This is a genomic window from Pseudomonas sp. JV245A (assembly GCF_032424515.1).
GTDB classification, from domain to species: domain Bacteria; phylum Pseudomonadota; class Gammaproteobacteria; order Pseudomonadales; family Pseudomonadaceae; genus Aquipseudomonas; species Aquipseudomonas protegens.
Genome location: NZ_VYKE01000008.1, coordinates 1 through 53,111, shown reverse-complemented (window position 1 = coordinate 53,111; position 53,111 = coordinate 1). Strand labels below are relative to the sequence as shown.

Annotated in this window: 59 protein-coding genes (1 of these 59 running past the window's edge); 28 read left to right on the top strand and 31 right to left on the bottom strand. The window is 62.2% G+C overall.

Annotation, left to right across the window (positions count from 1 at the left end):
* The 3 genes from F6S12_RS04195 to F6S12_RS04185 form a co-directional block, all read left to right on the top strand.
* On the top strand, positions 1–106 hold the 3' end of the coding sequence (locus F6S12_RS04195) for an RNA polymerase sigma factor (RefSeq protein WP_011060692.1). Its footprint begins 428 nt before the window's first position; the window shows 106 of its 534 coding nt (coding positions 429–534); the start codon falls outside the window, past its left edge; its stop codon occupies positions 104–106.
* Positions 99–1,073: a FecR family protein gene (locus tag F6S12_RS04190; RefSeq protein WP_315868739.1), complete on the top strand. Its 975-nt coding sequence runs from the start codon at positions 99–101 to the stop codon at positions 1,071–1,073. The genes F6S12_RS04195 and F6S12_RS04190 overlap by 8 nt, the downstream gene beginning before the upstream one ends.
* Before the next feature lie 69 nt (positions 1,074–1,142).
* A complete protein-coding gene (locus F6S12_RS04185; RefSeq protein WP_315868738.1) occupies positions 1,143–3,614 on the top strand; it encodes a TonB-dependent siderophore receptor in 2,472 nt (823 codons plus the stop codon).
* Positions 3,615–3,672: 58 nt separating this feature from the next.
* Here F6S12_RS04185 and F6S12_RS04180 read toward each other — a convergent pair whose 3' ends face one another.
* Genes F6S12_RS04180 through F6S12_RS04170 form a run of 3 tightly spaced genes read right to left on the bottom strand, consistent with a single transcriptional unit; the run spans position 3,673 to position 5,621 of the window.
* Positions 3,673–4,119, bottom strand: coding sequence for an NUDIX hydrolase (locus F6S12_RS04180; RefSeq protein ID WP_169893659.1), 447 nt, complete (start codon positions 4,117–4,119; stop codon positions 3,673–3,675).
* A 57-nt stretch (positions 4,120–4,176) separates the two neighbouring features.
* Positions 4,177–4,806, bottom strand: coding sequence for a DUF4375 domain-containing protein (locus tag F6S12_RS04175; RefSeq protein ID WP_011060688.1), 630 nt, complete (start codon positions 4,804–4,806; stop codon positions 4,177–4,179).
* 26 nt (positions 4,807–4,832) lie between these two features.
* On the bottom strand, positions 4,833–5,621 hold the full coding sequence (locus F6S12_RS04170; RefSeq protein ID WP_015635152.1) for a hypothetical protein: 789 nt from the start codon (positions 5,619–5,621) through the stop codon (positions 4,833–4,835).
* Between the two features lie 434 nt (positions 5,622–6,055).
* On the opposite strand from F6S12_RS04170, the gene F6S12_RS04165 reads away from it, so the two are divergent.
* Genes F6S12_RS04165 through F6S12_RS04150 form a run of 4 tightly spaced genes read left to right on the top strand, consistent with a single transcriptional unit; the run spans position 6,056 to position 7,942 of the window.
* A complete protein-coding gene (locus tag F6S12_RS04165) occupies positions 6,056–6,436 on the top strand; it encodes a hypothetical protein (RefSeq protein WP_041752167.1) in 381 nt (126 codons plus the stop codon).
* A 27-nt stretch (positions 6,437–6,463) separates the two neighbouring features.
* Complete coding sequence (locus F6S12_RS04160) at positions 6,464–6,793, top strand: cyclic-phosphate processing receiver domain-containing protein (protein WP_011060685.1); 330 nt, start codon at positions 6,464–6,466, stop codon at positions 6,791–6,793.
* Between the two features lie 4 nt (positions 6,794–6,797).
* Positions 6,798–7,232 (top strand): hypothetical protein, encoded by a 435-nt coding sequence (locus tag F6S12_RS04155; protein ID WP_077933860.1) that lies wholly within the window; start codon positions 6,798–6,800, stop codon positions 7,230–7,232.
* Positions 7,233–7,276: 44 nt separating this feature from the next.
* Positions 7,277–7,942: a hypothetical protein gene (locus F6S12_RS04150; protein ID WP_315868737.1), complete on the top strand. Its 666-nt coding sequence runs from the start codon at positions 7,277–7,279 to the stop codon at positions 7,940–7,942.
* A gap of 52 nt (positions 7,943–7,994) precedes the next feature.
* Here F6S12_RS04150 and F6S12_RS04145 read toward each other — a convergent pair whose 3' ends face one another.
* From F6S12_RS04145 to F6S12_RS04130, 4 genes are all read right to left on the bottom strand, one after another.
* Complete coding sequence (locus F6S12_RS04145) at positions 7,995–8,546, bottom strand: GNAT family protein (protein ID WP_315868736.1); 552 nt, start codon at positions 8,544–8,546, stop codon at positions 7,995–7,997.
* Between the two features lie 12 nt (positions 8,547–8,558).
* Entirely contained in the window at positions 8,559–9,410 is an 852-nt protein-coding gene (locus F6S12_RS04140; RefSeq protein WP_315868735.1) for an EcsC family protein, read from the bottom strand.
* Between the two features lie 84 nt (positions 9,411–9,494).
* Complete coding sequence (locus tag F6S12_RS04135; RefSeq protein WP_015635147.1) at positions 9,495–9,794, bottom strand: barstar family protein; 300 nt, start codon at positions 9,792–9,794, stop codon at positions 9,495–9,497.
* A 57-nt stretch (positions 9,795–9,851) separates the two neighbouring features.
* Positions 9,852–10,022, bottom strand: a complete 171-nt coding sequence (locus tag F6S12_RS04130) for a winged helix-turn-helix transcriptional regulator (protein WP_019095004.1) — start codon at positions 10,020–10,022, stop codon at positions 9,852–9,854.
* Positions 10,023–10,137: 115 nt separating this feature from the next.
* Between F6S12_RS04130 and F6S12_RS04125 the strand changes: the two genes are divergently transcribed.
* Complete coding sequence (locus F6S12_RS04125; protein WP_019095005.1) at positions 10,138–10,284, top strand: hypothetical protein; 147 nt, start codon at positions 10,138–10,140, stop codon at positions 10,282–10,284.
* 130 nt (positions 10,285–10,414) lie between these two features.
* Here the strand turns inward: F6S12_RS04125 and F6S12_RS04120 are convergent, their stop codons facing one another.
* Both F6S12_RS04120 and F6S12_RS04115 read right to left on the bottom strand, forming a co-directional pair.
* On the bottom strand, positions 10,415–11,347 hold the full coding sequence (locus F6S12_RS04120) for an alpha/beta hydrolase (RefSeq protein WP_315868734.1): 933 nt from the start codon (positions 11,345–11,347) through the stop codon (positions 10,415–10,417).
* Between the two features lie 356 nt (positions 11,348–11,703).
* Complete coding sequence (locus F6S12_RS04115; protein WP_072452465.1) at positions 11,704–12,654, bottom strand: AraC family transcriptional regulator; 951 nt, start codon at positions 12,652–12,654, stop codon at positions 11,704–11,706.
* A 233-nt stretch (positions 12,655–12,887) separates the two neighbouring features.
* Between F6S12_RS04115 and F6S12_RS04110 the strand changes: the two genes are divergently transcribed.
* A complete protein-coding gene (locus tag F6S12_RS04110) occupies positions 12,888–13,319 on the top strand; it encodes a hypothetical protein (protein ID WP_015635144.1) in 432 nt (143 codons plus the stop codon).
* Between the two features lie 63 nt (positions 13,320–13,382).
* Here the strand turns inward: F6S12_RS04110 and F6S12_RS04105 are convergent, their stop codons facing one another.
* Entirely contained in the window at positions 13,383–13,808 is a 426-nt protein-coding gene (locus F6S12_RS04105; RefSeq protein ID WP_011060675.1) for a GNAT family N-acetyltransferase, read from the bottom strand.
* A gap of 113 nt (positions 13,809–13,921) precedes the next feature.
* Positions 13,922–14,773, bottom strand: coding sequence for a hypothetical protein (locus tag F6S12_RS04100; protein ID WP_315868733.1), 852 nt, complete (start codon positions 14,771–14,773; stop codon positions 13,922–13,924).
* Positions 14,774–14,986: 213 nt separating this feature from the next.
* On the opposite strand from F6S12_RS04100, the gene F6S12_RS04095 reads away from it, so the two are divergent.
* Positions 14,987–15,469, top strand: a complete 483-nt coding sequence (locus F6S12_RS04095; protein WP_315868732.1) for a GNAT family N-acetyltransferase — start codon at positions 14,987–14,989, stop codon at positions 15,467–15,469.
* A 129-nt stretch (positions 15,470–15,598) separates the two neighbouring features.
* On the opposite strand, the gene F6S12_RS04090 is transcribed toward F6S12_RS04095, so the two are convergent.
* The gene (locus F6S12_RS04090; protein ID WP_171053474.1) at positions 15,599–16,522 is read right to left on the bottom strand and encodes an NADP-dependent oxidoreductase; all 924 of its coding nucleotides are present in this window, start codon (positions 16,520–16,522) and stop codon (positions 15,599–15,601) included.
* A 75-nt stretch (positions 16,523–16,597) separates the two neighbouring features.
* The gene (locus F6S12_RS04085) at positions 16,598–17,038 is read right to left on the bottom strand and encodes a DoxX family protein (RefSeq protein WP_011060672.1); all 441 of its coding nucleotides are present in this window, start codon (positions 17,036–17,038) and stop codon (positions 16,598–16,600) included.
* A 219-nt stretch (positions 17,039–17,257) separates the two neighbouring features.
* Here F6S12_RS04085 and F6S12_RS04080 point away from each other — a divergent pair, with 219 nt between their 5' ends.
* Positions 17,258–18,184: a LysR family transcriptional regulator gene (locus F6S12_RS04080; RefSeq protein ID WP_315868731.1), complete on the top strand. Its 927-nt coding sequence runs from the start codon at positions 17,258–17,260 to the stop codon at positions 18,182–18,184.
* Positions 18,185–18,294: 110 nt separating this feature from the next.
* Here F6S12_RS04080 and F6S12_RS04075 read toward each other — a convergent pair whose 3' ends face one another.
* Positions 18,295–18,987 carry a tRNA (adenine(22)-N(1))-methyltransferase gene (locus F6S12_RS04075; protein WP_026022876.1) on the bottom strand — a complete coding sequence of 231 codons (693 nt, stop codon included), beginning with the start codon at positions 18,985–18,987 and terminating at the stop codon, positions 18,295–18,297.
* On the opposite strand from F6S12_RS04075, the gene F6S12_RS04070 reads away from it, so the two are divergent.
* The 3 genes from F6S12_RS04070 to F6S12_RS04060 are packed head-to-tail and all read left to right on the top strand — an operon-like array spanning position 18,940 to position 20,262.
* The gene (locus F6S12_RS04070) at positions 18,940–19,497 is read left to right on the top strand and encodes a hypothetical protein (protein WP_236186924.1); all 558 of its coding nucleotides are present in this window, start codon (positions 18,940–18,942) and stop codon (positions 19,495–19,497) included. The genes F6S12_RS04075 and F6S12_RS04070 overlap by 48 nt on opposite strands.
* Positions 19,498–19,549: 52 nt before the next feature.
* Positions 19,550–19,765, top strand: coding sequence for a hypothetical protein (locus tag F6S12_RS04065; RefSeq protein ID WP_019095014.1), 216 nt, complete (start codon positions 19,550–19,552; stop codon positions 19,763–19,765).
* 14 nt (positions 19,766–19,779) lie between these two features.
* Positions 19,780–20,262: an HIT family protein gene (locus F6S12_RS04060; protein ID WP_077935005.1), complete on the top strand. Its 483-nt coding sequence runs from the start codon at positions 19,780–19,782 to the stop codon at positions 20,260–20,262.
* A 51-nt stretch (positions 20,263–20,313) separates the two neighbouring features.
* Here F6S12_RS04060 and F6S12_RS04055 read toward each other — a convergent pair whose 3' ends face one another.
* The 5 genes from F6S12_RS04055 to F6S12_RS04035 all read right to left on the bottom strand — a co-directional run bounded on the left by F6S12_RS04055 (position 20,314) and on the right by F6S12_RS04035 (position 26,593).
* On the bottom strand, positions 20,314–21,357 hold the full coding sequence (locus F6S12_RS04055; protein ID WP_161466963.1) for a hypothetical protein: 1,044 nt from the start codon (positions 21,355–21,357) through the stop codon (positions 20,314–20,316).
* 183 nt (positions 21,358–21,540) lie between these two features.
* Positions 21,541–24,375 (bottom strand): TonB-dependent receptor, encoded by a 2,835-nt coding sequence (locus tag F6S12_RS04050; protein ID WP_011060665.1) that lies wholly within the window; start codon positions 24,373–24,375, stop codon positions 21,541–21,543.
* 97 nt (positions 24,376–24,472) lie between these two features.
* Positions 24,473–25,438 (bottom strand): FecR domain-containing protein, encoded by a 966-nt coding sequence (locus F6S12_RS04045; protein WP_161466962.1) that lies wholly within the window; start codon positions 25,436–25,438, stop codon positions 24,473–24,475.
* Complete coding sequence (locus tag F6S12_RS04040) at positions 25,435–25,941, bottom strand: sigma-70 family RNA polymerase sigma factor (RefSeq protein ID WP_011060663.1); 507 nt, start codon at positions 25,939–25,941, stop codon at positions 25,435–25,437. The genes F6S12_RS04045 and F6S12_RS04040 overlap by 4 nt, the downstream gene beginning before the upstream one ends.
* Positions 25,942–26,152: 211 nt before the next feature.
* On the bottom strand, positions 26,153–26,593 hold the full coding sequence (locus F6S12_RS04035) for an Lrp/AsnC family transcriptional regulator (protein ID WP_011060662.1): 441 nt from the start codon (positions 26,591–26,593) through the stop codon (positions 26,153–26,155).
* A 139-nt stretch (positions 26,594–26,732) separates the two neighbouring features.
* On the opposite strand from F6S12_RS04035, the gene F6S12_RS04030 reads away from it, so the two are divergent.
* From F6S12_RS04030 to F6S12_RS04010, 5 genes are all read left to right on the top strand, one after another.
* Positions 26,733–29,780: an aminotransferase class III-fold pyridoxal phosphate-dependent enzyme gene (locus tag F6S12_RS04030; protein WP_315868730.1), complete on the top strand. Its 3,048-nt coding sequence runs from the start codon at positions 26,733–26,735 to the stop codon at positions 29,778–29,780.
* A gap of 187 nt (positions 29,781–29,967) precedes the next feature.
* On the top strand, positions 29,968–30,756 hold the full coding sequence (locus F6S12_RS04025) for an ABC transporter substrate-binding protein (RefSeq protein ID WP_011060660.1): 789 nt from the start codon (positions 29,968–29,970) through the stop codon (positions 30,754–30,756).
* Positions 30,757–30,819: 63 nt separating this feature from the next.
* Positions 30,820–31,467, top strand: a complete 648-nt coding sequence (locus F6S12_RS04020; protein ID WP_011060659.1) for an amino acid ABC transporter permease — start codon at positions 30,820–30,822, stop codon at positions 31,465–31,467.
* A 9-nt stretch (positions 31,468–31,476) separates the two neighbouring features.
* On the top strand, positions 31,477–32,136 hold the full coding sequence (locus F6S12_RS04015) for an amino acid ABC transporter permease (protein ID WP_011060658.1): 660 nt from the start codon (positions 31,477–31,479) through the stop codon (positions 32,134–32,136).
* Entirely contained in the window at positions 32,133–32,897 is a 765-nt protein-coding gene (locus tag F6S12_RS04010) for an amino acid ABC transporter ATP-binding protein (protein WP_047285775.1), read from the top strand. Before F6S12_RS04015 ends, F6S12_RS04010 begins: the two co-directional genes overlap by 4 nt.
* A gap of 168 nt (positions 32,898–33,065) precedes the next feature.
* On the opposite strand, the gene F6S12_RS04005 is transcribed toward F6S12_RS04010, so the two are convergent.
* Positions 33,066–33,455: a MerR family transcriptional regulator gene (locus tag F6S12_RS04005; RefSeq protein WP_015635131.1), complete on the bottom strand. Its 390-nt coding sequence runs from the start codon at positions 33,453–33,455 to the stop codon at positions 33,066–33,068.
* A 74-nt stretch (positions 33,456–33,529) separates the two neighbouring features.
* On the opposite strand from F6S12_RS04005, the gene F6S12_RS04000 reads away from it, so the two are divergent.
* From F6S12_RS04000 to F6S12_RS03990, 3 genes are all read left to right on the top strand, one after another.
* Positions 33,530–34,609, top strand: a complete 1,080-nt coding sequence (locus tag F6S12_RS04000; RefSeq protein WP_015635130.1) for an SDR family oxidoreductase — start codon at positions 33,530–33,532, stop codon at positions 34,607–34,609.
* A 156-nt stretch (positions 34,610–34,765) separates the two neighbouring features.
* A complete protein-coding gene (locus F6S12_RS03995; RefSeq protein WP_015635129.1) occupies positions 34,766–35,665 on the top strand; it encodes a DMT family transporter in 900 nt (299 codons plus the stop codon).
* 253 nt (positions 35,666–35,918) lie between these two features.
* On the top strand, positions 35,919–36,347 hold the full coding sequence (locus F6S12_RS03990) for a hypothetical protein (RefSeq protein ID WP_080644476.1): 429 nt from the start codon (positions 35,919–35,921) through the stop codon (positions 36,345–36,347).
* A 22-nt stretch (positions 36,348–36,369) separates the two neighbouring features.
* Here F6S12_RS03990 and F6S12_RS03985 read toward each other — a convergent pair whose 3' ends face one another.
* The 3 genes from F6S12_RS03985 to F6S12_RS03975 all read right to left on the bottom strand — a co-directional run bounded on the left by F6S12_RS03985 (position 36,370) and on the right by F6S12_RS03975 (position 38,092).
* Positions 36,370–36,624 carry a bacteriocin immunity protein gene (locus tag F6S12_RS03985; protein ID WP_041117385.1) on the bottom strand — a complete coding sequence of 85 codons (255 nt, stop codon included), beginning with the start codon at positions 36,622–36,624 and terminating at the stop codon, positions 36,370–36,372.
* Positions 36,625–36,833: 209 nt separating this feature from the next.
* A complete protein-coding gene (locus tag F6S12_RS03980) occupies positions 36,834–37,487 on the bottom strand; it encodes a hypothetical protein (RefSeq protein ID WP_315868729.1) in 654 nt (217 codons plus the stop codon).
* On the bottom strand, positions 37,484–38,092 hold the full coding sequence (locus F6S12_RS03975) for a TetR/AcrR family transcriptional regulator (protein WP_041752159.1): 609 nt from the start codon (positions 38,090–38,092) through the stop codon (positions 37,484–37,486). The genes F6S12_RS03980 and F6S12_RS03975 overlap by 4 nt, the downstream gene beginning before the upstream one ends.
* A gap of 105 nt (positions 38,093–38,197) precedes the next feature.
* Here F6S12_RS03975 and F6S12_RS03970 point away from each other — a divergent pair, with 105 nt between their 5' ends.
* Together F6S12_RS03970 and F6S12_RS03965 are read left to right on the top strand one after the other, a co-directional pair.
* Positions 38,198–39,712: a 2OG-Fe(II) oxygenase gene (locus tag F6S12_RS03970; protein WP_315868728.1), complete on the top strand. Its 1,515-nt coding sequence runs from the start codon at positions 38,198–38,200 to the stop codon at positions 39,710–39,712.
* A gap of 116 nt (positions 39,713–39,828) precedes the next feature.
* Entirely contained in the window at positions 39,829–40,365 is a 537-nt protein-coding gene (locus F6S12_RS03965) for a hypothetical protein (RefSeq protein WP_152686111.1), read from the top strand.
* A gap of 123 nt (positions 40,366–40,488) precedes the next feature.
* Here the strand turns inward: F6S12_RS03965 and F6S12_RS03960 are convergent, their stop codons facing one another.
* The 8 genes from F6S12_RS03960 to F6S12_RS03925 all read right to left on the bottom strand — a co-directional run bounded on the left by F6S12_RS03960 (position 40,489) and on the right by F6S12_RS03925 (position 48,870).
* On the bottom strand, positions 40,489–40,767 hold the full coding sequence (locus F6S12_RS03960) for a hypothetical protein (protein WP_053150679.1): 279 nt from the start codon (positions 40,765–40,767) through the stop codon (positions 40,489–40,491).
* Between the two features lie 401 nt (positions 40,768–41,168).
* Positions 41,169–41,591, bottom strand: a complete 423-nt coding sequence (locus tag F6S12_RS03955; RefSeq protein WP_315868727.1) for a hypothetical protein — start codon at positions 41,589–41,591, stop codon at positions 41,169–41,171.
* A gap of 188 nt (positions 41,592–41,779) precedes the next feature.
* Positions 41,780–42,340 carry a hypothetical protein gene (locus F6S12_RS03950; RefSeq protein ID WP_315868726.1) on the bottom strand — a complete coding sequence of 187 codons (561 nt, stop codon included), beginning with the start codon at positions 42,338–42,340 and terminating at the stop codon, positions 41,780–41,782.
* Between the two features lie 397 nt (positions 42,341–42,737).
* On the bottom strand, positions 42,738–43,667 hold the full coding sequence (locus F6S12_RS03945; protein WP_315868725.1) for a PoNe immunity protein domain-containing protein: 930 nt from the start codon (positions 43,665–43,667) through the stop codon (positions 42,738–42,740).
* A 149-nt stretch (positions 43,668–43,816) separates the two neighbouring features.
* A complete protein-coding gene (locus tag F6S12_RS03940; RefSeq protein WP_011060642.1) occupies positions 43,817–44,365 on the bottom strand; it encodes a cupin domain-containing protein in 549 nt (182 codons plus the stop codon).
* Positions 44,366–44,633: 268 nt separating this feature from the next.
* Complete coding sequence (locus F6S12_RS03935) at positions 44,634–45,914, bottom strand: NAD(P)/FAD-dependent oxidoreductase (protein ID WP_011060641.1); 1,281 nt, start codon at positions 45,912–45,914, stop codon at positions 44,634–44,636.
* A 55-nt stretch (positions 45,915–45,969) separates the two neighbouring features.
* Positions 45,970–47,460, bottom strand: a complete 1,491-nt coding sequence (locus tag F6S12_RS03930; protein WP_125063139.1) for an aldehyde dehydrogenase — start codon at positions 47,458–47,460, stop codon at positions 45,970–45,972.
* A 33-nt stretch (positions 47,461–47,493) separates the two neighbouring features.
* Positions 47,494–48,870, bottom strand: coding sequence for a glutamine synthetase family protein (locus F6S12_RS03925; RefSeq protein ID WP_315868724.1), 1,377 nt, complete (start codon positions 48,868–48,870; stop codon positions 47,494–47,496).
* Between the two features lie 266 nt (positions 48,871–49,136).
* Between F6S12_RS03925 and F6S12_RS03920 the strand changes: the two genes are divergently transcribed.
* The 4 genes from F6S12_RS03920 (at position 49,137) to F6S12_RS03905 (ending at position 53,086) form a co-directional block, all read left to right on the top strand.
* Positions 49,137–49,892 carry a gamma-glutamyl-gamma-aminobutyrate hydrolase family protein gene (locus F6S12_RS03920; protein ID WP_011060638.1) on the top strand — a complete coding sequence of 252 codons (756 nt, stop codon included), beginning with the start codon at positions 49,137–49,139 and terminating at the stop codon, positions 49,890–49,892.
* 232 nt (positions 49,893–50,124) lie between these two features.
* Positions 50,125–51,267 carry an ABC transporter ATP-binding protein gene (locus F6S12_RS03915; RefSeq protein WP_011060637.1) on the top strand — a complete coding sequence of 381 codons (1,143 nt, stop codon included), beginning with the start codon at positions 50,125–50,127 and terminating at the stop codon, positions 51,265–51,267.
* A gap of 44 nt (positions 51,268–51,311) precedes the next feature.
* Positions 51,312–52,193 carry an ABC transporter permease subunit gene (locus F6S12_RS03910; protein WP_162865010.1) on the top strand — a complete coding sequence of 294 codons (882 nt, stop codon included), beginning with the start codon at positions 51,312–51,314 and terminating at the stop codon, positions 52,191–52,193.
* Positions 52,190–53,086 carry an ABC transporter permease subunit gene (locus F6S12_RS03905; protein ID WP_011060635.1) on the top strand — a complete coding sequence of 299 codons (897 nt, stop codon included), beginning with the start codon at positions 52,190–52,192 and terminating at the stop codon, positions 53,084–53,086. Before F6S12_RS03910 ends, F6S12_RS03905 begins: the two co-directional genes overlap by 4 nt.
* The last annotated feature ends 25 nt before the right edge of the window (positions 53,087–53,111 follow it).

The following is a 53,111-nucleotide window of genomic DNA, read 5'->3' as shown; positions in this document are numbered from 1 at the left end:
GATTGCCCAGCGCTTGCAGGTTTCCCTGAGCACGGTGGAAAAGGACCTGCGCCATGCACTCAATGCCTGCATCAAAGCCACCGACCGGCAGAACCCCGATGACTGAACACCTCAGCGCCCTTCCCGGCGACGCCATTCGCGAGCAGGCGAGCTACTGGTTCACCCAGCGTGAGGCCATGACCCACAACCTGCCGCTGCGCCAGCGCTTTGAACAGTGGCGCAACAGCCATGCGCAGCACGCCGAGGCCTACCGCGCCCTGGAAGACCTGTGGCAGGCCAGCGCCTTCGAACAGGCCCTGGAACAGCTGGCGCTGGGCCTGGACCTGCCGGCCGCCCCGGCCCCCGCCACGCCGCGCAGAAAACGCCACCGCACTCGCTGGCTGGCCGCTGCGGCCACGGTGCTGGTGATGCTCGGTGCCGGCTGGTTCAGCGACCTGCCACTGCGCCTGCAGGCCGATCACCTGAGCGCGGTCGGCGAACTCCAGCGCTTCGACCTGGCCGATGGTTCGCACATCGTGCTGGGCAGCGACAGCGCCATCAGCAGCGACTTCAGCAACGCCCGGCGGCGCATCCAGCTGCTGCGCGGCGAGCTCTATGTCGAGGCCTTCCACGACCCGGCCCGGCCGCTGACCATCGAGGCCGGCAGCGCCACGGTGACCGTGGTCGGCACCCGCTTCAGCGTCAGCCGCCAGGCCGACGGGGTGACCGTGGCCGTACGCGAAGGCCGGGTACGCCTGGCCGACGAAAACGGCCAGCAGAGCCTGCTGCAAGCCGGCAACTGGCAACAGTTGCAGGGCCATCAGTTGCTGCCCCTGAACCCCGAGGGCAGCGAACGGCAACTGGCCTGGATCAACGGCCGCCTGTCCTTCCAGAACGCGCCCCTGGCCCAGGTTCTGCAGGAGCTGCGGCGTTACCATCGCGCACCGATCCTGCTGTTCAACGCCGACGCGGCGCAGCAGAAAGTCAGCGGCAACTACCAGCTCGATGACCCGCAGGCCATTGTCCGGGCCCTGAGCAAAGTCACCGCCACCGAGCTCACCCGCCTGCCGGGCGGCATCCTGGTACTGCGCTGAAACACTGCCCGGGGGGGCTGAAAAAAGTTTTACGGCTTTGCCGAGGCCAACCCGTCAGGGTGTTTGCTTATGCAAATCATTCCTATTTCGTACGGGACTTCCATGCACCTTCCAACACTCACCCCGGCCCGCAGCATCCTCGCGCTGGCCATCTGCCTGGCCTGCAACCCCGTGATGGCGGTCGAGCCCACCACCGCTACCGGCAACCAGGCAACCGCCACCTACAGTTTTGCCATCGCCCGCCAGTCCCTGGCCAATGCCCTGGACCAACTGAGTACCCAGTGCGGTTTGCAGATCGCCTACTCCGCGGCACTGGCCCAGGGGATCGAGTCGGCGGGGGTCAGCGGACGCATGAGCGCGGAACAGGCACTGGGCAAGCTGCTGGCAGGCACCGGCCTGGGTTTTGAACGCAACGGCGCCAACGCGGTGCTGCTGACGCGCCTGCCCCAGAGCAGCCAGGCCGTGGAGCTGGAGGCCACCCAGATCGTCAGCAACCAGTTGGGCACCGTCACCGAAGGCAGCGGCTCCTACACCCCAGGCACCATCGCCACGGCGACCCGCATGGTGCTGACCCCGCGGCAGACACCGCAGTCGATCACCGTGGTCACCCGGCAGCACATGGAAGATTTCGGCCTCAACAACGTCGACGACGTGATGCGCCATACGCCGGGCATCACCGTCTCGGCCTACGACACCGACCGCACCAACTACTACGCCCGCGGTTTCTCGATCAACAACTTCCAGTACGACGGCATTCCCTCCACCGTGCGCAACGTCGCCTATTCGGCTGGCAACACCCTCAGCGACATGGCCATCTACGACCGGGTGGAAGTGCTCAAGGGTGCCACCGGCCTGCTGACCGGCGCCGGCTCCCTGGGCGCCACCATCAACCTGGTGCGCAAGAAGCCCACCGCCCAGTTCCAGGGCCACGCCTCCCTGGGCATGGGCTCCTGGGACAACTACCGCAGCGAACTGGACGTCAGCGGGCCGCTGACCGAAACCGGCAATGTTCGCGGCCGCGCAGTGGCGGCCTACCAGGACAAGCAGTCGTTCCTCGACCACTATTCGCGCAAGACCTCGACCTACTACGGCATCCTCGAATTCGACCTGTCCCCCGACACCCTGCTGACCGTGGGCGGCGACTACCAGGACAACATCCCCAAGGGCTCCAGCTGGTCCGGCACCTTCCCGCTGATCAACGCCACCGGCGGGCACAACAGCATGTCGCGCTCCTACAACAACGGCGCGACCTGGAGCGGCTGGGAGCAATACACCCGCACCGCTTTTGCCATGCTCGAACACGACCTGGGGGATGGCTGGGTCACCAAGCTGCAACTGGACCACAAGATCAACAGCTACCACGCCGAGCTCGGCTCGATCCAGTTCGACGAGCCGCAGACCGATGGCACGGCCAAGGTCAACGCACAGAAGTACACCGGCGACACCACCAGCGATTCCGCCGACCTGTACCTGAGCGGCCCCTTCAATCTGTTCGGCCGCGAGCATGAACTGGTGCTGGGCGGCTCCATCGCCAACTCGCGCTGGACCGGCAAGGGCTACTGGTCCCCGGACTTCCCCGGGGGCAAGGGTAACGTGGTGGACTTCTACAACTGGCACGGCAAGATCGAACGGCCCATCTGGGGGCTGCCGGCCCAGCGCACCAACGACACCGTGCGCCAGACCGGCACCTACATGACCACCCGCCTCAACCTGATGGACGACCTGAACCTGTTTCTGGGCGGGCGCGTGGTCAACTATCACCTCACCGGCCTGACCCCGTCCTACAAGGAAAGCGGACGCTTCGTGCCCTACGTCGGCGCGGTCTACGACCTCGACGACCACTTCTCGGTCTACGCCAGCTACACCGATATCTTCATGCCCCAGGAAAGCTGGAACAAGGACAAGGACAGCAAGCTGCTCAACCCGGACGAAGGCCAGAACTACGAGCTGGGGCTCAAGGGCGAGTTCTTCGAAGGCCGCCTCAACAGCAGCCTGGCCTACTTCGAAGTGCACGAGACCAACCGCTCGGTGCCGGACGATGCCTACAACAACCAGTCGCCCACCCCCGACAACTACGCGTTCAAGGGCGCCAAGGCGGTCACCAAGGGCTACGAGCTGGAGATTTCCGGCGAACTGAGCCCGGGCTGGCAAGTGCAGGCCGGCTACACCCACAAGATCGTGCGTGATGACGAGGGCGACAAGATCTCCACCTTCGAGCCGCAGGACCAGGTCAACCTCTACACCAGCTACAAGCTCAAGGGCGACCTGGACAAGCTGACCGTCGGTGGCGGCCTGCGCTGGCAGAGCGAGGGCTGGTATTCGGTCTACAACGCACCGCGCAAGATCAACGAAGACATTTCCCAGGAGGCCTACTGGCTGGTGGACCTGATGACCCGCTACCAGATCACCCAGAACCTGTCGGCGACCCTCAACGTCAACAACATCTTCGACAAGTCCTACTACACCAACGTCGGTTTCTATAACTCGGCAGCCTACGGCGAACCCCGCAACTTCATGCTCAGCACCCGCTGGGACTTCTGAGCCGGCGGCCCTGCCGGGCCACCCCGCCCGGCAGGGCACCAAGCAGCATCAGTGCCCGTCAGCCAAGCAGGCCCGCCTGCTTGAGCAGGTCCGCCAAGCCCGCGGGAACCAGCGGCGTCTGCTCGGTGAAGCTGGCGCTGCCCTGCCAGCGGGCCACGAAGGGCGCGCCATCGCTTTCCCGGGCATCGAGCTGGGCACGCTGGTAGACACTCGGATCGTCGAAGCGGGCGTCGTAGACCTGGACGAACTCGTGGCCGGGCTTGCCGGCATAGGTGAACAGGCTTTCCAGGGTGCCGATCAGGCGCAGGCTGTTGATCGACAGCCCCAGCTCTTCCTGTATTTCCCGAACGATTGCCTGGGCACTGTGCTCGCCAAAGTCGATGCCGCCACCCAGGGGGCGAAACAGCATCTGTTGCTTGTCGGCATCAAAGAACTGATTGACCAGGATCTTGCCCTGGTGATGGAAGATGCACAGCGCGAGCGCGCGGATGCGGGGTTCAGACATGGGGTGAAGTCCATTTGCCGAGACGAGGCGCGGCATTAGAACACGGCGCCAGGCCCCTCAGCCAACGTAAAAATACTTCACCGCCAAGGCCGGGACCTCCTCCATCGCCGACCACAGTTGCTCGTCCAGTTCGCCACTGATCAGCTCATGTTCCTCGTCGCTCAGCAGCCCGGGAATGTCCCACAGTTGCTCCAGTTGCGGGTGGCCTTCCAGGTGCGCGATCAGCTGGCGCTGGCGGCTGACCAGGGCCCGAGTGTTGCGCGCGCCGATCGCGGCCAGGGTGCTGAGCGCCAGCTCGCAGGTCTGCTGCCCCCAGTTGCAGAAGAACTGCAGGAAGCCGCCGTTGTAGCCGTCCGCCTCCAGCCGCCACAGCGCGACGATGGCCTGGTCGTCCGCCGGCAGTTGCTGCAGTTGCCAGTCCAGGGCCTTCAGGCGAGCCATGGACTCATCGCACAGGCATTCCCAGATCCAGTCGATGGCGTTGAGACTGAGCACCGGCTCGCCCAGGTGCGGCCAGGACACGGACCAGCCCCGAGGTGCGATGGCAAAATCCGCCCGCTGCTCGGGCGTGGCCTCCCGCAGCCGGCTGTAACGGCTCAGGGGCTGGCGCAGCCGCAAGCCGTCGGCCCAACTCAGGCAAAGCATTTCATCCTCGAAGGCGACGTGGGTGATGGGGCTGAGGTTCATCAGGCAGGACCTTTGGGCAATCTAATTCAGTCGTAAGCGGCCGGACGGCGGCGCGGGCCGATGCCGTGGAGCACCGTGAACAGCCCACCGCCCAGCAGCCCCAGCAGCAGGAACGGAAAGATCCCACGGTTGAGCAAGGGGATCCAGTAGTCCAGCCCCGAAGCCCCCTTCAGGGACCCGGCGAACAGCCCCGGGGCGCCGGACAGCAGCCAGATCAGCACGCCACTGAGGCCACCGCCGATCACATAGCGCCAGCCAGTGGCGAGAAAGCGCTCCACCAGCCACAGCACCGGCCAACTGACCAGCATGCTGATCCAGGCACCGATCATGGCCCCCAGCAAGAATACCGGCAGGCTTTCCGCGCCCTTGGGATAGAGCGTTACCGCAACGCCCCCCAGGGTCAGCGCCCCCGACAGCGGCACCGCCAGCAGCCGCCGCAAGCCCTGCCCTCGCCCATGGGGCGGCACCGACAGCTGATCAATCCCACGGCTCAGCAGGCTGTACAAGCCAGCCAAGGCCAGCCCGCCCGCCAGCGGCAGCAGCAACAGCTGCATCCATGAAGTACGCACCAGCACCGTGGCCACCAGGCTCAGGATCAGGCTGATCCACAGGTAGCGCGCCCTGGCCTGCGGGCAGCGCCGCTCAGTCCACAGCAACAGGGGAATGCCCAGGACCATGGCGATCACACTGCCAAACAGAAACCCGGAAAACAGCTCCGTGCCATTCCAGCCCTTGATCAGGCCCTTGATCACGGCGTAGACCAGGCCAGCGCACAGGGGCAGTGCAAACAATCGCAGTTCGGCGTTGGGCCGCATGGCGTTCTACCTGGGGTGGCAACGGGTGCCGGGTTGAAGGAAGGAGCGTTTCTACACAAGTGCGGCGGACTAATCCAGTGCCGGAGAAACAATGCAACCTTGAGCCCGGCAATGGCTTATTGCTCAATATCGGGGTATACAGCTGGGCGAAAATCCATCCAGACATCCACCGTAAAAGACCACCCACCGCAAGTCGCTGCACTGCTGTCAGAGCAGAACAAGCATTGGCTTACAGGCAGCCGCCGAGTCCTGTTGCAAGCTCAACAGCAGCTCTGCGACCAGGGCGTGCCCAGCACGATCACCTTGGCACCTGAAACAGCCGGCGCCATTCCTCTGGACAGGCCACTCTGCCACGCTGACTCGGTCCTGTCAGCGCTCCGGCGCAGGTTGCAATGACCCAGCGTTGACCGACGCGATACGAAAGGAAACTCGACGTGCTGGCAAGACTGAACGGGCAGGAATTGCATTTCTTTGGCACACCCAAAGCATTCAATGCCATGGCACGAGCCATTCGCAAAGGCCGGCACGGCGAGTCTCAATCAATGCCGCTGGAGCAGGAGCAATCCAGTTTCAGCACCTTGTTCCTGAGTTGCTCCGGTCAATCGAGCAGGATCTGGATTGAGCACAGCGAGGTTCATATCCAGTATGCCGAGGCCAGTAAAAACCGACTCTACCCTTGCCTCTCCATGCCCGCTGAAACAGCGCCGGGTGCGCTTTTTTTCATCGACAAGCGGCATCAGGATCACCCACCGCTGCTCACCGACGACTCGCTAAGCCTTGTGCTGCATGTCATCGCGAACGACGCCGATGCTTGAACTGCATCAGAAAGAGTAAACAGGCCCATGAAAATCTACCTCGACGACGAACGCCAAACCCCGCAAGGCTGGGTTCGCGCCTACTGGCCGGACGAAGTGATCGCGCTGCTGAAGGCCGGTGGCGTCGAGGACATCAGCCTCGACCACGACCTCGGAGATGATCAGCGCGGCACCGGTTACGACGTGATCCTGTGGATCGAAGAGGCCGTGGCCCTCAATGGTTTTCATCCGCCGCGTATTCACATCCACTCGGCCAATGCCAGCGCCGTGGAAAAAATGCGCGCCGGCGTGCAAGCGATCGATCGACTGGCCCGCAACAACGGATGCCGCCAATCAACCCATAACGCAGGCAACTGACCCCATGAGCGGCAACCTGTATGGATACATCCATTGCTTTGACCCTTCGCCGGCTGCCGAAGCGCACAATCGTGCGGTGCTGCAAAGCCTGCCAGTGACGGGGGCGCAGATCACCCGGGCGCTTTTCAGCGTGCTGCCAAACAGCCGGGGGCACTGCTACTTCGGGCATATGTTGCACTTCGCCACCTCCCCCAAAGGCAGTTACATCTTCGATGATTCGTGGCTGGCCGAGTACGAAGCCCTGCTGGAGCGCCTGTTCTGGGACAACTCGGAGGTGGTGCATACCTACTGCGGCGAACGGCGCACCTGGAACTCCAGTAAAACCCACGGGCTCGAGCAACCAACCGCCTTGAAGATCACTAACAGGAAGGTTTTTCCTTCCTATCACGACTTGGAGCCCGTCGCGGACAGCGATGTGCCGGAGCCGGGCAACAGCTGAAAGGTCGCCCGCCATCCCCCCTATAACGACGCAAGGAACACGTAATGCCACTGAGTCCTGAGCAAGCGAAAACATTGGCCGATGCGGTAGCAGGCTATGCCTTCCCCACTGCGCATTTTGACTTTGCCCGCCAGACGCCCGTTGTGCGGCTGTCCATGTCCGAACTGGAAACCCGGATTCGCCAACAACTCCTTAGCGACTCGCTGAACACCGTCAAGGACGGGCTATCGAATGTTCTCTATTGGGGGTTCACTCAAATGGGTGGCTTGGCCAATGTCCGTGTTGGCCGCTTCCGCTCCGGGGTCAAAGACTTGCAGATCGCACAGGCCTCGGCGCTGTTCAAGGAGCAACCGCGCCCGGCACTTTACGAGATCGCCAGCCTGAAGATGCCGCAGTTTTCCAGTGTGTCGTTTGTCAGCAAGATCCGCATGTTTCTCGACCCGCTCCAGTCGGCCACCCTGGACCTGCAGATCATGAAAATCCAGCAGGTCCACAGCGACACCGTCCTGGCGGCAATCAAACAGGACCCGACCCGGATCCGTATCAGTAAAGCCAATTCGAACGCTTACGAGAGCTGGTGCGAACGCCTGGCTGACATAGCTCGGAGCTACCTGCCAGAGGCTCGCGTCGCCGATGTGGAACGTGGTCTGTTTCAACTGGTTCAAGACAACAAGGTCAAGCAGGCCGCCGCGATCCTGCGCAACGCCTGAGTTTTATGAAGGGTGCACGGTCTGGATCAAGTACACGGGCGATTGGGGAGGCTCATCGCGCTGTAAACTCTGCCCGCAGCAGCGCGTACTGAACCAGATCATGATGGGCGCCCAGCCAGTAACCCGCTTGCCGTGAAACCCCTTCGCGGACAAACCCTGCCCGCTCCAGCAACCGGAGCGACGCCAGGTTCTGCGGGTGTACCTGGGCCTCGATGCGGTTCAATGCCATGTATTCAAACCCCCAGCCAACAATGGCTTGCAATGCTTCCCCCATCAGCCCCTGCCCTTGCGCCGACTTCGCCAGTTCGAAGCCGACGGCGCAACTGCGCCACTGCCGGTTCCATTTGAACAGGCCGCAGGTACCCAGCAAACCCGGCTGGTTGTGGCGCTCGATGGCCCAGCGCGTCCCCGGGTTGGGCAGGCTGCGCCAGCTGGCAAACAGCGCCAGCAGTTGCTCGGCCCGCGGATAGTCGGTGATGGGGTCGGTGCCGAACCACTGCATGGCATCGGCGTCGCTGTGGATCGCGAACAGTGCCGGGACATCGGCCGGGCACAGTTCCCTGAGGATCAGGCGCGGGGTGCGGATAACGGGAAAGTCGCTCATGTGGATACCGCCCTAGCCTGCCAGCTGCTTGCGCAGGATGTGCGCATACTCGTCCTTGATCTGCTCAAAACCGTACTTGTGCTCCAGGCGCTTGACGGTGAAGTGCCCACGGGCCATGTCCTGGTAGAAGTCGGTGAACAGCGCATTGATGGTGGCGCCGGTAAAGGCGCCGATCACCGGCACCGCCTGGGCCGCGAACTTGCTGGAGATGGTCACGCCGTAACGGCTAGCGACTTTCTCGATCAGCAGGGCCAGCCACTTGCCCACCTGCCCCGGCGACAAGCTGCCCACCGCCCCGGCCCCGCGCTTGGCGGCAATGGCCGCCAGCTCCTTGGACAGTTGCTGCATGGCCTGGGTGGTGAAGCTGCGGGTGATGTAGTAGCCGGTTTCCGTGGCGTCGTCGGCCTGGCTGTTGCCGCCCATGGCGAACACTTCGATGCAGGCCTGCTTGGTGGCAAAATCCGCCAGATCGAAGCCTTCACTGCGGGCCACATCGGCCACCGAGCGCATCATGATGGTGGTGGAAATGGGCAACTCGACAAACAGCGCGGCGAAACCGAAGGCCCCGCCCACAGCGCCGGAAGTGGCCGCATACATCTTGTGCAGCAAGGTCGATGCCGGTTTTTTGGGCGCGTTGTCCAGGCTCCACAGCGCCGCATCGGCGGAGCTGTGCAGGGCCGCCACCACCGCGCCGTTGATCTTTTTCGCCACCACTGCCGGCAGCGCCTTGACCGCACTTTCGATGGGCGAACCCAGCAGCCCGGCCAGGCGCGCCGTCAGTGAAGGCGACTCCAGCAAGGCGACGGCGCGCCTGAGGTCCTGGTAATCCTCGGGATGGTCTTTGATGCTCACAGGCGTCTCCATGGGTGGCTGTTCACTGCCTCGGGAAAGAATAAACCCTTGCCTGGCAGCGTCGTGGCTCAATTGCGCGTCCGGCGATAGGCAGGACTAAGGCTTGGCTGGCTCCAACAGCAGGTCCGCAGCCAGCGTCGGGTATTGGACCTTCATCCGCTCCAGGCATTGCAGCAGCAGTTGCGCGTCCCGGGGCAGGCGCCGGGACAATGCTGGCAAGCCGCTGATATGCAACTGTTCGGGCATTTCCACCAGCCCGGTAATGGCGTCCCAGAAGGCGTCCCAGTTACAGCCGTACCAATGGGGAAAACCCAGGGCATCGCGCAGCACCAGGTGCAATTCAGCGGTGCTCGTCACCTGGCTCAGGTCGATGTGTTGCAGGGGCAGGCGGCTCATTCGTCATTCCTTGGGGTAATGGCTTGAAGGGGCTTTCGCTGGCTGGCCACAAGGGCTTCAGGCCAGCGGCTGGACACCCGGCTGGCGCTGCAACTGCTCCCAGCCCAGCTTGCAAAAGCTCTCCAGCAGCTTGGCCAGATGCGAACTGGCGGTCTGCGGTGACATCCCCGCCGCTTCGGCCAGGGCGCTGGCGGACAGCGAGCTGCCATCGGACAGGATGATGAGCATGCCCCCCGCACCGGCTCGGCAAAGGTTTCGCCGCACACTTCGATCCAGCCCGAAGCAGTGTGTGCAAAAAGGTTCGTATAGTCGCACCGCACTGCGGCAAAGGAAATACGCCCCCATGGACCTCGAGCACCGCCTGCGACGCCAGGTACTGATCGCCCCCTGCCGGAGCTATGGGGTGGTGATCCTCGACACCTCGATCGTCAATGTCGCCCTGGAATCCATCGCCCGGGACCGGGATGCCGGCATCACGGCCCTGCAATGAGTCATCAACGCCTACCCCTGAGCTTCACCAGCCTGCTGCTCACCGGCGGCCTGCCGGGGGAGCGGTTTGGCGCCCGGGCGCGACAAAGCCGCCGTCGCCGGCCAGGCGACAGCGGCGGCTGCCTCTCCCCTTACAGGTGCTGCTGGAAGAACGGCACCAATTGCGCCATGGCCAGCGCCACCGTTTCGGCGCGGTCGTACAGGTCGTAGTGGGACCCGCCTTCAGCGACCACCAGATGCTTGTCCCGGGAGGCCGCGCGGCCATGGATTTCCAGGCCGTCGCGGTAGGCACCGAAGCCGCCGGGCTTGTCGCCGACCACCACCATCAGTGGCTGGGTCAGCAGCACCTCGGCCTGCAGGAAGGCATCCCAGCCAAAGGCCGCGCTATTGAAGGAAAACAGACCGCTGGTGGCGCCGTTTGGCTGCTGGCCCCGGGCGGTCTTGTAGTACTCGGTGGCTTCCAGTACGTCGATGTCGCTGATGCCGTTCTGCTGCGCCTCGGCTACCGATGCTGGCAGGTAGTCGATCACATGACGCGCCTCGCCCCGGTCCTCGGCGGTGCGCTGCTTCGCCATGGCGTGCAAGGCGCTGACCGGATCGAAGTTGCTGAAACCTTCGCGGATCAGGCGGCCGAAGTTGACCCCGGTAATGGAGGCCAGGGCCTTGATCCGGTAGTCGGTCATTGCCGCCTGGATGGTGTAGCCACCGCCACCACAGACACCGATGGCACCGATGCGCTCGGGGTCGACATAAGGCAGGGTCACCAGGTAGTCGATGGCGAAACGGATGTCCGACACGCGAATGGCCGGGTCTTCGATAAAGCGTGGCTGGCCGCCGCTGGCGCCCTGGAAACTGGCGTCGAAGGCGATGACCACAAACCCGGCCCGGGCCAGCCCGGCGGCGTAGATGTTGCCGGAGGTCTGCTCCTTGCAACTGCCGATGGGATGGGTGCTGACGATGGCCGGGTAGCGCTTGCCCGGGTCGAAATCCGCCGGCAGATAGATGTCCGCGGCGTTGTCCCAGCCGAAGTTGGGGAAGCTGACGTGTTCGATGCTGTTGCTCATGACCGTACTCCTTGAGCCGCCCTGGGCAGGCTCGTCTGGATCGATAGGCGGACCGCTCGCTCCCGTGTGCGGGAGTGCGGAGTCGGGCGTTACCGAAAGCGCCCGGGACACGGCAGGCCTTGGGGCTGCTGCGTCGTCGGGCACCAGTATAGAAATGGCTCGCGGCGAAACCTTGCCTATTCTGACGGCAAGTTTGCCTGTTTTGCGGATTCTGCCGGCTCACCCCGAAGGGCGTTTCGCTGCAACACAAACAGCTAGAAACAAGCCTATCCGTGGCGGATCGAATGGTTAGGCGCCCAGAGCCGCGCCACAGCCTGTTTGCCTATTTCGCTGAACCCTGCACTGCAACCTGGCCCTTACCCGGCCTCGCGCATCCTGCGGATATCCCGCTGCGGCGGCGCGCCGAACACCCGGCTGTATTCCCGGCTGAACTGCGAAGCACTTTCATAGCCCACCAGCCCCGCGGCGCGCCCGGCATCGATGTTCTGGCTGAGCATCAACTGCCGGGCTTCCTGCAGGCGCAACTGCTTGTGGAACTGCAGCGGGCTGACGCCGATGATGGCGCGAAAATGCTGGCGGAAGGTGGACGGGCTCATATGGGCGCGCTGCGCCAGATCATCGACGCGCAACGGCTGGGTGAAGTTCTGTTTGAGCCAGGCCACGGTCTTGAAGATCTGCTGGGTCGGCGAACCCACCGCCAGCAACTGCTGCAACGCCAGGCTGTAAGGCCCGGCCAACAGCCGGACGATGATTTCCTGCTGGATCAATGGCGCCAGCTGGGGAATCAGCGCCGGCTCGTCGAGCAAGCCCACCAGCCGCTCCAGAGCGCTGGCCAGCCCCGGCTCCAGTTCATCCACCACCACCGTCCGATAATCGCTGGCCCGCGAAGGCGGTGGCGGCTGCATCTGCGCGGCGGTTTGCAGGATCTGGTGCATGTCCAGGGTCAGCATCATGCCCAGGAAGGGTTCGGCCGCCGAGCCCTCGGTCACCCGGGCCACCACCGGCTGGTCGATGCTGGTCAGCATGCCCTGCCCGGCCCGGTAATTGATCACCGCCTCTTGCAGCAGCACCTGCTTGCCGCCCTGGGCAATCACCCCCAGGCCCAGGCTGTAGATGCAGGGAATGGCCGAGGTCGGCGTGGAACGGCGGTGCAAGGTCAGGTTGGGCACGGCGCTGGGAAAGTCGCCGGAGTGCGGGGTGTGCCGGGCAATCAGGGCCGCGAGTGCGGTGGGGGTTCGGGGCTGGGTCATGGGCGGGCAATCGGAAGTGGCAACAGTACAGGCGGCCACTGTGCGCCGATTGGCCATGCAGATCGAGTTTTTCTTCACGGCCACCAGGGCGGCGGACACGGGTCGATATCCGCCTCGGGGCAGTAGTGGCTGGCAAAAGCAGGCGATCCAATGGCAATCCCTTGCCCACTACGGCCAACTTCTGCCCGCCATCGCTGCTGGCGCCGCTGCCAACGCCGCGCCGCATCATGTTCAGGGCTCATGGCCCGGGTTTTGCTCTGCTTGGCCAGAACCCACCCAGGAGCAGTCTCATGACAGGAAGCATCTCAAACTCGACATCCCTCGTAGCCATGGGCCTCAAGGGAATCACCAGGGCGCTGGAGAATGGCACGCTGAAGTCCATGAAAATCCAGGTAGAGAATGCAACGCCGCAAATGCAGGCGAAGATCGACGCCAGTTTTCATGAATCGCAAATCTCGGACGCCAAACTGATAGCCCAATACAGAGCCAACCCCACCTGGGCGACATTCGACGACAAGAGCAACTCCGTCCAACTGCCCGATGTGCAGTCCCTGGGCAAGGACGACGCCACCCATGTGCTCAAGGGCCTGCAATACCTGATGGAAATCGGGCGCCTGGACGGCAAGACGGTCGTTGCCAAAAACGGCGGCCAGACCACCGACAGCCCCGCGCTCTATCAGGACTGGCTACTGGCGCGGATCGGCGTCGATGCCCACGCCTGAGTAGCCGCGGCCCAGGCTGCGGGAACGCGCTGCATGCGGATTCGCCAGCCAGGGCTCGAAGGTTCAGACCAGGCGTTTGTGCAGGAAGAAACGCCGGTGCTGCGGCGGGAAATCCTCCAGCCGGCCGAATTCGCTGAAGCCATGCCGCTGATAGAACTGCGGCGCCTGAAAGTCGAAGGTATCGAGCCAGATGCCGATACAGCCCTTTTCCCGGGCCAGCTCCTCGGCCATGTTCAGCAATTGCGAGCCCGTGCCCTGGCCCCGTGTCTGCTCGGGGACCGCCAGCAGCTCGATGAACATCCAGCGATAGAAAATCTCCGCCTGCAGGCCACCGAGAATCTCACCGCTGTGCTCGTCGCGAACCACCAGGGCGATGGCCTCGGGCTTGGGATCGCCCGCCTGGGCCCGGTTGTGGGCCCGCAAGGGCTCGAGGATCGCAGCGCGCACCTCCGGCCCCGGGTTCATCAGCATGTCGATACGCGTACTCATTCGCCGTTTCCTTGGATGATGGCTGTGCCGGACCGGGGTGAAAGCGCCCCACGATCCTCTCTGGAGGATCGTGGGTTTGGCAAGGCTGCGCTACCTGGCCGTCGCTGTCGCAACTAGCGGCTGACGTACTGCTCGGCCTTGCTGTCGAAGACATAGGTGAGGTTGTCTGCGGCCGCCAGCGAACGGACCTTTCCCGGGCCCTCGAAGGTAGTGCCGCTGACCTTGACCTGCACCTGCGGCAGCGGCTCCTGGCCGGCGACGAAGCTCAGCTCACCGTCGCTGCCGATGCAGGGCATGACCGCGCCGTCGTCGCAGGCCGCGGAGTTGTCCTCGCCGGTGCGCACCTGGCCTACATAGGACCAGACCCAGCCATCGTCTTCGGGTTTCTTGTTCGGATTGAACACCAGCATGGTGTAGCCCCTGGTGATCACCCCATCGTCGAAAGTGGCCGTAGGCACCGCCAGCAGCAGGCGGCCGTCTGCGGTACGGTGCTCAACGGCCTTGCGCTTGGTGTCCACTTCCTCGGGCTTCTCGCCGCCGCCGAAGAAGCCGATCTTGCGTTCGATGCTGCGGATGGAATAGGCCTGCTTCTGGCCCGGGTTGGTGAGTTCGAAGGTGGCATCGGCCAGCCGTACCTGAACCTCCGGCGCGGCAAAATCCTCGCCCTCGCGGGCGGCGCGGTCCCGGGTGTGCCAGACAAAGGTGGCGTAGTAGTGCTTGCCGTCGAAGTCCAGCTCCTGGCCGTACCAGAAGGTGGCGGTAACGCCGTCTTCCAGTTCCACCTCTTCATCCTGGTCCGGCACCTCGACGTTCTGCATCACCGCCAGCACTGCGCCGGGAGGGATCGGCGCACCGGCCTGGGCCAGCATCGAAGCCGCCAGCATGCACGGCGCCAGCAACCAGCCGGCCAGTCGTGCAGCCAGCCGGCCTTCCTTGTGCAGACCTGTATTGCTCTTGATTTTCATCCCTGGAACATCCCTGTAGAACCGATGAGGAAACGCCGGCCACGCAAGTGGCCAATGGCATGACGCGCGATCATATAGCCAGCGTTTCATCAGCGACAAGATGCTGGCAAATGGCAAGCGCAGGCCGCCGGCAAGCGCAGCACCGGGCAAGGCGCGCTTGTTCCTGCGCCAGCCTTGTGAGAGGTTGCTGCCTCACTCGACCTGAAGACCACCATGGATATTCGACCGACGCAAACCAAGGACTGGAGGCTGTTGAAGCAAGTTCGTCTCGCCGCGCTGCAGGACGCCCCGACCGCGTTCGGGGTCAGCTACCAGAGTGCCGCCCGGTACAGTGACCAGCAGTGGCAGGAACGTGCCTCGGGCGCGGCCAGCGCATTCTGGCTGGCCATCAAGGATGGCCAGCCCCTGGGAATGATCGGCGCCGCAGTCAGTGAGGCAAACCGCTACAACCTGATCGGCATGTGGGTCGCACCCGCGGCCCGTGGCTCCGGCGTGGCGGCCCGGCTGGTGGAAGCGGTGAAGTCGCGCGCACGGGAACAAGGCCATGAGCGGGTGTTCCTCGACGTCTCCCCCGCCAATGCCAGGGCCGCGAGTTTCTATCTGCGCCAGGGGTTCGCGTTCATTGATGAGTGGGAGCCTCTGCAAAGCCACCCCCACATCCAGGTGCAGACCATGCTCTGGACAGTGCAGGGCTGACTGCAACGGCCCCTTCGGCATCAGGCCCGCCGGTTAGCCCTCGCCAATGCCGCAAGCGGCAGGCCCGTACCCTGGACCGCCGCCCTGGCTTGCCGGTGGTGCCGGCTGTTCTGGGAGCCCGCCAAGCGATCAGCGGGCCATGTCGAGGACCAGCCTGCCATGGCCATGGCGGCCCCTGCTTTTTTCCAGCGCCTGCGGGGCGTCACTCAGGGGGAAGGCTTGGACAGCGACCTGCAAGCGGCCCTGGTCGAACAGCTCGGCAATCCTCGCCAACTGGCCACCATCACCACGGGTGGCGAAATTCACCGGGGTCACGCCATAGTCGTTGGCCAGGGTGATGTCGGGCTGGCTCACCGGGGAAACCAGCACCCCGTGCCGTTTCAACAGGGCGAACGACAGCGCCTGGGTTTGCTCCCCCACCAGGTCCAGGACCACATCGACCGCGGGCCGCCATTGAGTGAAATCCTGGCGGCGATAGTCGATGACCTGATCGGCCCCTAGCCCTTTGAGGTAGGCATGGTTGTCCGCCGAAGCGCTGGCGATGACCTCGGCCCCCAGGTACTTGGCGATCTGCACCGCCATGCTGCCCACACCTCCTGCCGCGGCATGGATCAACACCTTCTGCCCGGGCTGCACGCCGGCATGTTCGGTCAGGGCCTGCCAGGCGGTCAGCGCCGTGGCGGGCACGGCGCCGGCCTGCAACGCAGTGAGGGAACGGGGCAGCAACGCCAGCGAGGATTCCCGGGCAACCGCCTTGCCGGCATAGCCGCCCGTGATGTTGATGAAACCGAACACCCGGTCACCGACCTCGAACCGGCTGGCGCCCCGGCCGGTGGCAAGCACCCGCCCGGCCACCTCGACCCCCGGGGTGAAAGGCAGTGGCAGCGGGATGAATGCCTGCATGGCACCGGACAGGATCTTCCAGTCGATAGGGTTGACTCCAGCACCGGCGACATCGATCAGCACTTCACCTTCGCCGGCCACAGGGTCGGCAACTTCTTCCAGGCGCAGGACATCGGGACTGCCGTATTGGTAGGCACGTATGGCTTTCATGGATACCTCGATCAGGCAAGAAAACACAGGGAAACCGCAACCGCCGCGAGGGAACCGACCCCCGCTGGCGGGTGATCAGCGACGGCGGGCGTCGAGGCTGAAACGACCGGCACCGAACGCCACGACCTGCAACAGGCCACCGGCCATGGCCAGGTTCTTGAAGAAGTGGATGAACTGGTTCTGGTCGCCCAGTGCGTTATGGAAGGCCAAGGCAGTGACCACGCTGAACAACGCCAGCAATGCCGCGACAGTGCGGGTCCGCCAGCCAGCGACCAGGGCCAGGCCGCCGCCGATTTCAACGATGACCGCCAGGGCCAGGGCCAGCTGCGGAAATGGCAAGCCGACAGAGCCGATGTAACCGATCATCATCGCCGGTGCCGCCAGCTTCGAGACGCCGGACAGCAGGAAGATCGCGCTGAGCAGCACTCGGCCAGCCAGTGCGGCCACGGCCTGGGGAGTATCGGAGCGGCTTTGTTGGCGAGTGTCGGGCTGAGCAATATGGGCAGAAGCGGACATGAGGTATTTCCTTCAGTTGGGTGCGATCCGAGATGAATCGCCCGGGTGAAGAAAGCTTGCGCCGCCACAGCTTCTCTGAATAGCCGACTAATTTAGATCATTAGGTTCGATAAAATAGGCAAGAATACAACGCTCACTGGACACTGCCTCAACCCCTCCCCGGCTGGAATCGATCACACTGCCGGGGCGTCAACGCCGATAACGCTCAAGGAACCCGAGATGATCTCCGACCCCGGCACCCCGACGCTGGACCAATTGCGCGTATTCCTGACCGTGGTGGAAGTCGGCAGCTTCGTCGGCGCCGCAAGAAAACTGCACCGCGCTACGTCCGTCATCAGCTACTCCATCGCCAACCTGGAAATGCAGCTCGGGGTCTCGCTGTTCGACCGCCAGAGCACGCGCAAGCCGCAACTCACCGAGGCCGGACGCACCGTGCTCGTGGAGGCCAGGACCATCGCCAACGGCGTCCATGGCCTGCGTGCCAAGGTCAGGGGTCTGTTGCAAGGCCTGGAGGCCGAGGTCCACCTGGTGCTCGATGTGATGCTGGCCCCCGAGCGTGTGGTGGACGCCCTCAAGGCCTTTCGCGAAGCCTTTCCCACGGTGGCCCTGCACCTGCACATGGAAGCCCTGGGAGCAGTCACCGAGCGGGTGATCGAGCGCGGCGCAGTCGTCGGCATCAGTGGGCCGATGAACGAAAGCATCGACGGGATCGAAAGAATTGGTGTGGGCAGTGTCGAGCTGATTCCGGTGGCCGCGCCGGATCATCCCCTGGCCGCCAGCGATGCCAACCTGACCGGCGCCGGGCGCGAATTCATCCAGCTGGTGCTGTCGGACCGCTCGACGCTGACCCGGGGCAGGGATTTCGCGGTGCTGAGCAACCGCACCTGGCGGCTGGCGGACCTGGGCGCCAAGCACATGTTGCTGCGTGCCGGCATCGGCTGGGGCAACATGCCGCGGCCCATGGTCGAGGAGGACCTGCGCAGCGGCCGGCTGGTGCGCCTGAATCTTCCGGAATATCAAAGCGGGATCTACCCCTTCGACGCCATCTACCGCAGCGACACGCCGCCGGGCCCGGCGGCGCGATGGCTGATCGAACGGTTCCTGCAACAGGTTTCGACGCCGCCGGCCATCCAGCCCCAGGCATAAGGCCTGGAGCCGGCAACGCGCTGAGCGTGGGACATTGCGCGGCTCGGTAGCGTGTCGTACGGGCCGGCGGTGATTGGCACCGGGCCCTGGCAAGCGGCCGCCTGGCGCACTCAGCCCAGCAACTCGCTGATCCAGCGCACCTGCCGGGCCATGTCCTGCACCTTCTCTTCGGGCACCGCCTGTGCCCGGCTGAAGTTTTCCAGGGTGCGCTGTTTCAGGCGCAGCAGGCGCTGCCATTTGGCCAAGAACGCCGGGCTGCGGGCCTGCAGTTGCAGAGGGCCGAAGTACAGCTCCCGGGGGCTGTAGCTCACCGGCCCTGTGCGCTCGGCGACGATGATTTCGTAGTCGAAACGGTTTTCCCGCAGCACCTCTTCGCACAGGATGCGGTAGCCGTTGTCCATCAGCCACTGGCGCAGGGGCTGCTCGCCCCCGTTGGGCTGCAGGATCAACCGCTCCTGGCCATTGAGGCGCGCCTTGCCGGCTTGCAGCAGGTCGCGGATGGTCTCGCCACCCATGCCGCACAGGCTGATGGCGCTGATGGCGTCGCCCGGTTCGATCGCCGCCAGGCCATCGGCCAGGCGCACGCTGACCTGCTGCTCCAGGCCGTTGTCGCGCACCGTGCGCCGGGCCGCGTGGAACGGCGTCAACGCCACCTCTCCGGCCACCGCCGCGCTGATGCTGCCGCGCAGCAGCAAGGCCACCGGCAGATAGCCGTGATCCGAGCCGATATCGGCCAGGCGTGCGCCGGTTGGTACATGCGCCGCCACGCGCGCCAGGCGCATGGACAATGTCTGCTGATTCAACTGCTGCCCCTTTTCACCACCAAGGTCCGGCACCTTGTGCCGGATCGGGGGGCGATTCTGGCGAGCAATGCCGGGCATTTCAAATTTATGCGACCGGGGCCGGGGATGCGGGTGCCGCAAAGGCCCGCTCCGGACAGGGTCGAAAGCAGCGTCCTCCATGGCGGGTTTCTGAGCGCAGGCAGACCTTCGTTGCTGGCCGCGTGCAACCTGGTCAGTGATAGACTGCGCGCCCATTGGGGAGGTGAAAAAATGCTGTGTCCGGAATGTGAACAAGGCGAAGTAACCCAGGTTCAAGTGCGGGCAACGCAGGAAATCCTGCACCTTTGCCAGGAGTGCGAGTTGCTCTGGCTCAGCGCCGAAGTCATTGGCACCGAGCCTTTCAACAGCTTCACGTCCTACATGGAGGAACTGGGTTTACCACCGCTCTGGAGCTCGCTGTATGTGCTTGAACCCGAAAAGATCTCCAGCCCTCAGGCACGGAAATATCTGCGCTCGGTCGGCTCGATCTAGATTGGTCGAGCCACAACGACGATAGCCTCCCCCACACTCAGAAGCGCAAGAGATGAACTACCAACTCTGGATGGAGCCGGATGACTGCCAGACCTTCTGTCTGAGCGGCCCACAGGGAAACACCGCACGCAAACTGCTTCACCCCGACGCCCGGCTTGTGTGGGAAGTGGAAGCCCCCAGCCACTTCGAAGCAATGACCCGGTACTACGCGTACATGCAGTGGGGCGAATACAAGAGCGACCTTCCCGAACAGGAGCCCATGCCTTGAACTCCGCCCAGCAGGTGGGCATAGCCCCCGAGTTCATCATTCTGCAAACCGACCATTGGGTGCTCAATCATCACCTGTCGTCCGCCCTGCCCGGCTACCTGATGCTGGGCTCGCGATCCCGGGTCAATTCACTGGCCGAGCTGCCCGAGAGCGCCCTGACGGAGTTGGGCGGCCTGCTCGCCAGGGTGCAGAAAAACCTGGAGCTGCAGCTCAAACCCAAGTGGCTGTACATCAGCCGGTTCGGCCATGCCCCCGGCTACCCCATCCATTTCCACTTTATTCCGGTGTACCCCTGGGTCGAGGAGCTGTTCTGGAGCGATCAGCGCTACCGGCTGCTTGAAACTTTCGCCCATGAGGAAAACGCCCTGTCATTGACTGACGGGGCGGAACTGACCCTGTTCATCTGGCGCGAATTCGGCGAAAACCCGCAACCGCCGGCCATTCAAGGGCCCTCCATCGAACAGGTCATCAAAGGCTTGCGCAGCTCCTTCAACTAGCAATGGCCCGTGGCGCTGCGCGCTGTTCTCCGCGCCCCAAGGCAAGCCCCCTTACCTGGCGGTTTTCTTCAGGGAAACCGGGATGCCCCACACCAGGTCTTCCATGCCGGTGTCCCCTTGCAGGCGGGTTTTCATCGGTTCGATACGCGCCAGCACCCGGCGGCCTGTGTCGTTGACATTCGCCAGCTCCTTGTCGCTGAACTTCTTGACCAGTTCCACGGGGGCCGGCCTCACGTAGACCTGGATATCCCGCAGTGCGCATTTGATGTTCTGCGGGTCGATAGCCTTGCAAGTCTTCTTGTCGTAGCTCACGGCCGGGGTTTTCAGGTGGAAGCGGTCGCTGAGCAGTATCTGGCCGGGCTGGATACTGAAGGCCAGGGGCGCGTAGGCGTCGGGGATCTGTGCCTTCAACTTGACGGACTGGACATCACGGATCTTGGTGCCTTCGGTCCAACCGCCTTCCGACACCTGCCGGCGCGTGTTGTATTGCTGCTCTTGCCAGGCCACGCACTGGCCGGAGGCGACATGCACGGTACTGCAGACATTCTGGGTGTGGGTGGTATCCGCGTAGGAAGCGTCGCGCCAGTATTGTTCCTTGACGAACTGGCGATACAGCACCGCAGACATGTCCACCGAACCACGGGCACTGCTGGTCGGCTGGCCCTTCGCAGCGCCTACCTGGGCCAGGCTGCTGTCGATCCTGTAATCAATGCCGCCGGACATCAGGTAGGTTCCCGGCGGGACGATGTGCACTTCAAGGAAGTCCCAGAGAAATACGGTTTCCTTGATTTTCTCCAGGTCGTTATTGGCGAAGGACTGCATGTAGCCCTGGCTCGGCTGGTCCTTGTTGCTGAAGATCACGCGATGGGAATAGCTGGAGAGGTCGGTCACGCTCTTGTTGGGCATGAGCGCCGGCACCAGCACCACGGACATACCGTCCCGGGTCGCGCCATCGATGACCTCCAGGAGCTGGTTGGTCGGGTTCTGCGTGGCGCTGCCATTGAGGTCGGAACTGCCCAGCGGGGCACAGGCGCTCAAGAGCGTGACTGAAACCAGAACAGCCAGGGGGCGGAGGCGCTTTACCAGGGTCTTCATTGGATATCCTTATCTGTAACGCAGCGAGGGCCAGATCCCTTTGGCAATACCGCTCAGATCAGGGGCGAGTGCCGGCCAATGGGGGCGAAAGCGGCCTACTTTACTGCGTCGACCCGCCGCAGTAAAAGGCCGGCGCGGCAAGGCCGCACCTTGCTGCCTGGTCCGGAGAGGGCCGCCCGCATCCTAGAACTTCGCCTGCATCCCCACCCGCAGCGTGCGCCCCGGTGCCGGCATGAAGCTCTGCGCCAGCGGGTCCAGGTAGTAGCGGTCGGTGAGGTTCTGCAGCGACACGTTGAGGCTGGCGTCTTCCTTCAGTTTGTAGTTGAGGAACAGATCGAACAACGCCACTTCGCGGTAATTCAGTTGCGGCGTGGTGGCGCCGGTCTGCCAGGGCTTGTCGGCGGTAACCGTGGGGCCGGAGGTGTAGGTGATGCGCGTGCCGAGGGTCAGGCTCTGGTCGAAGAAGCGCAGGCCAGTGGTCAGGTTGCCGGCAAAGCGTGGCGGGTTCTGGGTGTTGGTGTAGGAGCCCATGAAGCTGCCCGGGGTGCAGTCCGGAGTGTCGGCGGTTTTCTGGTAGGGGTTGCTGGTGGCGCGCAGGGTGGCCGCGAAAGCCGCGTCGCAGGTTTCGGTCTTCAGGTAGTAGGTGGACGACAGGTCGGCAAACACCCGCCCGGCATCGTAGCGGGTCTGCAGTTCCAGGCCGCTGGTTTTGTAGCTGTCGGTGTTGCTGAAGCGCATCAGGCCCCACAGGCCCGGGCTCGGGTCGTAGTAGCGGGTGATGTAGTTCTTGATGGTGTTGTTGAAGTAGGCCAGCTTGAACGCCGCCGAGTCGTCATCCACCAGCAGGCCCTTTTGCAGGGTGCTGGCGCCGATCTCCCAGTTGCTCGAACGCTCGGGCTTGAGGCCCTTGCCGGGCATCGTCTGCTGCACGCCCTGGCTGGTTTCGAACAGCGACGGCATGCGAAAGCCCTGGGTGTACGAGGCATACACGAAGGTGTCCGGCAGCACTTCGATATTGATACCGAAGGCCGGGGCAAAGGCGCCACCGCTGTTGCTGTTCTTGCCGGAGTAGTTGTAGCCGGTGACCACTTCGCCGACCTGGGACGGATAGACCGTGGAGTCGGTGGCGCCAAAGTCGTTGTAGCGCACGCCCTCGAAGGGGAAGTTGGTGTTCTGGAAGACGATGCCGTTGTTCAGGCGCGGGTCGGTGGCGTCGGTGTACTGGCCGTTCTGGTCGGGGAACCACATCATGTTGCCGGAATTGTCGCCGTTGGAAACCCGCAGGTAGCGCAGGTCACGTTCCTCGCGACGCGCCGTGGCCGTGGGCACGTGATCCTTGCTGCGATAGTGGGTGTAGCGCCCGCCGCCCCACAGGGTGAGGCTGTCCACCGGCTTGTACTCCAGCTTGCCGTTGAAACTGAACTCCTGCCGCGAACCTTCGCGCAGCATGCGGTTGGCGTTGATATCGTCCTGGGTGGTGGCCACGCTTTTCTGCGGGCGCAGTTCCTCCAGCTGGAACGAGCTGCCCAGGTCCAGCTTCAAGTCGCCGTAGCCGGTCTCGAAACGCGAGGTATTGGCCAGGCCACCGCCCACCCGGCGATCGGCCTGGCGGCTCCAGTTGCGGTCCGAACGGTAGGCCTGGGATGCCGGCGCCGAGACGGCGGTCAACTGGCTGGTCTGCGCATCGGTCATCCACAGGTCGGCGCTCAGGTCCACCAGCGGGTTGCCTGCAGGCAGGTAGTTGTAGCGCGCGGTGTAGGTGTCGATCTGGGTGTGGCCCAGGGGGTACTGGTAGATGCCGCCAGTACCGAAACGGAAGATGTCCGAGGGCATGATCTCGCCGATGCGTCCGTCGTAGCGCCGGTAGCCCAGGTCGAAGGTGTGGCCGTCCGCCGGGCGCAGGGTGGTCTTGAGCAGCCAGGATTCGGTCTTCGACGAGGAGTTCAGCACCTCTTCCCCGGCGTTGTAGGTGGTGGCGACGCTGGTCTCTTCATCGCCGTAACGGTCATAGGTGCGGTAGCGATCCTGGCCCTTCTTGCCGGCGAAATAGTTGCCCTGATTGCGATGGGCGTAGGCCGCCACCACATCGAAGAATTCATGGGAATAGGCGAACGCGGCACTGCCGGCCTCGGCCTCCGAGCCGAACAGCCCGCCGCGGCTCTGATGCGGCTCGGAGTACAGGTCCTGGGTCTTGGAGTGCGGATCGCGGGAGGCCGGGGCCACACCGTTGTTCCAGACATCACCCTTGAGGCGCAGGCCGATATTCTGACCGTCCTTGAGGATGTCGCCGACCCCGAGGGTGCGCATCTTCACCGTGCCGCCTATGGCACTGGAGGTCAGGCTCGGGCCCTTGTCGATGGCGATGTCGCTGATCATGTCCGGGTCGATGTAGCTGCGTTGCTGGGTCCCGGCATAACCGCGATAGACATCCAGCGCCTGCTGCGAACCGTCCACCGTCACCGCCACCCGGCTCTGGCCCTGGATGCCGCGGATGTTCACATCCAGGCCGCCGCCATTGCGGCTGTCACCGACCTGGACCCCGGGCTGGCCCTTGAGCATGTCGCCCACCGACACCACGCCAAAGCGCTGCATGTCGTCAGCAGAGATGTACACCGATGAACGCGGTGCCCGGTACACCTCTTCCTCGTCAGGATTTTCGCCCTTGACCTTCTGGGTCGGCAGCGACACCGCATCAAGGCGCAGGCGCAAGGCATAGCCGCCGTCGGCCTGGCGCACGTAGCCCAGGCCGGTGCCCGCCAGCAGCTGGTTCAAGCCCGCCTCGGTATTGAAATCCCCTTGCAGGCCCTGGCTGGTCTTGCCTGCGGTGAGCAGCGCACTGCCGGCCATGCTGATGCCCGCCTCGGCGCCAAAGCGCGACAGCACCTGGTCCAGGGGACCGGCGCCGATGCTGTAGTGGCGCTCGCCGGCAGCCAACACCACTTCACTACAGAGCGGCTGCAAACCGAGCAACAGCAGGCCGAAGGTATGGGTACGCAAGACACGAGCAGGGAAAATCATGCAGGGCTCCTAGGGATCGAAACCCACCTGTGCCGGTGGGTAATACCTGAAGGCCAAGCCAGATCGAAAAAACTATCGCGCCGGTGAAAAAAAAGTTTCAGGCCGGCACCACGGTCACCCAGTAACGGGTTCTTCGCTCGATGCGCACCGGCAAGGTATTGGCTACCAGGGCCAGGGCGGCATCGGTGTCGTCCAACTGGAAACTGCCGGTTACGCGCAGGCCCGCCACGGCTTCGCTGCAACGCAAGAAGCCCGGGCGATAGCGCGACAGCTCTGCCAGCAACTGATCCAGGCGCATGCGCTCGGCGGGCAGGATGCCGCGCATCCAGGCCTGGGCCAGAAACGTATCGATGGGGCTTGGCCGCCCTGCTCCCCGGCCATCGACTCGGGTTTGCCAGCCGGCCTGCAACGCCAGCGGTGCTGGGTGCTGCCGTGCGCTCACCTGCACCAGCCCGCGCAACACCGTCACCTGGGTGCCCAGGCGATCGTGACGCACCAGCAGGTTGGCACCACGGCTATAGAGCACCGCATCCGGGGTCGACAGTTGCAGGGATGCAGAGCCCGCCGGGGTGTCCAGAGCCAGTTCGCCCTCGATCAATTGCAGGCTGCGCTGCCGGGCGCTCAGGTCCAGGTTCACCGCACTGGCGGTGTTCAGCCATAGCGAGCCACCGTCGGCCAGGGCCCAATGGCGTCGCTCGCCGACGCCAGTGCGATAACTGGCCAGGGCTGAGCGCACCAGGGTGGAATCCGGCCCCTGCCAGGACATGCCCCCCAACAGCCCCAGGGCCAGCAGGCACTTGAGCACCTGTCGCCGTCGCTGCGGATCGGCGCCCGCCGCTTGCAATGCCCGGCGCGCCGTGGCATCGGCCAACAGATTGGCCCCTGGCTGCAACATCAGCGGCAGGCTGCTGACCCGCTGCCACGCGTATTCATGCTCGACGCTGGCTTGCCGCCACTGCTGCAGGGCCTGATGGTCCGCGGCGCTCATCAGCCCGGACTGCATCCGCACCAGCCAGTCGATGGCGTTGTCCCGCACTCGGGGATCGACCGCAGCGCCACTCATTCAAAACGGCTCGCGTAACAGACACTGAAGGCCTTGCCCATGGCCCGCTGCACCTGGGCCACGGTCAAGCCCAACTGCGCAGCGATCTGCGGATAGGTCAGGCCATCGAGCTGGGACAGAAAGAAAATCTGCCGCACCCGCGACGACAACCCCACCAGCAGCGAATCCAGCTGCAACAGGGTCTCGATCATCAGATGCCGCTCCTCCGGCGAAGGCTCCTCCCCCACCGGCCGCGCCGCCAGGGCTTCCAGATAAGCCCGTTCGATCGCCTGGCGGCGCCAGCGATTGATCAGCAGGCCGTTGGCAATGGTGGCCAGGAACGCCATGGGCTGGCGCAACTCACGCACATCCTCCTGGGAGCGCAGCACCCGGATAAAGGTGTCATGGGCCAGGTCCTCGGCATCGGCACTGTGCCCCAGGCGCCGGTGCAGCCAGCCCCGCAGCCAGCCGTGATGGTTCGCATACAACTGGGCGACGGGCGAAGAGAGGCTGTGGTTGTGCATGGCAGATTCGCATTAATGATAATGCTTCTCATTTTATGGTTTTGCGATGCACCTTGTACAGGGTGGGAAGCGGGCGATTGCCGCAAGGGAATGGGCCCGCCCTCCCACATCCGGCTGCCGGGGACGGGCGCCAAGCGAGCATTTCAGAGCTTTTGCGGGTGCGCCCGGCACTTCTCGCAGGCACATCCCGCCCGCTCTTCGTGTCGCAGAATCAGGAAGTCTGCCGGTCGATGTCGCGCCGAAGCACCACCGCCGTGGTGATGTCCTCGACGGACTCATGACTGGCTACGGCATCCCGGACTCGGTTCAGGTCATCAATGGTGCGGGATTCGATCTCGATCACCAGATCGAGCTGGCCACTGACCGAAGAGATGCGTCGCACCTGGGAGTGCTGGGCCAGCATGTCCAGCAGGCTGATGGCCGGCGTGCGTTTCAGGCACACCAGAAACATGGCGCGAATCACGTTGGCGTCGATTTCGCCAATATCCGCCCGGTAGCCCCTGATCACGCCATTGCGCTCAAGGTTGAGGACACGCTCGCTGGTGGCGCTTCTGGACAGTCCGATTCTCGCGGCCAGGGCCTTCAGGGCAATCCGCGCTTCTTTAGACAGAATGTCCAGTATTTCGCGATCTTTCACGTCCAGGTCGCGCATCAAGACTCCTCACTTTGACTACCGAATTTGTGCCGGTCGATTCCGACAATATGCAGGCCAACACCGACCGCATACCTACTGCCGTCAAGGATTTCGCATGCCAAGCTAACTGAAAACAATAACTTGGAAAACCATTACCATGACCAACCTTTCCCATCCCGCCCCGCAGTTCTCGCCCCGCGATGCCGAACAACTGGCCGAGCAGCTTTTCAATGTCGTCGCCACGGCCTCGCCCCTGGATGGCGAGCGCGACTGCAACTACCGGTTGAACACTGCAAGCGATGCGGGGTGGATTCTGAAGGTGGTCAATTCGAGTGAACCGCGAACTGAAAGCGAGCTGCAGACGGCCATCCTCAGCCACCTCGCCAGCTACAACCCCGAGCTTGCCGTGCCGCAGCTGAAGAAGAGCCTTGCCGGTGGCTTCCTCGCCTCGGCCGTGGCGCCCTCCGGTGAAACCCATGCGGTGCGCCTGGTGAGCTGGCTGCACGGCACTCCCCTGGCCGAGGTCAAGCGCACCTTCGCCCTCATGCGCAGCCTGGGCCAATCGTTCGCCGACATGGATCGTGCGTTGCAGGGCTTCATGCATCCCGGTGCGGTGCGCGACCTGGACTGGGACCTGCGGCACGCCGCGCGCTCCAGATCGCGCCTGCATTTCGTCAAGGACCCTGGCCGACGAGCCATTCTGGAGCGCTTCATTACCGCGTTCGAAAACACCGTGCAACCCAGGCTTGCGCGGTTGCGCACGCAGGTCATTCACAATGACGGCAATGACTGGAACATCCTCGTCGACCCGCAGACTCATCAGCAGGTCTCGGGCATCATCGACTTTGGCGATGCCGTGCATACGGTGCTGATTGCCGAAGTCGCCATCACCTGCGCCTACTCCATTCTCGACATGGAGGACCCCATCGGCGCGGCCGCCGCCCTCACCGCCGGCTTCCACGAGCGCTACCCGCTGCAGCCGCAAGAACTGGACGTGCTGTTCAACCTGATCGCCATGCGCCTGGTCATCAGCGTCACCTTGTCGGCCTCGCGCCACGAGCAGACCCAGGACAATCCTTACCTGGCCATCAGCGAAGCCCCGGCCTGGCGCCTGCTGGAAAAAATGGACCGCATGAACCCGCGCCTGGCGACGGCGATCCTGCGCAAGGCCTGCGGCTATGACGCGATAGAAGGTGCCGGGGCGGTTCGCCGCTGGGTGGATGAAAACCGCCACGCCTTCGCGGACATCGTGCATCCGGCGGCGGCGACCCTGAACAAGGCCATTGTGCCGTTCGCCGATGCCGCCCATGTGCTGACGGTCGCCTCCGCCGAGCAGCGTCCGGCAGAGGCGGCGAAATGGTGGAACGATTTTGCGGCTGAACATCAAGTGCCACTGGGCATCGGCCCCTGGGGCGAAGAACGGACCATCTACACCGATGCGGCATTTGAATCGCGCTTCATTGCAGGGCAACGTCGGATCATTCACCTGGGCGTCGACTTGATCATGCCGGCCGGAACGCCGCTGTACACACCGCTTGCCGGCGTAGTGCGCAGCGTCGAGGTCGAGCGTGAACCGCTGGGCTATGGCGGCTTGATCATGCTTGAGCATTCGCCTGAGGGCTGCCCGCCGTTCCTGACCCTGTGGGGGCACATGGCCCACGAAGCGCTGACCCGCCTCAAGCCCGGGGACCGTCTTGAGGCGGGCGCCCTGGTGGGCCACATGGGCGCAGACACGGAAAACGGCGGCTGGCTGCCCCATGTGCATTTCCAGATGTCCACCGACACCCAGTTGCAAGCGAGCGAGTTCATCGGCGTCGGTGAGCGCGCCTACCTTGAGGTGTGGGCCGACCTGTTCCCGGATGCATCGACCCTGGCCGGAATCCCTGCGGAAACCTACAGCCAGGAAGGCAGAAGCAAAGCAGAGATCGTGGCCAAGCGTAAACAACTGCTGCTGCCCAACTTGTCGATTTCCTACTCGGACCCGATCAAGTTCGTACGCGGTGATGGGGTCTGGTTGATAGACAACTTTGGCCGGGCCTACCTGGACTGCTTCAACAACGTCTGCCACCTGGGCCACTCCCATCCCGACGTGGTGCAGGCCCTGGCGCGCCAGGCTTCACGCCTGAACACCAACACCCGCTACCTTCACGACAGCATCGTGGAGTACGCCGAGCGGCTCACCGCGACTTTGCCCGAAGGCCTGGCGGTGGCCTCCTTCGGCTGTTCAGGCAGCGAAGCCAATAGCCTGATGCTGCGCATGGCGCGCAATCACACCGGGCGCAACGATGCCATCGTGCTGGACTGGGCCTACCACGGCACCACCCAGGAGCTGATCGACCTCAGCCCCTACAAGTACAAGCGCAAGGCCGGCAAAGGCCGTGCAGAACACGTATTCGAGGCGGCGGTGCCGGATGCCTACCGCGCTGCGGATCACTGGCCGGTCGAGGAGCTGGGCAAGCGTTTCGCGCAAAGTGTCGCCGAGCAGATCGATAGCATGCGCAAGCAGGGCCGGGCCCCGGCGTTCTTTCTCGCGGAGTCCATTCCCAGCGTCGCCGGGCAACTGTTTTTCCCGGAAAACTACTTGCAGGAAGTCTATGCAATGGTGCGTGCCGAGGGCGGCCTGTGCCTGGCCGATGAAGTCCAGGTCGGCTTTGGTCGAGTGGGCAGCCACTGGTGGGCCTTTGAAACCCAGGGCGTGGTGCCCGATGCGGTGTCCATGGGCAAACCCATTGGCAACGGGCACCCGATGTCGGCAGTGGTGACCACCCGCGAAATCGCCGACAGCTTCAACAATGGCATGGAGTACTTCAACACCTTCGCCGGCAACCCGGTTTCCTGTGCCGTGGGGCTCAGCGTTCTCGATGTGATTGAACGCGACAACCTGAAACTCAACGCACTGACGGTGGGCAACTATTTGCTCGATGGCTTTCGCACGCTGCAGCAGCGCTACGATGCCATTGGCGACGTACGCGGCCTGGGGCTGTTCCTCGGGATTGAACTGGTCACCGATCGCAAGAGCAAGGCTCCCGCTACGCAACTGGCCAGAAAGGTCGCCGATGGTGCCCGGGAGCGCGGGATTCTGATCGGCACCGAAGGCCCCTACGACAACGTACTGAAAATGCGCCCCTCGATGATTTTCAGCCAGAAGAACGCCGACTTCCTGCTTGAGGTCCTGGACGAAAGCTTCAAGGCGGCACTGCGCTAGAGCATCAGGATCGAGGCCACAGTGCCCCAAACCGGGCTGGCCGACATAGTGTCGGCCAACTCCGGCAATGTGTCCGGCACGCGGACACCTTGCCGGGTGCTTTGCGCAATGACCTGTGCAAAGCTTTTCCCGAGCCAGGGTGAAGAGCCCACAACAAAAAATAATAATTCTTCAAAGGTGCCATCCCATGCTAACCAGAACGCTCAAGGGTCTGCTTGCCGCATCCACCGTCGCCGCCGCGGCGCTCCTCTGCCCCGCAGCCGCTCAGGCTGATGACTTGCAATCGATCCGGGAATCCAGAGAAATCCGCATCGCCATGAGCGGGCAATACTCGCCCTTCAGCTTTGCCAACGAGCAGAACCAGATCGTCGGCTTCGACGCCTCCATCAGCGAAGCCCTGGCCCAGCGGCTTGGGGTGAAGGTCAGCATTGTCACCACGCCCTTCGACGGGATCATTGCCGGGCTCCTGGCCAAGAAATACGACGCCATCATCGCCTCCATGACCATCACCCCTGAACGCCTGAGGGCCGTGGATTTCGTCGGCCCCTACTACCACGCCGGCCGCACCATCGTGGTGAAGGAAGACTCGCCGATCAACAGCCTGGCTGACCTGAAGGATGTGACGGTGGGCGTCACCCTCGGCGATGCCCACGACAAATGGGCCAGGGCGCGCGGCAACCTGAAGGTCAAGACCTACAAAGGGCTTCCCGAGATGCTGGTCGACCTGGAAGCCGGGCGCCTCGACGCGCTGGTGATGGACAGCGTTCCGGTACTGGTGGCCGTCAAGGAAACCGGGCAGAAAGTGCGCATCATCACGCCACCCGACAGTGACGGTGGGGTTGAAGGCATGGGCATTGCGCTGCGCAAGAACAACCCCGAGCTCAAGGCGGCGATGCAGCAGGCACTGAACGACATGCTCGCCGATGGCAGCTACGAAAAGATCTCGATGAAGTGGATCGGCAAGGACATTCGCTGACTCCTCTTCAGCCTGGCTCGACCTGGGGTCGGGCCAGTCAACCTGACCTTTTCGAGCCTGCCCATGGATCTGACACTCATACAGCGCACCCTGCCGTTTTTTCTGGAGGCGGCCTGGGTCACGGTGCACGTTTCGCTACTGGCACTGCTGCTGGGCCTGCTGGTCGCCATCGTGCTGGTGGCGGCCCGGCTGTCCGGCTTTTTCCTGCTTCGCTGCCTGGCCAGGGTCTACATCAGCGTTTTTCGCGGCACGCCCTGCCTGGTCCAACTCTTCCTCCTCTACTTTGGCGGCCCGCAGATCGGCCTTGAGCTGGAGCCGTTTTCCGCTGGCGTCATCGGCCTGGGCCTGAACATCGCGGCCTACATGGCCGAATCCATTCGCGGCGCCATCAGCAACGTCGATCCCGGCCAGGTCGAAGCGGCCCGCTCAATCGGTTTCGGCAAGGGCCAGACCCTGTGGCTGATCACCCTGCCGCAAACCGCCAAGCTGATGATCAGGCCACTGGGGGTCAATGCGGTCGCGCTGATCAAGGGCTCGGCCCTGGTGTCGACCATCTCGGTGGTGGAACTCTCCTATACAGCGCAGCGCTTTATCAGCTCCACCTACAAGCCATTCGAGATCTTCATGGTGTCGGCCATTTTGTATATCGCCATGGTCTACACGGTCAGATTGCTGGTTGACCACCTCGACAAACGCTTCGCGGCAAAGTGAGACGCGTCAATGCAAAGCCTCGATCTCAGTATCCTCACCCCCTATTCCGAGCTGCTGGCAACCGGACTCTGGTGGACCATCGTCTTGTTTCTCTGCTCCAGCGTATTGAGCCTGATGGCGGGCATAGCCTTCGCCCTTATCGTGCTCTACACCCCCAAACTGGTATCCCTTCCCATACGCTTCATGACCTGGCTGCTGATGGGCACGCCCCTGCTGCTTCAGCTGTACCTGATCTATTACGGCCTGGTGCAAGTGGGGATCGATATCCCGGCATTGATGGCTGGCATCATCGGCCTGAGCCTGCACTTCGCCGTCTACAACGCCGACGTCATTCGTGCCGGGGTCCTGTCGGTCGATCCGGGGCAGATTGAAGGCGCGCGCTCCATTGGCCTGAGCCGCAGCCAGGCTCAGCGCTACGTGATTGTGCCGCAAGCCCTGCGCAGTACCCTGGCGCCCCTGGGCAACAACCTGATCGTGCTCCTGAAGGACACCTCCCTGGTGTCGATCATCGGCATTGCCGAACTGGTCTACAGCGCCCAGCGCGCCGTGAGCGAGACCTACAGCCCGTTCGAGTTCTATCTGGCCGTCGCGGTGATTTATTACGCGGTCAATCTTGTCCTGGAAGCCGGCCTGCACCTTCTTGAAACCAAGGTAGAGATGTCACGATGACCACAGAAAAGCTCATGGTTGAAGTCAAGGGTGCGCGCAAGGCTTATGGCGCGCTTGAAGTGCTCAAAGGCATCGATCTGTCTGTCTCGCGCGGGCAGATCATCGCCATCATCGGCCCCAGTGGTTCGGGTAAAAGCACCCTGCTGCGCTCGATCAATCACCTGGAAGTGCTGAACGAGGGGGAGATCTGGCTGGAAGGCGAACACGTCAACCGCCCCTTGAAAGGTCGAGCCTTTGAACAGCACATCAATAGCGTGCGCCAGCAGATGGGCATGGTGTTCCAGCACTTCAACCTGTTCCCGCACCTGACCGTGCATGAAAACATCGCCCTCGGCCCGATCAAGCTCAAAGGGCTGACCAGGCCAGCCGCTCGCGAGCTGGCCATGGAGTACCTGTCGAAGGTCGGCCTGGCCAACAAGTTCGACGAGTACCCTTCTCGCCTGTCCGGCGGGCAGAAACAGCGCGTGGCCATTGCCAGGGCCCTGGCGATGCGCCCCAAGGTCATGCTGTTCGATGAAGCCACCTCGGCGCTGGACCCCGAGCTGGTGGAAGAGGTCAACCAGGTCATGAAGCAACTCGCCGCCGAACACATGACCATGTTGATCGTCACCCATGAAATGCGCTTTGCCGGCGAAGTGGCGGACCGGATCATCTTCATGGACGGTGGCGTGGTGGTCGAAGAAGGCGCGCCACAAGAAATCCTGCAAAACCCGACTCACGAACGAACTCGGTCGTTCTTGAAAAAGCATTTGCATGCCTGAGGCACAGAGTCAAAGGGGGATGTCGGGGGCCGTTGTAGATGACATGCTCTCGCGCCATCTCGAATTTGCGCATGACCCGGCGCAAGCGAGACGCCTTGCCGCCAATGGAGACACCGCAAACAAAAGCCCTGATATGGCGACAACTGGCCGCCAAAAATAGCTGAGCGCTCAGCTGGAAGCGTCGTTCAACCGCTGCAGCGCTAGTTGCTCGGCAGCACTGGCTTCGAGCTTTGCACGCTCTTCATCCAGATACCGATAAATGCTTTGGAAGTTGGCGATTTTCTGTTTGATTTCTGCCATCTTTTTTTCAATGAGCTTGGCGCCCTCGGCGCAGTCGATCAGCTTGTTGCGCTGCGCATCGAGAATCTCGCCTATTTCCCCCAGGGAAAACCCCATGCTTTGCGCGCGCTGGATGAAGTCAAGATCCTGCAGAGTTTGTGCGTTGTAAACACGATAGTTGTTCGTTCGCCGCTGCGATGAGATCAGGCCGATTTGCTCGTAGTAACGCAGCGTATGACGGCTGGCGCCGCTGCGGGCCTCGATTTCACCAATTTTCATGAAAACACCACTTGACCATAGAGTTGGGTCGATAGTTTACGCTTGGTTTCTCACCTTCAACAAGGAACAGGGAAATGAGCGTGGAGTGCTTTGTCACCGGGGGTACCGGCTTCATCGGTCAACATTTGCTGGCACACCTGAGTGCAAAAGGTCACACCGTTCGGGTGCTGATGCGTCGCCCGGAGCGACTCGCGGCACTGCGGGAGCAAGTCGACCATTTGGGCGGCTGCGCCTCCCGGGTATTGGCCGTGGCCGGCGATCTGGAACGGGATCAGCTCGGGCTGAGTCCTGCCGACCGAGAAGCGTTGAGGCACGCCAGAGTCGTCTTCCACCTGGGTGCCCACTTCGCCTGGGGGCTTACCTTGGAACAGTCTCGTGCGGTGAACGTGGAAGGAGCCAAGCGCGTGGCGCTGCTGGCGGCTGAGCAAAACAGCCGGTTGGTGATGATCGGCGGCTACATGCTGCAAAACCATGAACACCTGCGACGCATCGGCATCGATCCTCACCATCCGCAGCGGACCGATTGGCCTGCGCTTTACCGGCATGTCGGTGGTTACGAGGCGAGCAAGCTGGAAGCGCATTTTGTGACCCTGGAGACCATGTCCGCCAAGGGCGGAGAGCTGACCGTTGTCCACCCCGCGACAGTGTGTGGCCACAGCCGCACGGGGCATATCCTCGACGGCCAGCCGCTGGTGGCGCTGATACGCAACCTGGTGCAGGGAAAGCTCACGGCCGTGCCCGGTACCGCCAGGCACTGGCTGCCACTGGTCACCGTGGACTACCTGGTGGAGCTGATGACGGCGAGTGCTTTTGATCCGGCCATGGCGGGCCAGGAACTGCTGGCGCTGGATGCGCAAACGCCCAACTTGCGAGAAATGTTGGTGCAGGTGGCACAACCTTTGGGCTTGAAGTCTCCCAAGCATCACGTTTCGCTCCGACTGCTGAAGTGGCTACTGAGCATTCCTCCCGTCGCGCGATTCATGAATACCCAACCCGAAGCCTTGGACTTCATCCAGACCACTCGTTTTGATACCGCGGCCGTCGAGCAATTTGCTAGCAGGCATGGCATAGCCAAACCGGATATACGTCAGTCGTTGCAGCACACTGCAACCTTCGTCAACGCTCATTGCATGGCCAAGGGTCAGGCCGGCTGACCTCTCCCTTCAAGGTCGGCAGTGTCCTGCCGGACGAACTCACTTACCCCCCCATCACCACCGGGAGTGCCGGGAGTTTCGTCCACTCAAACTGTGCGCCGCCGATGTAGAGCGGCATTCTATCGAACAACCATTCAGCGACAGGGATCGTCATCGATGCCATCCACTTTCAGCAAAGGCGTCATATTTGCACTGTGCGCTGCGGCACTGAACGCAACGATCGGTGTACTCAGCAAAGTCCTCATGAATAATGATTTCACCGCGAGCAGTGTCGCTGTCATCAAGACCCTACTGGGTTGCGTGCTGCTATCAATCTTGCTGTTTTTCCTCAAGCGCCCGGAGAAATCGAGCCAATGGATCCAGGCAGCTATCTGCGCATTTCTTGGCATCTTTGTGCTGTTCCACTTCGAAACCTCCGCCTATCGACACTACGCGGCAGCAGGTGTGGTGGTGGTCCTGATGGCCAGCGCTTCCATTTCCTCGATCATTCTGGGGCGCATTTTCCTCAAGGATCCCATCACCGCGAACGCCACCGTTGGCGCCGCACTGGCCATCGCCGGGATCTCAGTGATCTTCGGCGGCGACCTGCAGCAGGGTTTTACCCTGCAAGGTGCGGCGCTTGCCGCCATGGCCGGCTGCGGCTATGGGGCCTTTTCGGTTGCCATGAAGCGCATGGGGGTGTCGGGAGGACTGCATTTCACTCGCCAATTGTTGTTCTTCGGCGGCCTGTACCTGCTGCTGCCAGCGGCAGCCGATGGATTCACAATGGGCGAGCTGTCGCCGCTGGCGATCGCCGCCCTGCTGGCGCTGGCCACGCTGCCGACAATCCTGGGCTTCTTCTGCACTACCAAGGCCATCGAATATCTCAAGCCATCCCAAGTGCAAGCCCTGGAGCTGACCGAGCCGCTGTTCGCCGCGCTGCTGGCGTTTGTGGCGCTCAATGAAGTTCCCCGTGAAAGCCTGTATGCAGGAGCGGCACTGATCATCCTCGGCCTGTGTTTCTCCAATGAACTGATTCGCTTGGGCAGCAAAGCATCAGTCGCGTCGGCCGAATGAGCTGCTCTGGGTCTCTGATTACTCTGGCGATCGGTGTTTTGTTAAGTGTTTCAAGCCACTGGCCGCGTCACAAGGCCTTTGAAAAAGTGCAGGTCAGCGCGGTCACCATCGGCACCGGGCTCAAAGCGTCTTGTGCTGACAGTCAGCACAAGACGCCACACAGCAGCCGGAAGTGGACAACGACCGGCTGCGACACTACCGTCTCCACTCTCAACCCGCCCCCCCTACCCAAAAAAACGCCCAAGGGATGGAGATGAAATTCTTGCCCCGCCACGCAGGCACGCGCCGGCCCTGGTACGTAACGTTGCTCTGGATAGCGCTGCTGTTGTGGCTGGCCACTCATTGGGACTTCGCGTTGCCAAGGGTGAATGTCCACTACTCGCCCTCAGGCCAGGACGCGCTCAGGTACATCTGGAATGTCCAGGATCGGATTGATAAAGGAGGAATGCTTCCCGGAGGCGGCGCAACCGATCATGGCGCACTGTTCCCGGACGAGGAGTTCTTTATGGAGTTTTCGTGGTGGAGCAAAATCACCAGGCGTAATCATTGCATCAGCATCAGCCCGCAATGGCCCACTACCGATATCTACCTGAACGCCGACGGCGACATCGACCAAGGTCAGACAAGTGCAACGAATATCAGCCGGTTGGCAGCCTGTCGGTGGGATCGAGCCAAGCCTTAGATTGATATCACTGGCGCCTCAATCAGTCGTTCTTGAATCCCGGCAGTCCCTGGGCTTTGCGCCACTGCTTCACTGTCTCAGTAACACCCTCGGCGGAATGATCCGCACCGGGCTCAGGGTGGAAAATCAGGTCGTAGCCATCTGGATGGCCTGCGAGATTACTGAACCTTTCAAGCAACTCACCTAGCTCATCTGCCGTCCCGCCCTTGTTGACGACCCGGATGTCTTTGACGAAGGAAATGAATTCGGCCTCGGTAAAATCAGAGATATCTTCCATGCTGTGCTTATTTATCCTTGTGAAGGTCATTGTGATTTCGCGGGGTGTTAACCCTGAATGTTTATGCGTCGGACGCCGCCTCGACAGTGCGTCCGGATAGCCCCCAATTTCGTAGACTCTTGGATTGACCGCTGGTGGCCGATTGCCGCCGCTCACCAAGGCAACCTGGGAGCGCTCCTCAGTCGAGGCGGTTGATGGCGCGTGCAAGATTAGCGCGCTTGCTGTTCGAATGCATTGAAGAATGGGCCGGTCGTATAGATACGTCCGCGTGCCAGGAAGCCCTCCAGGACCTGGCGCCGCTTTCGGCGGTAGACAAACAGCGGCACATATCGGTACTCGCGACGGACTTGGCGGTCGTACTCCTCAAACCGCGCGGCCGATGCCCCAAGAATCGCCAGATCCGTGTCCACCAACACGGCCTCGTCTGCCGACGCTGGAGCGCCGTCGTGTCGCGTCACCATGATCAGGCCGTAAAGCCTGCGCCGGATTTCATCCCCCAGGCCGCTATCGCGTGCCACGTCGTCCAGCCATTGCGCACTGCGCAGCTCGTTGTCGCTGCGAAGGGGGTCGTATAGGGCGTCATGAAACCAGAGTGCGAGGTCGACTTCAGCGGGGGCGTGGCAAGCAGCGTTGATGAGCCGGCGCACCTGGAGACATTCCTGCAAATGCTGGCAGTTGTGATACGCACGATGGGGCTCGCGGTAGCGTCGAAGGAGCTCTTCATAGGTTTCTCGCGGCGGGCATCCGACGCCAAGCTCCGCCCAGACGCGCGCCCAGGCGGCAAAATCCACACCCTCAGGCACCTCGGGGGCGCTGTGCGCGCCGACCGGGAAGAGGCTGCGCCCTTCAGGTGTTCCCCTCATCGCTCCTCCTCCCCATCAATGTAACGCTCGACCCAGGCGCTCAACGTCGGTGCGGCGAAGGCCGTCGGCAGCAATGGCCGCGCCGTGGTGGACAGCGTGAACGCCCCCTGGATAAAGCAGGTAATGCCCGCCACCAGCGCATCGAGCCCTCGGGCGCGGCGTCCGCGTTCGGCGAACCGCTGCCGGAGCAGGCCCTTGAGGAGCTTCATCTGCGCCGCTAGCACGGCCTGATAGACCTCACGCACGTCTGGGTCGTGGGCCGACTGCTCGCCGATCATCACCCATGCCGCCACCGCATCGGGCTGTGCGTCCGAACCGTAGGCAAGGTGTGCTGCAATGTAGGCCTGAAGCCTTTGCTCGGCGGTCTGGGCCTCAGCGGCCCGGGACTCGTAGCGCTGATGGGCGTAGCCGGCCAGTGAGTCGACCAGTGCCACCAAGATCTCGCGCTTGTCCTTGAAGTGGTAGTGCACGAGGCCAGGCGCTAGCTCCGCATGCCGGGCGATGGCCGCTACGGTTGCGCCAGCGTAGCCGGCCTTGGCCATGACGGCCTGGAGTGCCGCCACGATCTGGCCGCGTCTTTCATCAGTGTTCGAGCGCCGTGCCATGTCACCTTTCCAATGTTGGTTGCGCGACCAGCTTAGCATTGACATTGACCCTGCCACACCCTAGCTTTCCGAATATTGGTTATCAGACCAATTTTGGAGATCACGATGAATTCCTTCGCTGAAAAACTGGTGGCGGGGGCCACGGCTCCGTCGGCCTCGGTCGAGCTACCGCTGGGTGACAAGGTGCGGTGTGTCCTGGTGCACGAGTTTCTTTCAGCCAGCGAGTGCGAAGCGTTGATAGAAGCCACGGAGCAGTGCGGATTCGCCAGCGCAGGGTCGGACTACCCGTCCTCCTACCGCGATAATGACCGGATCGTGGCAGACGACCCAGCTCTGGCCGGGCGGCTATTCGAACGCTTGAAGCACTGCGCCTTGCGGATGCCGAGGCTCGGGACGGTGATCGATGAGGACGGCTGGCGTCCGGTCGGCATCAATGAGCGGCTGCGCTTCTGCCGCTACCGGCCCGGCACCCAGTTCCGTGCCCATCAGGATGGTGTACACCATCGCCAGCGCCAACAGTCACGCCTGACCTTCATGATTTATCTTAACGACGATGCATTCAGCGGCGGAGAGACGCTGTTCTTCGAGGGACGGTCCGCAGCCATGTCGAACCGGGATTCCACGCTCAGGCTGCGCCCGCGAAAGGGCAGCCTGATCGTATTCGACCACACACTCTGGCACGCCGGCGCCTTAGTGGACGCTGGCCAAAAATACGTCATGCGCAGTGACCTGATGTACGAGCCACAGCAATCCTTGCACGTCGACGGCCCCTTCCAGCCGGGCCACCGCGGGTACGTATGGGCGCTTGCCGACCTTGGCGACAGGGGCTTGGCAAGCGCCGGGCGTGACGCAACCATCCGGCTGTGGGATCGCGAGGGCCGGTGCCTGGGCCAGCTTGACGGACATACACAATCCATTCTGGGTCTGGTGGACGTGGCGCCCGGCGAGCTTGTTTCTCACTCGCGGGATCGAACAGTCCGGCATTGGTCCTTGGCGACCGGCAAGTCAAGGTTGGTCGGCACATCGGATTCGGCCGTCCTGTCCTCGGCAAAGTTAGGCGCTGGCCGCTTCGTAACCGGGGCTGCTGACGGTCGCGTGACAGTCTGGAACCTGGCGACAGGTGCCACGGACAGACGTCAGGCCCACGCCTGCTGGGTCTGGGCGATCGCGCCTACGGCCAACGGTGGTTTCGCCACCGCATCGGAGGATGGAACCGTCAGGCTGTGGCAACCCGAGGAGCGGGACTGCGTACAAGTGCTCGATCTGGGCCGCCCCCTGAGAACGCTGGCGAGCTGGATCGACGCCAATGGCAGCGTCACCTTGGCCGTTGGTGATCTCGACGGCGCGGTGCACCTGCTAGCGACCGAACCGATGCTGGCGCTCCTGGATTGCCTTGCCGCTCATGACGGGCCTGTCCGACGCGTGCGCTTCGAGGCGCGACACATGCTGCTGACCTGCGGCGAGGACGGATTCGTCAAGCGCTGGAACCTGCCCTCACGACAGGGGGTGAGCATCGGCTCACACGACAACTTTGCAACCGATGTGCTCCCCACCCGCTCCGGTGGCTGGATCAGCTGTGGGTATGACGGCCGGATATTGGTGCATGGCGACAAGGGTTAGGACGCCCTACTCCTGCCCCTCAATACCAGCTCTGCGCCTTTGGCCAACAGGTCGCTGGTATGATCCGCGTACGGAGCCGCCTGCTGGAGGCGGTGTGTTTGAGCACAGGAAGTCCCATGAAAAGAATGCTGTTCGGTGTGTGCCTGCTATCACTGGCCGGTTGTGTCAGCTCGCCCGATACCTCCTTCACCCAGGCCACCCCAGGTTGCAAAGCGGCCACCGCTGAGGTCAATGGGAAACCGGTCACCACGCAGTTCTGCATCAAGACCATCGCCTTCAAACCCTCACAATACCGAGTCACTGTTAACGACCAGGTGCTGTTCACCGGTACCGACTACCAACGCGTCGCCTTTACCAAAACCATCAAGGAAGGTCCGGCCAAGGGCACATGCAACGAGCTGATCGAGTTGCAGGGCTCCGGCTCGACAACAGTGCCATTGAACGAGTTGCCAACCGAATTGGTGGCAGGCTGCCGAATTACGGCAGACGCGGCCGGTAACTCCCAAGCCTTTAGCAAAGACGACGCCTGTGACAAGGTGTTCTACAAGTCGCTGGCGCCGTTGCTGGGCAAGGTGATGCCGGCTGAAGTGGCCCGCCAATGCAGCGTGACGGTGGGCGAGCAGACCGTGTTTGACCAACGTTTCAACTTTTAGAAAAAAGCACTGGAGCAGAGGCAGGAAAGCGGGCACAAAGCCGATCGCTGGAAAGCGCCCCGTTCAAGCAAAAAGGCGACGCATTGCGTCGCCTTTTTTGTTGCTTCATTACGCAACCAGGGGTCAGGCAGGATCAGCCTGCCTCAAGGTTCTATCACCCAAAGTACGCAGCAGATCGAAGCCATCACTGAGCAACAGGCCGATGGCAAAACGGATCTGTGAGAGGTCCTGCGCACCAGAAGCGCAGTCGAGGATTTCCAGCAGGTTGCGGGCTGCGCCGATGCGTTGCTGAGCGCAGGTATGCAGATCGGACAACGAAGCGTTGGCATCCAGGTAGAGGACGGGATAGTCGGTGTCGTTGCGGGTGAGCGGGATGGGGTTGCAGGTAGGTGTGCGGGTCATTGGTGAAGCTCCATGAGAGACAAGTCTTTACCGCCGTCAAACAGCCAAATGGAATCGGCTAAGAGACGAGGTTTATGCCCATAGTTTTTTGGCCCGCGATGACCAGTCACTTAAGTTGCTGTGACGTGTTGGACTATAGAAGTGGTATTCGCTCGATGACAGTTTCTGGGTAAAAAATCGTTCGGTTTATCGTTTCAAAAACACACAGTGATCAGCTTGTGACAGGCTGCCTTTGCCCGGAAGCAGCCTCTCACAAGCGACTGTTTTCGGCCAAAAGGAGTCACTCATAGCATCTACTAAACTGGGGCGATTGATGTATCAATCAAAGGACGCCAAGGTTAGATGTTGATTTATTTCAGTAGACTTTGACCCTCTGGGAGGGTTGGCAGCTGGAATGGAAGTCAAAATGTATATACCCATAGTTCATTAAATACATAATCAGGGTCAAGGATGTCGCTGAGACTTTCAAAGTCGTCAAACTCTTCGGGAAGAGATAATCCAACTCCGCGAAGCTGGTCTATCTGAACAAAGCCCGACCACGCCACTTGTGTTTTTGAGTTGGCCAGCACCTCTGAAACGGTAATTCCAGGCCATAATTTATCCATGTACTTTCCTTGGAATTTTTCATTGCATGATACTGCCGAAATCACACCGTCGCTGTCATGATATGCGGTTATCAATCCATTATTTATGACTAATGCATTCAGTGTTTTTTCAAGAAGGTATTCGCTTTTTAATATTGCTCTGGCTATGTTCTCTATCTGCTCGCCAATCGATATTCCCCCAATGGATACTCCGGGGGTGATGATGTTGTTTATTTTCATGGTTGCCCTCTATTTTGGCGAGTTAGCCAAGATTTCATTGTCCGCTTTTGGCCGTTTACTGCCCTTCCCGACAGGAATAAATCGACCAGAAGCAGACGGTCACCTAAGATAAATACCGATCTCAAACGTTCCCAATGCTTGACATGGGGAGTCTCCGTAGCGGCGAGCGAAGCCTGTGAACATGTCTGTTAGGACGTTGTACATTGACCTCGTTGAAGGAAATCTTTTAGCGCGGCCTGATAGAGCGTTAATATTTGATTGTCCGCATTGAGAAGGGAGAAGGGAATCATCGTGAGATGTGAGAAAGACGTGGAGCTTATCGAATAAGTTTTTTGCCTACAAAAGCCGTGACCTTTATTCAATATGAAATCAAACTTGAAAAGATTTGACCTTGTACACCAACTAGGAATCAAGCCAAGACTCAAGCCCGTTAAGTAGTCTTGTGCACAAGCACCACCAAATGAAAGTTCTAATATTTTTATTTCTAATGTAGACAGTGTCGAATCCGTAAAGTTGGAGCTAGTATTTTGTGCATTTGGAATAATTTTGAGTGTCGCTGCGTGTGCATCCTTGTTAAAGCGACTCTCTTTCCATGGGGAATTAATTTCGTAACTGAAGCTGGAGATATTTTCTTTTTCTTCGGGTTCAACGTGTTCATTGATTGCCGGCTGGGACGAATAGGATGTGCAGCCACAACATAATATCGCAATACTGATAAATACAAGTCCATTTGCTATTAAGCGGCGCATGCTCAGCCCCCCAAACTATTAATTAGCCGGCACTTCTGCCGCTAGACAATTTTATTGAGTGCCGCATAGCGGCTCATCCATTCGCATGATTTTTGAATCAGAATAACAGGGATGACTGTACGCACGACATCTGAAGGAAGAAAGATAACAGCGTTTCACGCACATTCCTGGTGCATTCGCTGCGTGCCCACGATCGGCTTTCGACCACAAACAGCTACATGTGCGAAATCGATAGTCAATTGGATCGGCCGCTGCTTTGTCAATGTAGGTGAGAGCCTGCTAATGGCCGAAAAAACACCACCAAACCAGTAAGATCTGCCCCTCCACAAACAAAAATCGGCTTTCAAAAGCCGCTCCAGATCAATCAAACACACCCGCAATAACCCAACCCGCCACCCTACCCCACCCAATACCAGACCGTCTCCCTCTCAAACCCAGGCATCTCTTCCCCCTCTTCAAAGCAGCGCCGCGACTCCGGTTCCACCGGCGTAAACCAATAGCCGGCCTTGCTACACGACTGCCCTGCCGCTACAGGCGCCACCTGTTGCGGATGGCTTGGCCGCAAATTTCTTGCATAGGTCACCAGATCCTTGGGATAGACCCTGTGCTCGACCCCGCTGTCATCGATGCCATAAAGGAAGGCAATAGCAGCCGCCTCGAACGCCCAATACCCGCAATAGCTGCCCTCGTCCCCTTGCAGGTGGCTGTCGTGCCAGGGCGCCTGTTCGAACGCGGGGTACCAGTCGTCACAGTACTGCTGCAGAAGGTCGCTGGCCTCGGTCGGGTCGTCGGCGTAGATGGCCTGTATCAGCGGTGTGTAGACGTCGTGGTACCAGTCATCGACGTCATATCGGTCGGGCAGCAGTTTGCTCAGCAGGTCTTCGTAGAGGGTGTCGTCCCCGGCGTAACCCGCGGGGTCGATCAGGGCCACGAAGCGTTGGAGCAGGTCGGTGCGGTGCAGCAGGATGCACAGGCTGAACACCTGGACGCACTCTTGGTACTGGTCGAGCCAGTCGTCGATCGCCAAGGGGGTGATGTTCGGAATCTGGTTGTACTGGGCCAGTTGTCTTTGCAGGTGTTCGTAACTGTCCACCAGGGTTTCCAGCAGGGGAATCAGCAGGTCGATGCTGTGGCCGGCGGTATAGCGGATGAGGATTTCCTTGAAGATCCACTTCTGGAAATGCCGGGCCCTGAGGGACTTTTCCTGTGCTTCGGAGTCGGACTCAAAGGTGTTTTCGGCAAAGAACTCCACGCTGTGCTGGTAGTTGCTGAAGAAGTTCGCAAGGCGCGCTGCGCTGAGGAATGCTTGTCGTCTGTCCTTGATCATGGGTCTTCCTTGTCTGAACGGCGCCCGCTCCAGGCGTTGCCGGCAAGCGCGGCAACGCGCAGTCACCGGTCCAAAAAACAAAGCCCGCGACACAAGGCGCAGGCTGGATAGGGTTGCAACAGGTCGAGCCGGATCAGTTACCCGGCCCCTTAGAAGTTCGCCGGGGTGTTGGCGCTGATGATTTCCGCCTCATCCTGGCCAATGTTGCGGAAGCTGTGGGGCAAGGTGGTGGGGAAGTAATAGCCATCCCCCGGGTTGAGCACGCTGACTTGCCCGTCCACGGTCAACTCCACGGTGCCGCGGGTCACCAGGCCGCACTCCTCGCCTTCGGCATGCACGATGGCTTCTTCGCCGGAGCTGGCGCCGGGGGCGTATTGCTCGCGCAGAAAGCGCATCTGCCGGTTGGCCACCGGGGCGCCGATCATCAACAGGCGCAAGCCGTCGCGGCCCAGGTCGGGCTGTTCGTTGGCGCGGAACACGTACTGGTGCTCACGGGGCGGCTGGTCGAAGGTGAAGAAGTCGGCCAGGGACATGGGGATGCCTTCCAGCAGCTTTTTCAGGGAGCTGACGGAGGGGCTGACGCGGTTCTGTTCGATCAGGGAGATGGTGGCATTGGTTACGCCGCTACGACGGGCCAGCTCGCGCTGGGAGAGTTTGTAGCTTTCGCGAACGAGTTTGAGTCGGGTGCCCGTGTCCATAACAGCCTTATGTGAGAAGTACTTAAGGGTATTTTTGCGGCGGTTGGGTCGCGAACGTCGCGATTTGGCTGCCCTGGAGCCTGAAAAGGCGGCTATTTAAACATGTTTGACAGGCAAGCTGTAAAGACTGGCGATGGGCGTGAAGGCCGGGTGATGGAGTGCCGGTTTTCTGGGGCTTTGCGGGGCTTTTCCTGGAGTGGGTCAAGGGCCGGAGCTTCGCGAGCAAGCTCGCTCCTACAGGAGTGGGGGCTGTAGGAGCGAGGTGGCGTCAGATGCCGAAGCGGTCGCGCAGGGCGTAGTACGCGGCGCCCATGGCGGTCAACGGGGCCTGGAAGGTGCGCCCGCCGATCATCGGCATGTGCGGCAGGGAGGCGAAGGCGTTGAAGCGCTCGGCGTCGCCGCGGATCATTTCGGCAATCAGCTTGCCCGCCAGGTGCGAACAGGTGACGCCGTGGCCGCTGTAGCCCTGCATGTAGTAGGCGTTCTTTTCGATACGGCCGAATTGCGGCATGCGCGACATGGTCAGCAGGAAATTGCCGGTCCAGCGGTAGTCGATCTTCACGTCCTTGAGCTGGGGGAAGGTCTTGAGGATCTTCGGCCGGATCAGTTGCTCGATGTCGTCCGGTTCCCGGGCGCCGTAGACCACGCCACCGCCGTACAGCAGGCGGTTGTCGCCGGTCAGGCGGAAGTAGTCCAGCAGGTAGTTGCAGTCTTCCACGCAGTAGTTGTTGCTGATCAGGCTGCGGGCCAGTTGCTCAGGCAGTTGCTCGGTAACCACGATCTGCGAACCGCAGGGCATACTCTTGCGGGTCACGCGGGGGTCGAGGTCTTGCTGCAGGTAGGCGTTGCCGGCGATCAGCAGGTATTTGGCGCGGACCACGCCCTTGGCGGTGCGCACCACGTTGGGTTCGCCGTAGGTGATTTCCACCGCCGCCGACTGTTCGAAGATCTTGCCGCCCAGGCCGATGATGGCGCTGGCTTCGCCCAGGGCCAGGTTCAGCGGGTGGATGTGGCCGCCCTGCATGTCCAGCAGGCCGCCGATGTAGTTCTTGGTGCCGACTTCGCGGTCGATCTGCGCCTTGTCGAGCATCTTCAGGTTGTTATTGCCCAGGCGCTCCCAGTTGCGCTTCTGTTCCGCCAGGCCCTTGAGCTGCTTGTTGTTCAGGGCGGCGAAGATGCCACCGGGGCGGTAGTCGCACTGGATGTCGTAGTGCTGGATGCGCTGGCGGATGATGTCGGCGCCTTCGAAGATCATGCTGCCGAGCACTTCGGCGCTTTTTTCGCCGTAGCGTTCTTCGATCACGTCCACGTCGCGGCTGTAGGAGTTGACCAATTGCCCGCCGTTGCGCCCGCTGGCGCCGAAGCCGACCTTGGCCGCTTCCAGCACGGTGACGCTGTAGCCGGCTTCCGCCAGGAACAAGGCCGAGGACAGGCCGGTGTAGCCGGCGCCGATCACGCAGACGTCGCACTCCACCAACTCTTCGAGTTGCGGGTAGTCGGTGGTCTGGTTGCGGGTCGCCGCGTAGTAGCTGTTCACGTAGGTTTGCATGAGAAATTCCCCAGCGGGTACGGGCCCAGGCCCGCCGCCGCTGTTGTTATAAGAGTTAGAGCTTGATCCAGGTCGCTTTGAGCTCGGTGTATTTGTCGAAGGCGTGCAACGACTTGTCGCGGCCATTGCCAGACTGCTTGAAGCCGCCGAACGGCGCGGTCATGTCGCCGCCGTCGTACTGGTTGACCCACACACTGCCGGCCCGCAGGCCACGGGCAAAACGGTGGGCGCGGCTGAGGTTGGCGGTCCAGACCCCGGCCGCCAGGCCGAAGATGCTGTCGTTGGCGATCTGCAGCGCTTCTTCTTCGGTATCGAAACTGATGACCGACAGCACCGGGCCGAAGATTTCTTCCCGGGCGATGGTCATGGCGTTGGTCACGCCGTCGAAGATCGTCGGCTCGACATACAGGCCGCCAGTGCTTTCCAGGGTGCGGACACCGCCGGCCAGCAGTTGCCCGCCCTGCTCCTTGCCGATGTCGATGTAACGCAGCACGTTCTCCAGCTGGCGCTGGTCCACTACCGCGCCGACCCGGGTCTCGGGGTCGAGGGCGTGGCCCGGTTTCCAGCCCTTGAGGGCCTCCACCAGCAGCGGGATGAACTGCTCGCGGATCGAGCGCTGCACCAGCAGGCGCGAGCCGGCGGTGCAGACTTCGCCCTGGTTGAAGGCGATGGCTGCGGCCGCCGCCTCGGCGGCTTCGCGCAGGTCCGGGGCATCGGCAAACACCACGTTGGGGCTCTTGCCACCGGCTTCCAGCCACACCCGCTTCATGTTGCTTTCGCCGGAGTACACCAGCAGTTGCTTGCCCACGGCGGTGGAGCCGGTGAAGGCCAGCACGTCCACATCCATGTGCAGGGCCAGGGCCTTGCCGACGGTGTGGCCGTAACCCGGCAGGACGTTGAACACGCCCTTGGGGATGCCGGCGTCCAGGGCCAGCTGGGCGATGCGGATCGCGGTCAACGGCGACTTTTCCGACGGCTTGAGAATGAACGAGTTGCCCGCCGCCAGGGCCGGGGCGAATTTCCAGCTGGCCATGATCAGCGGGAAATTCCACGGCACGATGGCCGCTACCACGCCTGCCGGTTCCCGGGTCACCAGGCCCAGCTGGTCGTGGGGCGTGGCCGCCACTTCGTCGTAGAGCTTGTCGATGGCTTCGGCGTTCCAGCGGATGGCGTTGGCCGTGGCCGGAATGTCGATGGCCATGGAGTCGCCAATCGGCTTGCCCATGTCCAGGGTTTCCAGGAGCGCCAGTTCTTCCTGGTGCTCAAGGATCAGTTCGGCAAAGCGCGTGAGGATGCGCTTGCGCTCGGCCGGTGCCTTGCCCGACCAGACGCCACTGTTGAACGCCTGGCGCGCCACCGCCACCGCACGATCGGCATCGGCCTGATCGGTGCTGGCAACGTTGGCCAGGAAGCGCCCGTCCACCGGGCTCAGGCATTCAAAGGTGGCACCGCTGGCGGCGGCGCAGTACTGGCCGTCGATAAAGGCACGGCCTTCGAGGCTGAGGGACTGGAAGTGCTGCTCCCAGTCGCTGCGGGATTTAGTCATGGCAAATACTCAACGCAGGAAGTGACACGGTCATCAGACCGTGTGCAGGTACCAGTTGTATTCCAGGTCGGAGATGGAGTTTTCGAACTCCGCCAGCTCACTTTCCTTACAGGCCACGAACACGTCGATGTACATCGGGTCGATGTACTTGGCCATCACTTCGCTGTCGTCCAGTACACGCAGGGCGTCCCGCAGGTTGGTGGGCAGGCTTTGTTCGTTCTGCTCGTAGGAGTTGCCTTCAACCGGCGCGCCCGGGTCGATCTTGTTGGTCAGGCCGTGGTGAATGCCCGCCAGCACCGAAGCCATCAGCAGGTAAGGGTTGGCGTCGGCGCCGGCCACCCGGTGCTCGATCCGCACCGCATCGGCAGAACCGGTGGGTACGCGCACGGCCACGGTGCGGTTGTCGATGCCCCAGGTCGGCGAGTTCGGCACGTAGAACTGCGCACCGAAACGGCGATAGGAGTTGACGTTGGGGCACAGGAAGGCCATCTGCTGCGGCAGGGTGTCGAGCACGCCGCCGATGGCGTGACGCAGGGCTTCGTTGGTCTCTGGGTCTTCGCTGGCGAAGATGTTGTTGCCCTGTTTGTCGAGGATCGAGATGTGCACATGCAGGCCGTTGCCCGCCTGGCCCGGATAAGGCTTGGCCATGAAGGTGGTGTCCATCTCATGGTCGTAGGCGATGTTCTTGATCAGGCGCTTGAGCAGGACCGCGTAGTCGCAGGCCTTGATCGGGTCGGCCACGTGGTGCAGGTTGACTTCGAATTGTGCCGGGGCACTTTCCTTGACGATGGCGTCGGCCGGGATGCCTTGTTCCTTGGCACCTTCCAGGATGTCCTGGAGGCAGTCGACGTATTCGTCGAGGTCGTCGATCAGGTAGACCTGGGTGGAATGCGGACGCTTGCCGGAGATCGGCGAACGGGGCGACTGCGGACGGCCGTTCACGTTGTCCTGGTCGATCAGGTAGAACTCCAGCTCGAAGGCGGCGCAGATGGTCAGGCCCATCTCATCGAACTTGCTCACCACCTGGCGCAGCACTTCGCGAGGGTCGGCGAAGAACGGCTGGCCTTCGATCTCGTGCATGGTCATCAGCAGTTGCGCGGTGGGGCGCTTCTGCCAGGGCTCGACGCTCAGGGTGCCGGGGATCGGGTAGCAGATGCGGTCGGCATCACCGATGTCCAGGCCCAGGCCGGTGCTTTCCACCGTGGAACCGTTGATATCCAGGGCAAACAGCGAGGCGGGCAGGTTGATGCCCTTCTCATAGACCTTGTGCAGCGCGGTGCGCTCGATGCGCTTGCCGCGCACCACACCGTTCATGTCTGCAATCAGCAGATCGACGTAGAGAACCTCGGGGTGTTTTTTCAGGAAGGCATTGGCTTCATTGAGTTGAATGGCACGCGGGGGGACCGACATGATGCACCTATTGTGTTAATTATTATGTTCACTGCTGTGACACGCCAGCAGTCAACCCGAAAGAAAAACCGGAGTCAATAGCCAACAGCAGCCACCATTCGTCAATTATTTTGCCTCACTAAAGGTCGATACGCCGCGCAATCCGCGCCGCCTGCGGGTTTCAAGCAGATAATGTTTATAATTTTTTACATGGAAGTTGTTAATTAAAATCAACGAGGATAAGCTCTGGAAAAACTCGTTCCAGCGTGAATTTCGAGGTGATAAAAATGGCATTCAAGCCATTGATCGGCGTTACTGCGTGCGTCAAAGAGATCGGCCTGCACCCCTACCACGTCAGCGGCGACAAGTACTTGCGTGCTGTCAGCGTCGCGGCCGAGGGCCTGCCCCTGATCATTCCTTCCCTGGCGGATCTGATCGACATCGACGATCTGCTGCGGCAAGTGGATGGGCTGCTGTTTACCGGCTCGCCATCCAATGTCGAACCCTTCCATTACCAAGGCACTCCCAGCGAGCCGGGCACCGCCCACGACCCGCAGCGCGATGCCACCACCCTGCCCCTGCTGCGCGCGGCGATTGCCGCCGGCGTGCCGGTGCTCGGCATCTGCCGCGGTTTCCAGGAAATGAACGTGGCCTTCGGCGGCAGCCTGCACCAGAAGGTGCATGAACTGCCGGGCTACATGGACCACCGCGAAGCCGACGATCCGCGCATCGAAGTGCAGTACGCCCCGGCGCACCCGGTGGCGATCCAGCCCGGCGGTGTGTTCGAGGCCATGGGCCTGGGCGGCGAGATCCAGGTCAACTCGATCCACAGCCAGGGCGTCGACCGCCTGGCCCCCGGCCTGCGGGTCGAGGCCGTGGCCCCGGACGGCCTGATCGAGGCGCTGTCGGTGGAACACAGCAAGGCCTTCGCCTTCGGCGTGCAGTGGCACCCGGAATGGCAGGTGCTGTCGAACCCGGCCTACCTGCGGATCTTCCAGGCCTTTGGCGACGCCTGCCGGCAACGGGCCGCACAACGGCGCTGAACCACCGGCCGCGGCCATAACCCAGACGATTCATCACGCCCTGCCCCGCGGCGAGCGCGCCTGTGCGCGCCCGTCGTCCAGCGTGAGCAACACACGGCAAGACCACAACAACAAATAGCGTCAGGCCGCCAGGGAGGCAGCGCCGAATCAGCCCGCACTCACTGCGGGCTGGCAATCAACCTTTAGGCCCGGCCGAATTGATCGGGCTGCTGACACCTGTTGGGAGTTTCACATGGCAAACGCCTCCAGCACTTACCGCAAGGCCCTCGAAGGCACTCCGAGCCCGCAGAAGGTCCTGGTCAAGATCGACCGCGTGACCAAGAAGTTCGATGAAACCGTGGCCGTGGACGATGTGTCCCTGGAGATCCACCAAGGCGAGATCTTTGCCCTGCTGGGCGGTTCCGGCTCCGGCAAATCCACCCTGCTGCGCATGCTCGCCGGCTTCGAACGCCCCACCGAAGGCCGCATCCTGCTGGATGGCGTGGACATCACCGACATGCCGCCCTACGAGCGGCCGATCAACATGATGTTCCAGTCCTACGCCCTGTTCCCCCACATGACCGTGGCCCAGAACATCGCCTTCGGCCTCAAGCAGGACCGCCTGCCGGCCAGCGAGATCGACGCCCGAGTCGAGGAAATGCTCAAGCTGGTGCACATGACCCAGTACGCCAAGCGCAAGCCGCACCAGCTCTCCGGTGGCCAGCGCCAGCGCGTGGCCCTGGCCCGCTCCCTGGCCAAGCGCCCCAAGCTGCTCTTGCTGGACGAACCCATGGGCGCCCTGGACAAGAAGCTGCGCTCGCAGATGCAACTGGAACTGGTGGAGATCATCGAGCGCGTGGGCGTGACCTGCGTGATGGTGACCCACGACCAGGAAGAGGCCATGACCATGGCCCAGCGCATCGCCATCATGCACCTGGGCTGGATCGCCCAGACCGGCAGCCCGGTGGACATCTACGAAGCGCCGGTGAGCCGCCTGGTGTGCGAATTCATCGGCAACGTCAACGCCTTCGACGGCACTGTTACCGAAGACCTGGAAGGCTACGCCATCATCGACTGCGCGGACCTCGAGCAGCAGATCTACGTCGGCCACGGGGTCAGCACCTCGGTGCAGGACAAGTCGGTGACCTACGCCATCCGCCCGGAAAAGATGCTGGTCACCACCCTCAAGCCCGATGCCCGCTACAACTGGTCCAAGGGCAAGGTGCATGACATCGCCTACCTGGGCGGCCACTCGGTGTTCTACGTCGAGCTGCCTGGCGGCAAGATTGTCCAGTCGTTCATGGCCAACGCCGAGCGTCGCGGCTCGCGGCCAACCTGGGATGACGAAGTCTACGTCTGGTGGGAAGACGACAGCGGCGTGGTACTGCGAGCATGAGTACATCGACCATGAGCACTTTCAATCAGAAGCTGTTCCGTATGCTGCCCAGCGGTCGCAAGCTGGTGATCGGCATTCCTTTCCTCTGGCTGTTCCTGTTCTTCATGCTGCCGTTCTTCCTGGTGATGAAGATCAGCTTCTCGGAAGCGGCCCTGGCGATTCCGCCCTACTCGGAGATCTACAGCTACGCCGAACAGAAATTCCAGCTGCTGCTGAACCTCGGCAACTACGCCATGCTGGCCGGCGACGAGCTGTATTTCTCGGCCTACCTGGGTTCGCTGAAGGTGGCCCTGCTGAGCACCCTGATGTGCCTGGTGGTGGGTTTCCCCATGGCCTATGCCATCTCCAAGGCCAGCAAGGAGGCGCAGAACGTCTTGCTGCTGCTGATCATGATGCCGACCTGGACCGCGATCCTGATCCGCGTCTACGCCTGGATGGGCATCCTCAGCAACAACGGCCTGCTCAACAGCTTCCTGATGTGGACCGGGCTGATCAGCCAGCCGCTGGAAATCCTCAATACCAACACCGCGGTGTACATCGGTGTGGTCTACGCCTACCTGCCGTTCATGGTGCTGCCGCTGTACGCCAACCTGGTCAAGCATGACCAGAGCCTGCTGGAAGCCGCTTCGGACCTGGGTTCGAGCAACTTCAACAACTTCTGGAAAATCACCGTGCCCCTGGCCAAGAACGGCATCATTGCCGGCTGCATGCTGGTGTTCATCCCGGTGGTGGGTGAGTTCGTGATTCCGGAACTCTTGGGCGGCCCGGAAACCCTGATGATTGGCCGCGTGCTATGGCAGGAGTTCTTCAACAACCGTGACTGGCCGGTGGCCTCCGCCCTGGCGGTGGTGATGCTGGCGATCCTGATTATCCCGATCTTGCTGTTCAACCGCAGCCAGGCCAAAGAGATGGAGGCACGGGCATGAAACGCTTCGAATTTTCCAAACTGATGCTGGTGCTGGGCCTGCTGTTCATCTACCTGCCGATGCTGATCCTGGTGATCTACTCGTTCAACGCCTCCAAGCTGGTGACAGTGTGGGGCGGCTGGTCGATCAAGTGGTACGTCGGCCTGCTGGACAACCAGCAACTGATGGGCTCGGTAATGCGCTCCCTGGAGATCGCCTGCTACACCGCCATTGCCGCGGTGGCCCTGGGCACCCTGGCGGCCTTCGTGCTGACCCGGGTCACCCGCTTCAAGGGCCGCACGCTGTTCGGCGGCCTGGTCACCGCGCCGCTGGTGATGCCGGAAGTGATCACCGGCCTGTCCTTGCTGCTGCTGTTCGTGGCCATGGCGCAATTGATCGGCTGGCCCATGGAGCGCGGCATCGTCACCATCTGGATCGCCCACACCACATTCTGCGCAGCCTATGTAGCCGTGGTAGTCTCCGCGCGCCTGCGGGAGCTGGACCTGTCCATCGAAGAAGCGGCCATGGACCTGGGAGCGCGACCGTTCAAGGTGTTCTTCCTGATCACCATCCCGATGATCGCGCCGTCACTGGCGGCCGGCGGCATGATGTCCTTCGCCCTGTCCCTGGATGACCTGGTACTGGCCAGCTTCGTCTCCGGCCCGGGTTCCACCACCTTGCCGATGGAAGTGTTCTCGGCGGTGCGCCTGGGGGTCAAGCCTGAGATCAACGCCGTGGCCAGCCTGATCCTGCTGGCGGTGTCCCTGGTGACCTTCCTGGTCTGGTACTTCGGCCGTCGCGCCGAAGCGGCCCGCAAGCGGGCGATCCAGGAGGCCATGGACTTCACCGCCAACGAATCCTGGCAGCCACCGGCAGCGAAAAAACCTGCGGTACGAACACCTGCGACGGCCTAACCGCCTCTTCGCCAGCAAGCTGGCT

What these genes read in the sequence shown, in the direction of transcription:
- F6S12_RS04150 (WP_315868737.1), top strand. Translation starts at nt 7,277, where the DNA reads ATGCCACTGAGTCCTGAGCAAGCGAAAACATTGGCCGATGCGGTAGCA.
- F6S12_RS04180 (WP_169893659.1), bottom strand. Translation starts at nt 4,119, where the DNA reads ATGTCTGAACCCCGCATCCGCGCGCTCGCGCTGTGCATCTTCCATCAC.
- F6S12_RS04115 (WP_072452465.1), bottom strand. Translation starts at nt 12,654, where the DNA reads ATGGCCAATCGGCGCACAGTGGCCGCCTGTACTGTTGCCACTTCCGAT.
- F6S12_RS04170 (WP_015635152.1), bottom strand. Translation starts at nt 5,621, where the DNA reads ATGCGGCCCAACGCCGAACTGCGATTGTTTGCACTGCCCCTGTGCGCT.
- F6S12_RS04035 (WP_011060662.1), bottom strand. Translation starts at nt 26,593, where the DNA reads ATGCGCGACCTGGACGTGAAAGATCGCGAAATACTGGACATTCTGTCT.
- F6S12_RS04065 (WP_019095014.1), top strand. Translation starts at nt 19,550, where the DNA reads ATGAACTACCAACTCTGGATGGAGCCGGATGACTGCCAGACCTTCTGT.
- F6S12_RS03970 (WP_315868728.1), top strand. Translation starts at nt 38,198, where the DNA reads ATGAATTCCTTCGCTGAAAAACTGGTGGCGGGGGCCACGGCTCCGTCG.
- F6S12_RS04110 (WP_015635144.1), top strand. Translation starts at nt 12,888, where the DNA reads ATGACAGGAAGCATCTCAAACTCGACATCCCTCGTAGCCATGGGCCTC.
- F6S12_RS04045 (WP_161466962.1), bottom strand. Translation starts at nt 25,438, where the DNA reads ATGAGTGGCGCTGCGGTCGATCCCCGAGTGCGGGACAACGCCATCGAC.
- F6S12_RS04070 (WP_236186924.1), top strand. Translation starts at nt 18,940, where the DNA reads ATGCGCCGCCACGCGCGCCAGGCGCATGGACAATGTCTGCTGATTCAA.
- F6S12_RS04130 (WP_019095004.1), bottom strand. Translation starts at nt 10,022, where the DNA reads ATGCTCATCATCCTGTCCGATGGCAGCTCGCTGTCCGCCAGCGCCCTG.
- F6S12_RS04125 (WP_019095005.1), top strand. Translation starts at nt 10,138, where the DNA reads ATGGACCTCGAGCACCGCCTGCGACGCCAGGTACTGATCGCCCCCTGC.
- F6S12_RS03955 (WP_315868727.1), bottom strand. Translation starts at nt 41,591, where the DNA reads ATGAAAATAAACAACATCATCACCCCCGGAGTATCCATTGGGGGAATA.
- F6S12_RS04020 (WP_011060659.1), top strand. Translation starts at nt 30,820, where the DNA reads ATGGATCTGACACTCATACAGCGCACCCTGCCGTTTTTTCTGGAGGCG.
- F6S12_RS03980 (WP_315868729.1), bottom strand. Translation starts at nt 37,487, where the DNA reads ATGAGGGGAACACCTGAAGGGCGCAGCCTCTTCCCGGTCGGCGCGCAC.
- F6S12_RS04140 (WP_315868735.1), bottom strand. Translation starts at nt 9,410, where the DNA reads ATGGAGACGCCTGTGAGCATCAAAGACCATCCCGAGGATTACCAGGAC.
- F6S12_RS04105 (WP_011060675.1), bottom strand. Translation starts at nt 13,808, where the DNA reads ATGAGTACGCGTATCGACATGCTGATGAACCCGGGGCCGGAGGTGCGC.
- F6S12_RS04185 (WP_315868738.1), top strand. Translation starts at nt 1,143, where the DNA reads ATGCAAATCATTCCTATTTCGTACGGGACTTCCATGCACCTTCCAACA.
- F6S12_RS04095 (WP_315868732.1), top strand. Translation starts at nt 14,987, where the DNA reads ATGGATATTCGACCGACGCAAACCAAGGACTGGAGGCTGTTGAAGCAA.
- F6S12_RS03950 (WP_315868726.1), bottom strand. Translation starts at nt 42,340, where the DNA reads ATGCGCCGCTTAATAGCAAATGGACTTGTATTTATCAGTATTGCGATA.
- F6S12_RS03990 (WP_080644476.1), top strand. Translation starts at nt 35,919, where the DNA reads ATGAAATTCTTGCCCCGCCACGCAGGCACGCGCCGGCCCTGGTACGTA.
- F6S12_RS03915 (WP_011060637.1), top strand. Translation starts at nt 50,125, where the DNA reads ATGGCAAACGCCTCCAGCACTTACCGCAAGGCCCTCGAAGGCACTCCG.
- F6S12_RS04145 (WP_315868736.1), bottom strand. Translation starts at nt 8,546, where the DNA reads ATGAGCGACTTTCCCGTTATCCGCACCCCGCGCCTGATCCTCAGGGAA.
- F6S12_RS04055 (WP_161466963.1), bottom strand. Translation starts at nt 21,357, where the DNA reads ATGAAGACCCTGGTAAAGCGCCTCCGCCCCCTGGCTGTTCTGGTTTCA.
- F6S12_RS03930 (WP_125063139.1), bottom strand. Translation starts at nt 47,460, where the DNA reads ATGACTAAATCCCGCAGCGACTGGGAGCAGCACTTCCAGTCCCTCAGC.
- F6S12_RS04155 (WP_077933860.1), top strand. Translation starts at nt 6,798, where the DNA reads ATGAGCGGCAACCTGTATGGATACATCCATTGCTTTGACCCTTCGCCG.
- F6S12_RS04040 (WP_011060663.1), bottom strand. Translation starts at nt 25,941, where the DNA reads ATGCACAACCACAGCCTCTCTTCGCCCGTCGCCCAGTTGTATGCGAAC.
- F6S12_RS03925 (WP_315868724.1), bottom strand. Translation starts at nt 48,870, where the DNA reads ATGTCGGTCCCCCCGCGTGCCATTCAACTCAATGAAGCCAATGCCTTC.
- F6S12_RS04190 (WP_315868739.1), top strand. Translation starts at nt 99, where the DNA reads ATGACTGAACACCTCAGCGCCCTTCCCGGCGACGCCATTCGCGAGCAG.
- F6S12_RS03995 (WP_015635129.1), top strand. Translation starts at nt 34,766, where the DNA reads ATGCCATCCACTTTCAGCAAAGGCGTCATATTTGCACTGTGCGCTGCG.
- F6S12_RS04015 (WP_011060658.1), top strand. Translation starts at nt 31,477, where the DNA reads ATGCAAAGCCTCGATCTCAGTATCCTCACCCCCTATTCCGAGCTGCTG.
- F6S12_RS04090 (WP_171053474.1), bottom strand. Translation starts at nt 16,522, where the DNA reads ATGAAAGCCATACGTGCCTACCAATACGGCAGTCCCGATGTCCTGCGC.
- F6S12_RS04080 (WP_315868731.1), top strand. Translation starts at nt 17,258, where the DNA reads ATGATCTCCGACCCCGGCACCCCGACGCTGGACCAATTGCGCGTATTC.
- F6S12_RS03965 (WP_152686111.1), top strand. Translation starts at nt 39,829, where the DNA reads ATGAAAAGAATGCTGTTCGGTGTGTGCCTGCTATCACTGGCCGGTTGT.
- F6S12_RS03975 (WP_041752159.1), bottom strand. Translation starts at nt 38,092, where the DNA reads ATGGCACGGCGCTCGAACACTGATGAAAGACGCGGCCAGATCGTGGCG.
- F6S12_RS03905 (WP_011060635.1), top strand. Translation starts at nt 52,190, where the DNA reads ATGAAACGCTTCGAATTTTCCAAACTGATGCTGGTGCTGGGCCTGCTG.
- F6S12_RS03985 (WP_041117385.1), bottom strand. Translation starts at nt 36,624, where the DNA reads ATGGAAGATATCTCTGATTTTACCGAGGCCGAATTCATTTCCTTCGTC.
- F6S12_RS04050 (WP_011060665.1), bottom strand. Translation starts at nt 24,375, where the DNA reads ATGATTTTCCCTGCTCGTGTCTTGCGTACCCATACCTTCGGCCTGCTG.
- F6S12_RS04175 (WP_011060688.1), bottom strand. Translation starts at nt 4,806, where the DNA reads ATGAACCTCAGCCCCATCACCCACGTCGCCTTCGAGGATGAAATGCTT.
- F6S12_RS04100 (WP_315868733.1), bottom strand. Translation starts at nt 14,773, where the DNA reads ATGAAAATCAAGAGCAATACAGGTCTGCACAAGGAAGGCCGGCTGGCT.
- F6S12_RS04135 (WP_015635147.1), bottom strand. Translation starts at nt 9,794, where the DNA reads ATGAGCCGCCTGCCCCTGCAACACATCGACCTGAGCCAGGTGACGAGC.
- F6S12_RS04010 (WP_047285775.1), top strand. Translation starts at nt 32,133, where the DNA reads ATGACCACAGAAAAGCTCATGGTTGAAGTCAAGGGTGCGCGCAAGGCT.
- F6S12_RS04030 (WP_315868730.1), top strand. Translation starts at nt 26,733, where the DNA reads ATGACCAACCTTTCCCATCCCGCCCCGCAGTTCTCGCCCCGCGATGCC.
- F6S12_RS03935 (WP_011060641.1), bottom strand. Translation starts at nt 45,914, where the DNA reads ATGCAAACCTACGTGAACAGCTACTACGCGGCGACCCGCAACCAGACC.
- F6S12_RS03920 (WP_011060638.1), top strand. Translation starts at nt 49,137, where the DNA reads ATGGCATTCAAGCCATTGATCGGCGTTACTGCGTGCGTCAAAGAGATC.
- F6S12_RS04025 (WP_011060660.1), top strand. Translation starts at nt 29,968, where the DNA reads ATGCTAACCAGAACGCTCAAGGGTCTGCTTGCCGCATCCACCGTCGCC.
- F6S12_RS03940 (WP_011060642.1), bottom strand. Translation starts at nt 44,365, where the DNA reads ATGGACACGGGCACCCGACTCAAACTCGTTCGCGAAAGCTACAAACTC.
- F6S12_RS04085 (WP_011060672.1), bottom strand. Translation starts at nt 17,038, where the DNA reads ATGTCCGCTTCTGCCCATATTGCTCAGCCCGACACTCGCCAACAAAGC.
- F6S12_RS04000 (WP_015635130.1), top strand. Translation starts at nt 33,530, where the DNA reads ATGAGCGTGGAGTGCTTTGTCACCGGGGGTACCGGCTTCATCGGTCAA.
- F6S12_RS03960 (WP_053150679.1), bottom strand. Translation starts at nt 40,767, where the DNA reads ATGACCCGCACACCTACCTGCAACCCCATCCCGCTCACCCGCAACGAC.
- F6S12_RS04120 (WP_315868734.1), bottom strand. Translation starts at nt 11,347, where the DNA reads ATGAGCAACAGCATCGAACACGTCAGCTTCCCCAACTTCGGCTGGGAC.
- F6S12_RS04005 (WP_015635131.1), bottom strand. Translation starts at nt 33,455, where the DNA reads ATGAAAATTGGTGAAATCGAGGCCCGCAGCGGCGCCAGCCGTCATACG.
- F6S12_RS03945 (WP_315868725.1), bottom strand. Translation starts at nt 43,667, where the DNA reads ATGATCAAGGACAGACGACAAGCATTCCTCAGCGCAGCGCGCCTTGCG.
- F6S12_RS04160 (WP_011060685.1), top strand. Translation starts at nt 6,464, where the DNA reads ATGAAAATCTACCTCGACGACGAACGCCAAACCCCGCAAGGCTGGGTT.